This is a genomic window from Burkholderia pyrrocinia (assembly GCF_003330765.1).
Classification (GTDB): domain Bacteria; phylum Pseudomonadota; class Gammaproteobacteria; order Burkholderiales; family Burkholderiaceae; genus Burkholderia; species Burkholderia pyrrocinia_B.
Window position 1 is genome coordinate 1,922,617 of record NZ_CP024902.1, and the last position, 54,687, is coordinate 1,977,303.

Below are 54,687 nucleotides of genomic sequence, written 5' to 3' on the forward strand. Positions count from 1 at the left end.
CGCGTGGACGCTCGGCCTGAAATCCGCGCAGCAACTGATCGAGCGCCATCTGCAGGATCACGGCGACTATCCGCGCGCGATCGGCCTGTCCGTATGGGGCACGGCGACGATGCGCACCGGCGGCGACGACATCGCGCAAGCGTTCGCGCTGCTCGGCGTGCGGCCGAAATGGGCGCACGGCAGCCATCGCGTGACCGACTTCGAGATCCTGCCGATCGAGATCTTCGACCGGCCGCGTATCGACGTGACGCTGCGCGTGTCGGGCTTCTTCCGCGACGCGTTCCCGAACCTGATGCACCTGTTCGACGCAGCCGTGCAGGCCGTCGCCGCGCTCGACGAGCCCGAGGAACTGAACCCGATCCGCGCGCGCATCGAGCGCGAACGCGCGAAATGGATCGCTCAGGGCGTGCTGCCCGACGAAGCGCGGCGCCGTGCCGGCTGGCGCGTGTTCGGTTCGCGTCCGGGCAGCTACGGCGCGGGCCTGCAGGACCTGATCGACCAGCGCCGCTGGCAGACCGACGCCGATCTCGCGGAAGCCTACCGCCAGTGGGGCGGCCACGCGTACGCGCAGAACAGCGCGGGCGACGCCGCGCCCGACGTGTTCGGCGAGCGGCTGGCCGCGATCGACGTCGTCGTGCAGAACCAGGACAGCCGCGAGCACGACATCCTCGATTCGAACGACTACTACCAGTTCCAGGGCGGGATGACGGCGGCCGTGCGGCACCTGTCCGGGCAGCAGCCGAGCCTCTACCACGGCGACCATGCGAACCCGGCCGCGCCGAAGATGCGCACGCTGCGCGAGGAGATCGCGCGCGTGATCCGCTCGCGCGTCGTCAACCCGAAATGGCTCGACGGCGTGAAGCGCCACGGCTACAAGGGCGCGGCCGAGATGGCCGCGACCGTCGACTACCTGTACGGCTATGACGCGACCGCGCGCGTGCTGTCCGACCACCAGTACGCGCTCGTCGCCGACGCCTACCTGTTCGACGACGACACGCGCGCGTTCCTCGAACGGCACAATCCGAAGGCGCTGCACGGCATCTGCGAACGCTTTGTCGAGGCGATGCAGCGCGGCCTGTGGCAGCAGCCGGGCGACTATCGCGAACGGATCGAATCGGTCTGGCTCGCGAGCGAACAACTCCAGGAAGGGGAACGGCGATGACCGATCCGACGATGCACCGCGCCCGCGCGGTTTTTCCGTTTGCGGCGCTCGTCGCGCAGGCTGCGTTGCAGCAGGCGCTGCTGCTCGCCGCGATCGACCCGTCGCTCGGCGGCGTGCTGGTGAGCGGGCCGCGCGGCACTGCGAAATCGACCGCCGCGCGCGGTCTCGCCGAGTTGCTGCCCGAAGGGCAGTTCGTCACGCTGCCGCTGTCGGCGAGCGACGAGCAGGTGACGGGCACGCTCGATCTCGCGCATGCGCTGGCCGAAAACGGCGTGCGCTTCCGGCCGGGCCTGCTCGCGCGTGCGCATCTCGGTGTGCTGTATGTCGACGAAGTGAACCTGCTCGCCGACGGGCTCGTCGACACGCTGCTCGACGTCGCCGCGAGCGGCGTGAACATCGTCGAGCGCGATGGCGTGTCGCACGCGCACGACGCGCGCTTCGTGCTGGTCGGCACGATGAACCCCGAGGAGGGCGAGCTGCGTCCGCAGTTGCTCGACCGCTTCGGGCTGATGGTCGAACTGGAGAACTGCTTCGATGCCGCGCAGCGCGAGCGGATCGTGAAGGCGCGCCTCGCGTTCGATCTCGATCCGGATGCATTCCGCGCACGCCATGCACCTGCGCAGCGCGAACTCGGCGACCGGATTCACGCGGCGCGCGCACGGCTGGCGACGCTGGATCTCGACGATGCGGTCCATGCGCGTGTCAGCGCGCTGTGCATCGACGCGGCAGTCGACGGGCTGCGCGCCGATCTCGTGATGCTGCGCGCCGCGCGCGCACTCGCCGCGCTGGAACAGGCCGATGCGGTGACGGTCTCGCATGTGGCGCGGGTGGCCGAAGCGGTGCTGCGGCACCGGCGCCATGCGGGTGTGCCGCCGGCTTCCGGATCGTCGCAGCCAAGCGATGAACCCGACGATCGCCCGCCGCCGGAGGCGCACCGGCGGCCTGACGACCCACCGGGCGCGACCCGGAACGATGCCACGGCATCGCAGGGCGACTGGGGTTACCTGCCGCCCGAGCCGGCCGGGCTACGCGACGTGAAAAGCGTGGTGCCGCTGCCGCTAAAAAAACGCTGAGCCATCGAGCCGGCGCCGCCGCGAACACCGTTCGCGGTCCTCGATGGCAGTCAGGCGCAGCCGCGCGCGTGCCGGGCACGGCGCGCGCCGGCACGGCCGTCGCATGGCCGGCGACGCTCGCCGCGAAGCGCGGCGGCCCGCTGCATCACGGCCATCTGCGCTTCCGTAAACAGTCTGGCGCGCCGCACGCGCTGCATTGCTTCGTGCTCGACTGCTCGGCGTCGATGCTGTCGCATGATCGGCTCGCGCTGGCGAAGGGGCTGATCGTCGCGTATTTCGATCGCGCCGCGCGCGATCGCGTCGAAACCGCGCTGATCTGCTTCGGCGGCAACGGCGCCGCGCGGCGCTTCGGCCCGGCCGTGCCGCGCTGGTGGAATGCGCGCTGGCTCGAACCGGTCGACGGCGGCGGCGGCACGCCGCTCGCGGACGGCATCGCGGCCGCCGCGCACTTGCTCGCGCGCGATGCGCGGCGCGAGCCCGACAAGCAGCGCTGGCTGTGGGTGCTGTCCGACGGGCGCACGCGCGAGACGCCGGCGAAACCCGCGGCGGCCGATCACGTCGTGTTCGTCGACTTCGACGATGCGGCCGTGCGGATCGGGCAGGGCGCACGGCTCGCCGATGCGTGGGGCGCGCAGTGGGTGACCGCCGACGCGCTTTGCACGGACGTCGCGGGCTGATGGCCGGATTGCCGGCGCGCGACACGGGCCGGCGGTGCGATATGATCGCCGCTTCTGCTTCTGCCCACTGGAAAACCCGCCATGCAAGTACTGGTCGATGCCGACGCGTGTCCCGCCGTCATCAAGGACATGCTGTTTCGCGCCGCGCGTCGTGCCGAAATCTGCGTGACGCTGGTCGCGAACCAGTTTCTGCGCACGCCACCGTCGCCGTTCATCAAGGCGCTGCAGGTGCCGGCAGGCTTCGACGTGGCCGATGCGCGCATCGTCGAGCTGGTCGAGACCGGCGACCTCGTGATCACCGCCGACATCCCGCTGGCCGCCGCCGTCCTGGACAAGGGCGCGCATGCACTCGACCCGCGCGGCAACTGGTTCAGCCGCGAGAACATCGAGGAACGCCTGTCGACGCGCGCGATGATGGATCAGTTGCGCAGCTCGGGCGTCGACACGGGCGGGCCGGCGCCGTTCAGCGCGCGCGACGGCAAGGCGTTTGCATCGCAGCTCGACCGGTTCCTGGCACGACACGGCAAGCCGTGACGCGGCGTTCCGGCGGCCATGCGCCATCGATCGTCCCGCATGCGGGAACGCGCGCACGCGCCGCGCGACACGCCGCCGGGGCCGTATCGGATCGTGTGCGTCGACCAAGCCGGGATGCAGTTTTTCGCCGACGCTGATATCGTGGCGCGAACCACTACCCGGGAGTGCACGCGTGTCACCGACCCAACTTCTCGTTCCGACGTTGACCCAGATGCTGCGCGCGCAGTCCGCGTGGCTCGACAAGGCTGTCGCGCACCGGCAGGCCGCGGGCGACGAGCCCGATGCGGTGATGACGTTGAAGCTGGCGGCCGACATGTATCCGCTCGCCGCGCAGGTGCGCTTCTCGTGTTTCCAGGCGATGGAGCCGGTCTACCGGCTGCGCGGCGAGCCGTTGCCGGCTGCGCTGCTGGCATTGCGCGAGGCCGGATGGAACGCGGATGCGCAGCCCGGCTCGCTGGGCGACGCGCAGGCGATCATCGCGGGCACGCTCGCCTTTCTCGGCGAACTCGCGCCGGATGCGCTCAATGGCGGTGCCGCGCTGCCGATCGCGCTCGAACTGCCGAACGGAATCGCGTTCGACATGACGGGCGAACAGTACGCACGCGACTGGGCGCTGCCGCAGTTCTACTTCCACGCGATCGCCGCGTACGCGATCCTGCGCCATCACGGCGTCGAGCTCGGCAAGGCAGACTACGTGCCGCACATGCTCGCGTACGTGCGGCCGGGCACGATTCCGCAAGGGTGAGCGGGCGGCATCACCGCAGCGGGCCGTTCACGATCGCCGAAAAACAGTCGAGACGCAGCAGTTCGATGATCTTGCGCGTCGGCACGCTTGCACGGAGCGTTTCGAGCCGGTCGGCAGTGAACCACTTGCAACGGGCGATCTCGTTGCTCGCGCGCGGCGAAAGGTGCGCCGGCACGTCGACCACGAACACGTGATGCAGCTTCGTCAGCCCGCCGAACTGCACCGCATAGTCGAGCGCGAGCCCCTCCAGCCGCGTTTCCTCCGCGAGCTCCCGCTGCGCGGCTTCGAGCGGCGTCTCTCCGCGCCGGATCGTGCCGCCCGGCAGCGCCCAGCGCGACGCGCTGCGGGCGACCAGCAGCACGCTGCTGCGCTGGCGGCAAACGATCGTGGCGCGTTCCTTGATGACGGCGAGGGTGTCCGGCCCGGTACTCATTTCGGCAAAACAGGTGCTGAATCGTGGAGAAAATGCGCGTCGTCGGCTCGCGATCCGGCAGCAGGCCGCGACGGCATGCAGGCAGCCGCAGCGATCTTACCGGCCGTTCGTGACAGTTCCGTGCACCGCGTCGCGCGACGAACGCCGTGTCACGCGTGCGTATAGATCCCGTTGCGCGTCGGCTTCACATGACGCGAATGGCGGCGTTTGTGAACGGCGCGCCGGTGATAGGGCGACGGCGCCGTCACGTGCCGGCGCGCGGGCGCTGGCCGTGCAGTCGGCGCGGCGGCCCGGGGCGCCGCGCCGGGCATTCCGGTCTGTCCTTCGCCGAAATGGAACGTCTGGGTTTGCGCGTGTCCGACGCCCAGCGTCGACGCCAGCATGAAGGCCGCCAGCAGCATCCGTTTCATGAATATTTCGCCTTGTTTTTTCGAGATGAACATTGTCCGCCAGCTTAGCGAAGGGCGGGACGGTACCGCAACCGGCCCGGGTTCGGTGTCGTCCCCACTTGCGCCCGGCGGCATTATCCGCGCGACGGCCGGGTGCGCCCGGGCTTGACATCATAATTCCCCAGTGTGAATATAAATTCACGCACAAGAATTATTCGTCGAATCCGGAAGGTCGCGCCGCTGGCGCGTGGCCGCCGGAACCGGCAGTCCGATCAACCGGAACCAGGAGCGGGACGCATGGCAGAACACGAGCAGCAGGGCGCGCTGGCAGGATTGCGCATCATCGATCTGTCGCGGGTGCTGGGCGGCCCGTATGCGACGCAGATCCTCGCCGACCACGGCGCGGAGGTGATCAAGGTCGAACCGCCGTCCGGCGACGAGACGCGCACGTGGGGCCCGCCGTTCGACGGCGACACCGCGTCGTACTTCCTCGGCGTGAACCGCAACAAGCTCGGCATCGCGCTCGACCTGACGAAACCCGACGACCGCGAGCGGCTGCTCGGCCTGCTCGAACACGCCGACGCCGTCGTCGAGAACTTCAAGATCGGCACGATGGAGCGCTGGGGGCTCGGCTTCGACGCGCTGCATGCGCGGTTTCCGCGCCTCGTCCATTGCCGCGTGTCGGGCTTCGGCGCGGACGGCCCGCTCGGCGGGCTGCCCGGCTACGACGCGGCCGTGCAGGCGCTCGCCGGGCTGATGAGCGTGAACGGCGAAGCGGGCGGTGCGCCGCTGCGCGTCGGCGTGCCGATCGTCGATCTCGTCACGGGGCTGAACGCGGCGCTCGGCGTGCTGATGGCGCTGCGCGAGCGCGACGCGAGCGGTCGCGGCCAGTTCGTCGAATCGACGCTGTTCGACTGCGCGCTGTCGATCCTGCATCCGCATACGCCGAACTTCTTCCATTCGGGCAACGCGCCCGTGCGCACCGGCAACGCGCATCCGAACATCACGCCGTACGACAGCTTTCCGACGGCGAGCGTCGACATCTTCCTGGCGGTCGGCAACAACGGGCAATTCGCGGCGCTGTGCGACGTGCTCGGCACGCGCGACTGGCTCGACGATCCGCGTTTCTCGGACAACCGCGTGCGCAGCGCGAATCGCACCGCACTGCGCGCGCTGCTCGAAACGGCACTGGCCGGACACGACGGCGCGGCGCTCGCCGAGCGGCTGATGCGCCGCGGCGTGCCGTGCGCGCCCGTGCTCGGGCTCGATGCGGCGCTCGATCATCCGCATGTCGCCCATCGCGAGATGAAGGTCGCGCTCGGCCGGCATCGCGGCATCGCGTCGCCGATCAAGCTCGGCCGCACGCCGGCCACGTACCGGCTGCCACCGCCTGCGCTGAACGAACACGCGGCGCAGGTTTTTGCCGACGACCCCCCCCCGACCACCGCCGGGACTGACCGGCATCGCGGCCGCCGGCCGTGTCGCGGCGCACAGCCGCGCAGGCCGTACGACCCCATTCGGACACTACGCCGGCCCGCGCACAGGCGCACACCGGCTGAAGAGGAGACGCATCATGCTCGCATGGATCGGCGCGATCGCCATCGTCGCGCTGTTCGGCCTGATCATCACGAAGCGGCTGTCGCCGCTCGTCGCGCTGATCGTCGTGCCGGTGGCCGCGTCGCTCGCGGCCGGTTTCGGGCTCGCGACCGGCAAGTTCATCGTGCACGGCGTACAGAACATCGGCCCGATCGCCGGGATGTTCGTTTTTGCGATTCTATTTTTCGGAATCCTCACCGATGCGGGCATGCTCGACCCGATCATCGCGGGCGTGCTGCGCGTGATCGGCTGCCATCCGCCGCGCATCGTGATGGGCTCGGCGCTGCTCGCGCTGCTGATCCATCTCGACGGCTCGGGCGCCGTCACGTTTCTCGTCACGCTGCCCGCGATGATGCCGCTCTATACGCGGCTCGGGATGGATCGTCGCATCCTCGCGTGCGTGGCGTCGATGGCGGCCGGCGTCAACTTCCTGCCGTGGGTCGGGCCGATGCTGCGCGCGTCGGCGGCGCTGCACATTCCCGGTTCGGCGATCTTCATGCCGATGATTCCGGTGCAGATCGTCGGGCTCGTGTTCGTGTTCGGCACCGCCTGGGTGCTGGGCGCGCGCGAGGCGAAACGGCTCGGGCTCGATCGCACCGGCGCGGCCTCGCTCGCGATCGCGCCGCGCGAGCTGACCGACGCCGAACGCGCGTTGCGCCGGCCGGACCGTTTCCGGATCAACCTTGCACTGACGCTCGTCGTGCTCGTCACGCTGGTGTCCGGCATCGTCGACCCGATGGTGATGTTCATGCTCGGCACGGTGGCCGCGCTCGTGATCAACTACCCGGACGTGCAGGCCCAGCGCGAGCGGATCGACGCGCATGCGAAGGCCGCGCTGATGATGGCGAGCGTGCTGCTCGCGGCCGGCGCGTTCACGGGCATCATGTCCGGCACGGGGATGCTGAAGGCGATGGCCGACGTCGTCGTCGCGCACGTGCCAGTCGAGCATGCGCGCCACATGCCGTTCGTGCTCGGCCTGCTGTCGATGCCGCTCAGCCTGCTGTTCGATCCCGATTCGTTCTACTTCGGCGTGCTGCCGGTGCTCGCGGAGAGCGGGAAGCTGCTCGGCGTGCCGCCGATCCAGATGGCCCAGGCCGCGCTGCTCGGCCAGATGACGACGGGCTTCCCGGTGAGCCCGCTCACGCCCGCGACGTTCCTGATCGTCGGCCTGACCGGCGTCGAGCTCGCCGAGCACCAGAAATTCACGATTCCGTTCCTGTTCGCCGCCACCTTGCTGATGGTGTTCGCCGCGGTCGCGACGGGCGTGTTTCCATTATGAGCGCCCCCAGACCTGTCGCTTCGCGCCAGGCCTCCCCCCGAGGGGACTTCCTTCGGGGCCGAAACCTTGGGGCGGCCCGGCGTTTTCTTGAGAACGGCGCGGCCGTTCACGTTTCCCTGGAGAGCAGTCCATGCAGTTCGACCTGACCGACGACCAGCGCGCGATCGAAAGCGCGATCGAGAAAATCTGCGAGCGCTTCGGCGACGACTACTGGCTCGAACGCGATCGCGCGGGCGGGTTTCCGGCCGATTTCCACGCGGCACTCGCCGAGGCCGGCTGGCTCGGCATCGCAATGGACCCGGCCCACGGCGGCGGCGGGCTCGGGATGACCGAGGCCGCACTGATGATGCGCACGATCAGCGCGTCGGGCGCCGGCCTGTCCGGCGCGTCGGCCGTCCACATGAACATCTTCGGGCTGAACCCGGTGCAGGTGTTCGGCAACGACGCGCAGAAGGCGCGCTTCCTGCCGCCGCTGATCGCCGGGCGCGACAAGGCGTGCTTTGCGGTAACCGAGCCCGACGCGGGCCTCGACACCACGCACCTGACCACGCAGGCGCGCCGCGACGGCGACCACTACGTGGTGAGCGGGCGCAAGATCTGGATCTCGACTGCGCAGGTCGCGAACAAGATGCTGATCATCGCGCGCACGACGCCGCTCGACCAGGTCGCGAAGCCGACCGATGGGCTGAGCCTGTTCTATACCGACCTCGACCGCTCGTGCGTCGAGGTGCGTGAGATCGAGAAGATGGGCCGCAAGGCCGTCGATTCGAACATGCTGTTCATCGACAACCTGCGCGTGCCGTGCGACGACCTGATCGGCAACGAGGGCGACGGCTTCCGGTACCTGCTGCACGGGCTGAACCCCGAGCGGATCCTGATCGCCGCCGAGGCGATCGGGCTTGGGCAGGTCGCGCTGCGCCGCGCGACGCAGTATGCGAACGAGCGTGTCGTATTCGGTCGGCCGATCGGGCAGAACCAGTCGATCCAGCATCCGCTCGCGCAGGCCTGGATGCAGCTCGAGGCCGCGTGGCTGATGGTGATGAAGGCCGCGACCCGCTACGACGCGGGGCAGTCGTGCGGCGCGGAGGCGAACGCCGCGAAATACCTCGGCGCGGAAGCCGCGTTCCAGGCATGCCAGACGGCGATCGCGACGCACGGCGGGATGGGGTACGCGAAGGAATACCATGTCGAGCGCTACCTGCGCGAGTGTATGATTCCGAGGCTCGCGCCCGTGAGTCCGCAACTGATCCTGTGCTACATCGCGGAGAAGGTGCTCGGGCTGCCGAAGTCGTACTGACGCGCGGCGGCCTGCCCGGCGCGCGGTTTCCCGTTTCGATTCAAACGCTCGCCATGGACGTCAAACTCGTTGCCCGCACGCTCGACCTGTTCGAGCTGTTCGCCGCCGAACGGCGGCCGCTGCCGCTCACCGAACTCGCGCGCCTGCTCAATGTGCCGGCGTCGAGCTGCCTCGCGATGGCACGCACGCTCGTGAGCCGCGGTTACCTGTACGAAGTACGCAAGCGCGGCGGCTACTACCCGACGCGGCGCCTGCAGGCGATCGCCGCCGCGATCGACGCGACCGATCCCGTCGTCGACATCGTCCATCCGCATCTCGTCGCGCTGCGCGACGCGAGCCGCGAGACGGCCGTGCTCGGCAAGATCCAGGGCCTGTCGGTCACGTACCTCGACGTCGTCGAGTCCGAACAGGCGATCCGCTATACGCGCCAGCCGGGCGAACTGCGCCCGCTGCACGCGAACTCGATCGGCAAGGCGATCTTCGCGGAACTCGCCGGCGATGCGCAGCAGGCGCTCGGCGCACAGTTGCCGTTCGAACGCTTCACCGACGCGACGGTGGTGGACCTGCCGGCGCTCGTCGTGCAAACCGCGCGGTTTCGCGAACTGGGCTGGGCCGAGAACTTCGGCGAGAGCGCGCCCGAGCTGTCGGCGCTCGCGGTCGCTCTGACGCTCGACGGCGACTGGTACGGGCTGTCGGTCGTCGGGCCGACCGAGCGGATTCGCCAGCATCGCGACACGCATGCGGCGCTGCTGGTCGACGCGAAGGCGCGGCTGCTGGCCGAGCACGCGCGCGGCTGACGGCTGACGGCTCACGGCTGACGGCTCACGGCTCACGGCTCACGGCTCACGGCTCACGGCTCACGTCCGCACGACATGCGTGGCCGGGCAGGGTTCAGCCGCCTTGGCGGGCCGTTCGCCGGCATCCTGTCATGCCGCGCCGGGAACGGCCCGCCGCCCGTCACGCGCGGGCGTACCTCTGCATCACGACTTCACCCACACACCACCGGCGCTGGGGTTGTCGCCCTGCGTCCACCATTTCGCGCAATACTTCGCACCCTGGTACATCACGCACGTGCCGCCCTGGTACGCGGTCGTGGCCGACCACACGGGCGAGCCGCCGCCGACCGGCTTCCACACGGCGGCCTGGCCGGGCACGTCGCCCTGCGTCCACCATTGCGCCTGATAGGTCGTGCCCTGATACGTCACCGTCGCGCCGGCCGTATAGACCTGGCCGGCCGCCCAGGGCGCGCCCGGCTGCGGCGTGCCGCCGTTCGAGCCGCCGCCGTAGTTCGGATCCTGCGTGACGCCGGTGCCCCACTTGCCGTCGAGGGTCTTGAAGATCGACGCGAACGCATACGGCTGCTGCACGATGCCCGAGCAGGTCGGCGACGCATACGCGCCGTTGTTCGGGCACGGCTGGTCGCGGCCGACCGACCAGTTGCCGAAGAACCCATAGCCGTTGTTGACCGCCGCGTTCAGCACGCTTTGCGCGTTCGCGAGCGTGAAGGTCTCGCCCTGCACGTCGTTCACGCCGATCATCGGCGTGACGCCCACCATCTGCCAGAGCTGGGAATTGGTCTTCGGCTGGCCCGCCGACTTGAAGGCCGTGTCGAGCTGCGCATACAGCGCCTGCGCGGCGCTGATCGCGGCCGCGCCCATATCGATGTTCGCCGGGCCGTAGTCCATCGTCATCAGGTTCACCGCATCGAACGCCGCGTGGTTCGCGATCGCCGCGTTGACGACGTTCGCGCCGTCCTGCGTGAGCCCGGTCGGCATCGTCGGCAGCGTCAGCGTGACGTGCAGCGGCTTGCCCTTCGCTGCATAGTCGGACTGCAGTTGCGCGATGGCCTGGAAGTTGCGCGCGACCGCGGCCGTGTCCTGCTGCGACGCGCCCTCGATGTCGAAGTCGACATGCGTGACGCCGTACGTGTCGATCACGGTCTGGTAGGCCGCCTTCAGCGCCGGAACCGTCGAGCATGCCTGCATCAGCGGCGTGCCGTTCGCGCCGCCGAACGATACGGCGACTTCGCCGCCTTTCGCGCGGTAGCTCGCGATCGACGTCGACAGCGTGGTGAGCAGGCCGCCGCTCGCGCCGTTGCCGATCGGCTGCACGCCGCCCCACGACGGCGCGCAGCCGCTGCCCGCGACCACGAACGCGAGCGTGAACTGCTGGATGCCTTGACGGACGCCGATCTGGTCGACGAGCGGCGTCGGATAGAGCGTCACGTCGACATAGGGCGCATAGACGCCGGCGCCCTGGGACACACTCGCCATCGCGAGCAGACAACCCGCGGCAAGCGCACGCGGAATGAATCGCGGCAACACGTTGTTGTTCATTGCGTTCTCCAAGTGGAAGAGGGATACGCTGGCCCGCGTATCGCCACCGGGCGGACGACCGGGCATGTCCGGCCGGCGGCGTGCCCATCTTGGAGGATTCGCATCGAATAGTGAATGCTTAGGTGTTCTTTTCGTTATTTGATTCTCGATACGTAACGATCTTGCCGATTCGACACCGTTCCGCAACGCGTCGCGCGGGCGATTTTCCCGATCGACCGTGCGAAGCCCGATGTGCGTCGCTGACGTCAATTACGCCGATGCAGGCTGCACCAGCGAGCGCGCGAGCGCGACAAAACGTTCGACGCACGCCGACGCAAACGGCTCGTTCCACGACACGATCTGCTCGACCGCACGCGTGCCGGCGAGCGGCACGTAGACGACGCCCGGACGCTGCAGCGTCGCCGTGAAACCCGGCACGATCGCGATGCCGCGTTCGGCGGCCACCAGCGACACGAGCGTCGTGATCTGCGACGCGGTCGGTCCGACCCGCGGCGCGAATCCGGCTTGCGCGCACAGGTCGTCCAGCGCCGCGGTCAACGCCGAACCGTAACCGGGCGGAAAGGTCACGAAGGTTTCGTCCGCGAGTGCCGCGACGTCGACGCTCGCTCGGCCCGCGAGCGGATTCCCGGCCGGCACGGCCGCGACGAGCGGCTCACGCGACACGACGAGCGACGCAACCGGTACGCCGGGTGCGCCGTCCCACGCCCAGCCGAAGCCGATGTCCATCGTGCCGTCCGCGATCTGCTGACGCTGACTGGCGGTCGCCGCTTCGCGGAACGCGAGTTCGACGTCGGGCATCGTGCGGCTCGCGACGCGGATGACGTCCGGGAACGTGTCGGACATCGGAATCGAGCTCGCATAGCCGATCACGATGCGTCCGGCGATGCCTTGCGCCATCTTGCGCGCGCTCGCCTCGGCCTCGGCGGCCGCGCTGACGACGTTGCGCGCATGCGCGAGGAACAGCGCGCCTTCCGGCGTCAGCCGCACGGCGCGCGTCGAACGCTCGAACAGCCGCACGCCGAGCTCGCTTTCCAGCGCGGCGATATGGCGCGTCAGCGGCGGCTGCGCGACGCGCAGGCGCAATGCCGCGCGGCCGAAGTGCAGTTCGTCGGCGACGACCACGAAATAGCGGAGGCGGCGCAAGTCGAGCATTGTTGTCGTTCCGGTATCAATTTCGGTGAAAACGGTATTGGCGTGCGCGCGGCGCGCTCGTCAGACTGTCGACATCGTTGAACAAGGCAGCTCCGATGAACGACAGGACCACGCGCATCGCGTTCTTTCTCTGCGGCTTCGCCGCGTTTCTCAATCTCTATTCGACGCAGGGCATCCTGCACGAACTCGCGGCGGCCTTCGGCGTCAGCGCGGAGCGCGCGGGGCAGGGCGTGAGCGCGACCACGACGGCCGTCGCCATTATCGCGCCGTTCGTCGGCGTGCTGGCCGCGCGCATCGAGCGGCGCGCCGCGATCGCGTGTGCGGCGGTGGCCGTCGCGCTGCCGGTCGTGTGGTCCGCGCATGCGGCCAGTTTCGCGTCGTTTCTCGGCGCGCGCTTTGCCGCCGGCCTGCTGATGCCGTTCGTCTTCGCGCTGTCGATCGCAACTATCGGCGAACGCTTCGATCGCGGCACGTCGGCCGAGATCAGCGCGCTGTTCGTCGCCGGCACGACGCTCGGCGGTTTCGCGGGCCGCTTCGTGACCAACCTGCTGACGTCGATGTGGGGCTGGCGGCACGCGCTCGACGTCGTCGCGGCGCTGTGTCTCGTCACGGGTGTAGCGATTTACGCGAGCCTGCCGGCGTCCCGCGCGATCGTGCGGCGCACCGGCCACGATGCGGATGCGGGGCCGTCATGGCGAATCGTCACGCGCGGCCCGCTGCTGGCGTCGTTCGCGATCGGCGCGTGCGTGCTCGCGTCGCAGGTCGCGACGTTCACGTTCGTCGGCCTGCGGCTCGCGCGCGCGCCGTTCGGCTTCGGTACGGTCGAGATCGGCGCGATCTATGCGGTGTTTCTGGTGGCGGTCGTCGTCACGCCGCTCGCGGGGCGCGTCGCGCGGCATCGCGGCCCGCGCGCACCGGGGCTCGCCGCGGCCGCGCTCGCGATCGGCGGGGCGCTGCTGACGCTGTCGAACAGCGTGCCGGCGATTCTGGCCGGCCTCGCGCTCAGCTCGACTGCCGTGTTCGTCGAACAGGCGTCGGCCAACACGTTCATCTCGCAGGCGGCATCGACGGCGCGCTCGACGGCGATCGGCATCTACCTGTCCTGCTATTACTTCGGCGGCAGTCTCGGCTCGATCCTGCCGGTGCCCGGCTGGCATCGGTGGGGATGGGCCGGCTGCGTCGCGTTCGTGGTCGTTGCGCAGGCAATCGTCGGCGTGCTCGTGTACCGGTTCTGGCGAACCGGCAGCGCGGCCGGCACGGAGCCTACCGACGCGCGCGGCGTCAGGCTCACGCGGTAACCGGATTCAGCGATACCAGCGCGGCGTGTAGACCCACTCGCGCCCGTTGCCGATCGCGAAGCGCCGTGTCGTCGACGAGCCGACGATCACCATCGTGCGCATGTCGACCTGATCGCTGCGCAGCGCGCCGAGCGTCGTCGTCGCGAGCGTCGCGCCCGGCCGGCCGATGTCGCGGCCGAGCACGACCACCGTATCGGCCGCGCGGTGCGCGCGCACGACATCGAGCGCACGGTCGAGTTGCCACGGCCGCGCGCGCGAGATCGGGTTGTAGAACGCCATCACGAGATCGGCTTGCGCCGCATGCCGCAGGCGCGTCTCGATCACGTCCCACGGCTTCAGGTTGTCCGACAGCGAGATCGCGCAGAAGTCATGGCCGAGCGGCGCGCCAGCCTGCGCGGCCGTCGCGAGCGACGCCGATACGCCGGGCTCCACGCGCAGGTCGACCGAGGCCCATTGCGGGTCGCGAGATTCGTCGAGCGCTTCGAGCACGGCCGCGGCCATCGCGAACACGCCCGGGTCGCCCGACGAGACGACCGCGACTCGCCGGCCCTCGGCCGCGAGTTCGAACGCATGGCGCGCGCGCTGCATCTCCTCGCGATTGTCGGTGCCGTGCACGCGCTGGTTGTCGCGGAACGGGCCGGCCATGTTCACGTAGGTCGTGTAGCCGAGGATGTCGGTGGCTTCCGCGAGCGCGGCGCGCGCGGCCGGCGTGAGCCACGTGGCGGCGCCCGGGCCGAGGCCGAGCACCGTCAGGCGGCCGCGCGCACGGCCGAGCGTGGCAGGATCGACCGGATGCGACGCGACCGCGCACGCGAGGCCGTTCGACGCAGCGCGCAGCGTGTGCGCGACGCGCAACGCGCGGCCGAGCAGCGTGGCCGCATCGGTGTGCGCGTGGCTGTCGACATCGACGAAGCGCAGCGGCACGTCGAGCGTTTGCGCCGCTTCCTCCAGCGCGGTTTCGCCGATCGCCGATGCCGGCGCGACGATGGCCGCGAGCGCCAGCCGCGCGAGACCTTGCGCGTCGAGCGCTGCGTCGATGCGCGCGGCAAGCGCTTCGTGCGCGTGCACGACCTGCGCGTCGACGCCGACCACCACGCAGCGCGGATGGATCACCAGTTCGTCGCGCGTACCGCGCCACGCATCGGGGGTTACGCGGATCGCATGCGCGGCCGCATCGTCGCGCGGCAGCGCGACATCGTCGAGCCATGGCGCCGCGCCGTCGACGCGGGTCGACGCGCCCGCGAGCAGGTCGGACACGAAGCGCTTGCCCTGCGCGAGATCGGCGAGCGCATAACCTTCGGGCGGATTGAGCACGCATGCGCCGAAGCGCAGTTCACCGCTCGTCGTGATCGCCGGCGCAACGCCGAGCCATTCGGCAAGCTCGCGCGCGATCGCATTGACGCCCGTCAGCCCGCCAAGCAGCGGCACGACGGCCGAGCCGTCTTCCGCGACCGCAAGCACCGGCGGCTCGACGCCCTTGTCGGCCAGCGCGGGCGCGATGCAACGGATCACGATGCCGGCCGCGCACAGCGCGACGATCGGCAGGCCGCGCGCGTAGAGTTCGCGCAGGTGCGTGCCGAGTTCGTCGAACGGCACGTCGGCATCGACGCGCGACGCGAGCCCGTGCACGCGGGCGCCCGGATAGCGCGCCTGGATGCGCCGCGCGGTGTCGAGCGCGCCCGCGCCGAGAATCACGATCGCGGGCGGAGTCGTCATCCTTGCCATTTTTCCCCCGGCACGACGAGCAGCGAGAAATACGGCGACGCCATCGGGTCGACTTCGTCGAGCGGCACGATGCGCTGGCTCGCCATCGTCGCGCGCTCGACGTACAGCGCGCGCTTGGCGAGCCCCAGTTCGTCGAGCACGCGCCGCACCTTGTCAAAGTTGCGGCCGAGCTTCATCACGACGGCCGCGTCGGCCTGCGCGAGCCGCGCGCGCAGTTCGTGCTCGGGCAGCACGCCCGACAGCACCGACAGGCTCTGGTTGCGATAGACCAGCGGCTGGCCGAGCACGGCCGTGCCGCCGAGCATCGCGCACACGCCCGGCACGACCTCGGTGTCGTAGCGCGGCGCGAGGCGGTCGTGCAGGTACATGTACGAGCCGTAGAAGAACGGGTCGCCTTCGCAGATCACCGCGACGTCGCGCCCCGCATCGAGGTGCGCCGCGACGATGTCGGCGGCCGTATCGTAGAAGTCGGCGATCACCGTCTCGTAGCAAAGCGGCGGCGGCAGTGCCTCGGTCGTCACCGGATAAACGAGCGGCAGTTGCGTCTGCCCGTCGAGCAGGTGCGCTTCGACGATGCCATACGCATTGCCTTTCTTGCCCTTCGCGACGAAATACGCGACCACGGGCGCGGCCTGCAGCACGCGCAGCGCCTTGATCGTCATCAGCTCAGGGTCGCCGGGGCCGACGCCGACCCCGAACAGGCGTCCGCGCGCGGTCGTCATTCGACCTCCGTCGCGAGTGCGTTGACCGCGGCGGCCGCCATCGCGCTGCCGCCGCGCCGGCCGAGCAGCGCGACGTACGGCACGCCGCGGCTGTCGGCATCGAGCATCGCCTTCGATTCGGCCGCGCCGATGAAGCCGACCGGGAACCCGAGGATCAGCGCGGGGCGCGGCGCGCCGGCGTCGATCATGTCGAGCAGATGGAACAGCGCGGTGGGCGCATTGCCGATCACGACGACGCTGCCCGCGAGATGCGGGCGCCACAGTTCGAGCGCGGCGGCCGAGCGCGTGTTGCCGAGATGCCGCGCGAGATCGGGCACCTCCGGCTCGCCGAGCGTGCAGATCACGCGGTTGGCCGCAGGCAGCCGCGCGCGCGTGATGCCTTCGGCGACCATCTTCGCGTCGCACAGGATCGGCGCACCGGCCGCGAGCGCCGTGCGGCCCGCCGCGCCGGCGCCGGCCGAGAAGCGCAGATCGTAGACGACGTCGACCATCCCGCATGCATGGATCACGCGCACCGCGAGTTTCTCGAGATCGGACGGAACCTGCGACAGGTCGGCCTCGGCGCGGATCGTCGCGAACGACTGGCGGTAGATTTCCTGCCCGTCGCGAATGTAGTCAAGCATCGGTGGTGTCCTGGCTGTGCCGCGCGTCCGTGAGTCGGGCCGCGGCCTGGTCAATCGTCAGATGGCGCGCGAGCGGGGCGCCGAGGCCCGCGGCGGCGTCGCGCCGGTAAAGGTCGTAGTGCGCGGGCGCAACCGCGACGAGCGTGTGCGTCGCGGGATGCGGCAGCGCGCAGTGGCGCTCGCAGCCGGTCAGGTGCACGTCGACCGGATGGCCGATGCGCGCGGCGAGGACGAGCGCGTCGTGTTTCGTGTCGGCGCGCGCTTTCGCGCAGCCCGCGCTGCCGCTGCACGCGACGAGCATCGCAAGCGGGTCGGACGACGCGCATACGAGGCCGAACGACGCGAGCGCATCGAGCATGGCCGGCGCGCGTTCGTGCAACACGCCGTGCATGAACATGCCTTGCCATGGCGTCATCGACAGCGTGCCGTTGCCGTCGGCGTCGGCCAGCGCGGCGAGCCGTTCCAGTTGCGTCGCGTCGAGCCGCCCGAGCGCGAATTGCGCGCCGACGCTGCAGCGCGCCGTGTCGAGCGACGGGCGCGCGCCGAAACGCAGCGCCGGGTCGGCGCGCATGCGCCGCCAGCCGGCCAGCGCCGGATCGGCCGCGAGCGGGAAGGGCAGGTAATGTTGCGCGCGTTCGAGCAACGCGCATTCTCCGCAGGTGGCAAGCAATACCCGCATCCGCGTGACGTCGGCAGGCGCAAGATCGAGGAACGCGAGCAGCAGCGCGCGGACGAGCGCGACGCCCTGGTCGGGCGCCACATCGACCGACGCAGGCCGGTCGCCGTGCGCGACCGGCGGGCAGCCGGCCAGCCCGGCCGCGATGCGTACCGTGCCGTCGTCGCGACGCCAGGCAGCCAGCCAGATGTCGTGCGGATGATCGAGTGCCGCAACCGATTCGCCGCCGTCGAACTGGATAGAGAATTTCGGCGACAACTCGCCGCGGCGCGGCTCGCACGCCAGCATGTCGAGCAGCGGCATCGCGATCGCGCGGCTGTCGATGAGCGCGGCGGGGTCGTGGCCGACGAGCGGGCTGAGCATCACATTGCGGACGTCGTCGCTCGCGGCGAGCGCGGCTGCGTCGGCGGTGGCGTCGATGCGTGGGCCGAGACCCGCGTCGAGCAACGCGCGCGTCAGCGCGTCGGCCGCGCCGTCGCGAATGCCGCGCAACTGGAGATTCGCGCGATTGGTCGCGTCGATCGCACCGGAACCGTAGGCCCGCGCGGCGGCGGCGATCGCGCGCGCCTGGCGCGCGTCGAGCCGGCCGCCCGGCAGCTTGACCCGGCACAGCCCGCCGTCGGCGGCCGCGACCACGCGCACGAGCCCCGGGCAGGCCGACGGGCGCACGAAGGGCGACGCAGGAATCGAAACGGGGGCGGAACTCAACGGGATACCGGGACAGTGTCGGGCCGCGGCCAACGCATCGGTACACCCCGCCCGAAGCCGACTGGCACGCACGCACTTTCTGGCCGGCAGGTCTCCTGGCTGACAGGTCGGCGCCGGCTCCCGGCCTTCCCGGTCGAACCAGTGGCATGAGGGGGGAGATCGGCTCGCTGTCTACAGTTGCGGGGGCAGCCACAGCGGCGCGCGGCGCGCCCTGTGTTCCCTCTTCGGCCCCGAAGGGCACCGGCGAACGAACGGCCGTAGGATACCCGATTTCGACCGCGGTTCGCGACCGGAAGGCCGTTCGCGACGGACGAAGCGGAGGAGGGTCCGGCGCCGGCGGGCCGGCAGATGAAACGCGGGATGGAACACGGTACCATGCCGTTTTTCGCAATGCGGACGGCTGCGCCGGCACTTTCACGGCCGCGCGGCGACACGATGGAATCGAACGATGGGGAAGGGTGCATGACGGCGTGGCTGACGGTAGTGGGCATCGGCGACGACGGTTACGCGGGGCTTGGACGCAGCGCGCGCCGCGCGCTGCTCGACGCGACGCTGGTCGTCGGCGCGAAGCGGCATCTCGACATGCTGCCCGCGCGGCTGCCGGCCGCGCGCGAAGCATGGCCGTCGCCGTTCGATCTCGCGGGCGTGCTCGCGCGGCGCCGGTCGCCCGTCTGCGTGCTCGCGAGCGGCGACCCGATGCTGTTCGGCGTCGGCGCCACGCTCGCTCGCGCGCTTTCCCCCGACGAATGGCGCGTGCTGCCCGCGCCGTCGTCGCTGTCGCTGGCGGCCGCACGCCTCGGCTGGGCGCTGCAGGATATCGGCGCGGTATCGCTCGTCGGCCGCCCGCTCGCGACGCTGGCGCGCCACCTGCTGCCGGGCCGGCGCCTGTTCGTGCTGAGCGCCGACGGCCGCACGCCGGCCGCCGTCGCGGCCGAACTCGTCGCACGCGGCTTCGGACCGACGCGCATCAGTGTCTTCGAACATCTGGGAGGCCCGCTCGAGCGGCGTCTCGACGGCCTCGCGCAGGACTGGAACGTCGACGAAACGGCCGCGCTCAATCTCGTCGCGCTCGATTGCCAGGCCGGCCCCGACGCGCCGCGCCGCGCGCTCACGCCCGGCCTGCCCGACGACGCTTACCGCCACGACGGCCAGCTCACCAAGCGCGACCTGCGTGCGATGACGCTCGGGCGTCTCGCGCCCGCGCCGGGCGAGCTGCTGTGGGACGTCGGCGCCGGCAGCGGCTCGATCGGCATCGAATGGATGCGCGCGCATCCGTCATGCCAGGCGATCGCGATCGAAGCGCATGCGGAACGGCAGCGCTTCATCGAGCACAACCGCGACGCGCTCGGCGTACCGGGCCTGCAGCTCGTCGCCGGGCGCGCACCCGATGCGCTCGCGGGGCTTGCCGCGCCCGACGCAATCTTCATCGGCGGGGGCGCCACGGCGCCCGGCGTGCTCGACGCATGCTGGTCGTCGCTGAAGCCCGGCGGCCGGCTCGTCGCGAACGCGGTCACGCTGCAGGGCGAGATGGCGCTCGCCGCATGGCGCGATGCGCACGGCGGCACGCTCACGCGCGTGTCGCTCGCGCATGCCGAGCCGCTCGGCCGCTTCGACACGTGGCGGCAGCCGTTGCCCGTGACGCTGTACGACGTGCGCAAGCCCGACGCGGCGGCTTCAACGAACGCGACCGGCGCGACGGACGCAACCGGCCCGACGTGATGCGCGACGAAACCCACGAACACCCCGCGCCGCTACGCTTCGGCTATACGACCGGCAGCTGCGCGACCGCGACGTCGCTCGCGGCCGCGCGCCTGCTGCTCGCGGGCCGCGCGGACGACGCGGTCGAGATCGTGCTGCCGAAGGGCCAGCGCGTGGTGATGCGTCTCGAGTTCTGCCGGATCACGGCCGACGGCGCCGAAGCCGGCACGATCAAGGATGCCGGCGACGACCCCGACGTCACGCACGGCGCGCTGATCTTCGCGCGCGTCGCGCTCGCGGCGACGCCCGGCGTGCGCTTTCACGCGGGGCCGGGCGTCGGCACGGTCACGCGCGCGGGGCTGACGCTGCCGGTCGGCGAACCGGCGATCAACCCGGTGCCGCGCCAGATGATGACGGCGCACCTCGATGCACTCGCGGCCGAGCATGGCTATGCGAGCGGCTTCGACGTGACGATCGGCGTCGACGGCGGCGAGGCGCTCGCGCTGAAGACGATGAACCCGCGCCTCGGCATCGTCGGCGGGCTGTCGATCCTCGGCACGACCGGCATCGTGCGGCCGTTCTCGTGCTCGGCCTATATCGCGTCGATCCACCAGGGCATCGACGTCGCGCGCGCGAACGGCATCACGCATATCGCCGCGTGTACCGGCAACGCGAGCGAGGACGCGATGCGTGCGCACTACCACCTGCCCGACATGGCGCTGGTCGAGATGGGCGATTTCGCGGGCGCGGTGCTCAAGCACCTGCGGCGCGCGCCGGTCGCGCGCCTGTCGATGTGCGGCGGCTTCGGCAAGCTGAGCAAGCTCGCGGCCGGCCACCTCGATCTGCACAGCCGACATTCGAACATCGACCTGCCGCTGCTCGCGCAATGGGCGGCCGAGGCCGGCGCGAGCGATGCGCTGCAGGCCGCGATGCGCGCCGCGAACACGAGCCAGGAAGCGCTGAAGCTCGCGCACGCCGAAGGCGTGCCGCTCGGCGATCTCGTCTGCGCGCATGCGCTGCGCGTCGCGCGCGACATCGTGCCGCCATCGGTCGCCGTCGAGATGTTCGCGATCGACCGGCAGGGCCGCTTCGTCGGGGAGGCGCGATGAGCGCGCGCATCCTGCTGCTCGGCGGCACCGGCGACGCGCTGAAAATCGCGCGTGCGCTTGGGTCCCATCACGTCTATAGCCTGGCCGGCCTCGGCAAGGTGCCCGACGACCTGCGCTGCGACGTGCGCGTCGGCGGTTTCGGTGGCGCCGCCGGATTGGCCGCGTATCTTCGCAGCGCCGGCATCGGCCTCGTGATCGACGCGACCCATCCGTATGCCGCACAAATCAGCGCGAATGCCGCTGCCGCGACGCGCGACGCGGGCGTGCCGCTGTGGGCGCTGCGTCGCGCGCCGTGGGCGCCGCAACCCGGCGACGACTGGCGAATGGTCGACGACTGGGCCGGCATCGAGGCCGCGCTCGCGCCGTTCAGGCGGCCGTTGTTCACGCTCGGTCGCGAACCGCTCGCGCATCTCGACGCGATCCCGCCGCACCAGTTCTGGCTTGTGCGCTGCCTCGACGCGCATCCCGGCAACGCGCGCGCGCAGATCGTCGCCGCGCGCGGGCCGTTCACGCTCGACGGCGAGCGCGCGCTGTTCGCGCTCATGGGCGTCGACGTCGTCGTCAGCAAGAACAGCGGTGGCGCGGCCACCGAGGCCAAGCTCGACGTCGCACGCGAACGCAGGCTGCCGGTCGTGATGCTGCGCCGGCCGCCGCTGCCCGACGCCGACCGCGCGTTCGACTCGGCCACGGCGCTGCTCGACGCGCTCGATCCGGCCGCACGCGCGTGACGCTGCGCGGCCGGTCAACCAACGAATTGACGGAGATTTTTCGATGACGGTGTATTTCATCGGCGCGGGCCCCGGCGACCCGGAGCTGATCACGGTGAAGGGCCAGCGCCTGGTGCGCACCTGCCCGGTGATCCTGTATGCGGGCTCGCTGGTGCCGGCGGCCGTGCTCGACGGCCATCGCGCGGAGCAGGTCGTCAATACGGCCGAGCTCGACCTCGACGAAATCGTCGCGCTGCTCGCCGGCGCGCATACGAAAGGGCAGGACGTCGCGCGCGTGCATTCGGGCGACCCGTCGCTGTACGGCGCGATCGGCGAGCAGATCCGCCGCCTGAAAGCGCTCTGGATTCCCTACGAAATCGTGCCGGGCGTGACGGCCACGGCCGCGTGCGCGGCGACGCTCGGTGTCGAGCTGACGCTGCCCGGCGTCGCACAGACGGTGATCCTCACGCGCTTCGCGGGCAAGACGACGATGCCGGAAGGCGAAGCGCTCGGCTCGCTTGCCGCGCACCGCGCGACGCTCGCGATCCATCTCGGCGTGCGTCATCTCGCCCGCATCGTCGACGAAGTGCTGCCGCATTACGGCGCCGCTTGCCCGGTCGCGGTGATCTATCGCGCGAGCTGGCCCGACGAAGCGCGCGTGACCGGCACGCTCGCCGACATCGTCGGCAAGGTGCAGGGCACGCCGATCGAGCGCACGGCGCTGATCCTGATCGGACGCGTGCTCGACGCCGAAGGGTTCGCGGATTCAACGCTGTACGCGAGCGCAGGCTGATCAAGCGCGCGCCGGCCGGCGTTCGGCGCGCCGTTCGCGGATGTCTGGATCGCAACCTGGAAAGAAACGCATTGGCCGGGGCTGAAGCCGAAAAACACGACCGAGCACACATCGGTTTCCGTGACCTTGCCGGCAGGGCAGGATCCTGTTGCCGCCGGCAAGGCGCTGCGCGACAAGGTGTCTTTCTGCGAGCCGGTCAACTGAGCGGCGACCGAAGCAGAATGGCAGTTGCGTATTCACCAACCTGCCATTCCGTTCGACGCTGAACGGATGACCGCCCGCGCTAGGCCCGCGCAACACGCCGCGCCAATCTCGGCGCAAAACCCGCCGCCAGCGCGAACAGCGCGACACACAGGCACTCCATCGCCACCCACGCGGGCGTCAGATCCGCGAGATGCTGGCGCACGACGCCAGCCGCGAACGGAAACAACCCTGCGATCAGGTAACCGACACCCTGCACGAACCCCGTCAGCGACGCGGCATCGGCCGGCGTCGCCGCATGGTCGACCGTGACGATCAGCGACAGCGGAAACAGCGCGCCGATCCCCGCACCGAGCAGCAGCGCGGCCGGCAACGCAAGCGTTTCGGGTGCGGCCAGCATCACCAGCAATCCGGTGAAGAGCGACGCGATCGCCGCATGCAACGCGGGCCGGCGATCGGGCAGGCGGTCGATCGTCGCCGAGATCGTCAGCCCCGCGACGACTTCCGCGAGCGTCACGCCGCCGAGCAGGCTGCCGGCCGCCGTCGGCGACCAGCCGAGCCGCATGTAGTACGGCGGCAGCCAGGCGAGCACGAGCGTGTACGCGCCCGTCGCGATGCCGAAGAACAGCGCGAGCCGCCATGCGCGCGGCGAGCGCGACGGCTGCGCATGCGACGCCGAAGCCGGCCCGGTGGCGAGCGCATCGCTGCCGCGACTGGCCAGCGGCCACGCGAGCGCGGCCACCGCGGCCGGCAGCGCCCAGCCCGCGAGTGCGGCGAGCCAGCCCCAGCGGGCCGCGGCGAACGGCGCGACGACGCTCGCGAGCACCGCGCCGCCCATGATCGACGTCGAATAGACGCCCATCGCGCCGCCGATCCGCGTCGCGAAATGCGCCTTCACGAAGCCGGGCAGCAGCGCCTGCACCATCGCGATCCCGACGCCCGCGCAGCAGGCGCTCGCGAGCAGCAGCCACGCGTGCTGCGCGCCGACGCGCGACACGCAGGCCAGCCCGATCAGCGCGACGCCGAGCCCTACGCCGCCCGCGATGCCTGTCAAACGCTGCAGGCGCCGCGCACTCAGCGCACCGAGCCCCATCAGCAGGATCGGGATCGTCGTCAGCAGGCTGGCCGCGCCGTCGCCGATGCCGGTCGCGCGCTGGATCATGTCGAGCAGCGGGCCGACCGCGGCGAGCGCCGGCCGCAGGTTCAGCCCGACGAGCACGATGGCGGCAAGCCGCCATCCGGGGGAAGTGAAGCGATTCATCGATAGGCCCTCGGTGTCGGTGCACGGCATCCGTCCGGGTGTCGTGCGTTTTCATGTAAAGTGTCTCGACATCAAGATAAATGCCAATTTATCTCGACGTCAAGATAACTGGTGGGCCGAGGAGGGTTAATGGATCGAGCCGCGCATGCGCTCGCGCAATGGCGCGCCGAGCGTCCGGATCTCGACGCGTCGTCGATGGTCGTGATGGGACGGCTGCAGGAAGCCGCGCTCGTGATCGCGCGCGACCGTCTCAATCCGCTGTTTGCGCGCTACGGGATGCAGCCGGGCGAATTCGACGTGCTCGCGACCTTGCGGCGCGGCGGTGCGCCGTTCGCGCTGACGCCGACGGCGCTGTACGACGCGCTGATGATGTCGTCGGGCGGGATGACCGCGCGCATCGACCGGCTGCAGAAGGCCGGCTGGGTCGAGCGCCGGCCGAACCCGGCCGACGGGCGCGGCACGCTTGTCGCACTGACGGAAACCGGCCGTGCGCTGATCGACGCCGCGGTCGTCGCGCACATCGACAACCAGCGCGCGATGCTGGCGGCGCTGTCGGACGCGGAACAGGCGCAGTTGTCGAAACTGCTGGAAAAGCTGCTGGCGGGGCTGGCCGACGGTGCGCCGGAAGGGCCGGGCGGAACGTAGCGTCAGCGAAGGTTGGCGCGTATGCGCCGGGCGGAAGGAAGCCGCGCCCGCCGCGCAAGGCGGCGGGCCAGGCAAATCGTGGGCCGCACGCCGTACGCCCGCGCGGCCGGTCAGTCGCGTGCCGGGATGTTGAGCCCGCGCGCGACGGCCGGACGCGCGACGAACGCGTCGAGTGCCCGCGCAACGTGCCGGAATTCGCTGAAGCCGACGAGATCGCCCGCTTCGTAGAAGCCGACGAGGTTGCGCACCCACGGGAAGATCGCGATGTCGGCGATCGTGTACGTGTCGCCCATCACCCACTGGCGGTTAGCAAGATGCGCATCGAGCACGCCGAGCAGGCGCTTCGATTCGTCGACGTAGCGGTCGAGCGGGCGCTTGTCCTCGTAGTCGCGGCCGGCAAACTTGTGGAAGAAGCCGACCTGGCCGAACATCGGCCCGATGCCGCCCATCTGGAACATCACCCACTGGATCGTTTCGTAGCGGCCCGCGAGATCCTTCGGGATCAGCTGGCCCGTCTTGTCCGCGAGATAGATCAGGATCGCACCCGATTCGAACAGCGCCAGCGGCTTGCCGTCGGGGCCGTTCGGATCGATGATCGCCGGGATCTTGTTGTTCGGGTTCAGCGACAGGAACGCGGGCGACAACTGGTCGTTCGTGTCGAAGCGCACGAGGTGCGGCTCGTACGGCAGGCCGGTTTCCTCGAGCATGATCGACACCTTGACGCCGTTCGGCGTCGGCAGCGAATAGAGCTGGAGACGGTCGGGATGCTGGGCCGGCCACTTTTGCGTGATCGGGAAGGCGGACAGGTCGGGCATGAAGGTTCGCTCGTCGAAGTGGATGATCCGCGCTCCGCCGTGCCGCCGCGCTCGCGCACTCCGCAGCGCAACGGCGGGGCCGGAGCGCGCCGAAAACGCCCACTGTAGCCGATCCCCGGAATCGATGCAGGCGCCGGCCGCGCGCGCCCGGCGCCACACCGTCAGAAGTTATGCCGCAGCCCGACCATCGCGGCCGTCGTCCCGACGCCGGGCGCGACCGGCTGCCCGTACGCGAGCATCTGGTCCATCGTGCCGCGGTTGTTCACGTGGCCGACCTGCGCATAGACCATCGTCCGCTTCGACAGGCTGTAGTCGGCCGCGAGCACGACCGCCGTCGACCGGTTCGCGGAACGGTTGCGGTCCTTCAGGTAGTACACGGCGGAGGTCACCTGCAGCGCGGGCGTGAAGCGATAGCCGACGCCGGCCGACAGCATGTCGAGGTTCACCTGGTCCGCATGCGCGGGATTCCTGCCGTTGCCGTACGACGCCGACACCGAAAAATCGCGGATCGTGTATTTCGCGCCGACGTAGATGAAGCGGTTGTTGTCGACGCCGGTCGGCGCCACGCCCGGCGCCGGATTCGTGTCGTGGCCGTTGTAGTAGACGGCCGACGCGTTCAGCCCGTAGTTCGCATACCTGAGCACGACGGATTCGCGCGTGCCGCCCTGGAACTGCCCGGCGACGCCGCCCGGCGCGTACTCGAGCGCGAGCGACGCGCCCGCAAACGTCGGCGACTGGTAGACAAGCGCATTGCTGTCGTACAGCGCGCCGATCGAGCCGTTGGTGCTCGTCCCCGGCCAGCCGGCCGCGGTGTTCAGGCCGAGCCACGCGGTCAGCACGCTGCCGAAGAACTGCGCGTTGCGCACGTCGGTGTCGGCCATCGCGTAGATCATCGGCACGATCTGGCGGCCGGCCGTGAACGTGCCGAACGGGCCCGATACGCCGAGCGACGCGACCTGGTTGAAGATCGCGACGGCGCCCGGCGTGTCGCTCAGTTGCAACTTGCCGGTGCCGCTGTCGAACGATCCCTGCAGCTTGAAGTTGACCTTGTAGCCGCCGCCGAGATCCTCGCTGCCCTTGATGCCCCAGAAGCTCGAATAGATGCCGCCGTCCTTCATGCGGAACACCTTGCCGGTATTCGGCGCGGTCGGGCTGAACGACGCGGCCGACGTGCTCTGGTACAGCAGGCCCGTGTCGACCACGCCGTAGAGCGTGACGGAGGATTGCGCATGCGCGAGCGCCGAACAGCCGGCAAACGCCGCGAGCGCGGCCAGTTTCATCTTCATCGAAGTCTCCAGATCGTCATGGACCGGACGGGATCGAGCCCGTCCGGGTAAAGCGGGGAACCATCGAGGCAGGCGGGACGGCGTGACATGCGACGCCGGTGCGAGCCGTGCGGAAAGACTACGCAACGTCGCGCGGCCGCTCCCCCCCATGCGCGGGGGGCAGGGTTGCGGAGAGTCGAAGGGGAGGTTGGGGAGGCGCCGCTGCGACGGGCTGCCGGCGGCCGGCTCAGGCAGGTGTCAAGGGGGTGTCAGGGCGCGCTTTCGAGCAGGCCGAGCACCAGCGCGCGGCGCACCACATGTTTGCGCGAGCTGGCGTCGAGCTTGCCGAACAGGTTCTTCAGGTGCCACTTCACGGTTTCCTCGCCGACGGCGAGCGCGACCGCGATCTCCTTGTTCGACAGGTTGCGCGCGAGCAGCTCGAGAATCGCGCGCTCCTTCGGCGTCAGCACGACGCTCGGCACTGCGCGCGGGCTGGCCGCAACGCGCGGCGCGGGCGGCACGATGCGCGGCTGCGGCAGCGCGTGCCGCGCGGGACCGTCGCCGGCGGCCGCCTCGTCGCCGACGCGGCGCGCCCAGTCGGCGACGGCCGGATGCGCGTCGGCGAGCGTGCGCGTCAACCCGAACATGTCCGCGAGGTTCATCGCCTCGTCGAGCAGCGCGCGGCCGCTGCGCCCCGACTGTTCGAGCGCAAACGCGCTGAGCGCCATGATCTCGATGCGCGCGCGCCCCATGCTCATTTCGCGGGCCAGCACGACCGCTTCGTCGAGCGCCGCGCACGCGTCGTCCCAGCGGCGTGCGGCGAGCGCCGCGCCCGCATGCGCGGTCGCCTGCAGCAGCACGACGGGGCGCCGCCACAGCGGCCCGTGCGCCGGAAACTCGGCCGCGGCGATCGCGTCGATCCGCTCGACGAGCGCATGGCAGGTCGCTTCGCGATAGCGCGCCGCGTGAATGCGCACCTGTTCGGCGAGACTCGCGACCGACAGGCGCGGCAGCCGGCGCGCGACGCCCATCGCATCGAGCGCCTCGAGCAAGTCGATCGCGCGGTGCTCGACGCCGCGCAGCAGCGCGATGCGCGCGGCGGTGCGATAGCCGAGCAGTACGGTGTCGGGCGTGCCCGCGTGTTCGAGCACGTCGAGCCGGTTCGCGAGCAACGCGGCGGCCTGGTCGACGCGGTCGGCCTCGTACGCGATCGCCGCGCACATCGCCGCGAGCATGCAGGTCAGCGGATGGCGGCGCCCGAGATCGGCTTCCGCGCGCGCCAGCGCCGGCGACAGCGCATCGTCGGCGAGCCGGATCTGGCCTTCTTCGAAGTAGCTCAGGCCCGTGATCAGCTCGCCCCAGCGCGCGACGTAGCCGAACCCGGCCGCTGTCTCGCCGCGCGGCGCGGCCTGCTGGAACCGACGCGCCTGGGCCGGTTCGCCGACGATGATCGCGCGCGCCGACAGCCGGTTCGCGTGCATCTGCGCCAGCCACGTCGTCGCCGGCGGCGTGAAGTCGGCCCACGGTTCGAACAGTTCGACGAAGCGGTCGATTTCGTCGGCGTAATACGCGGCCGCGCTGAGAATCAGCGCGCATTCGTAGCGCATTGCCGCAGGCGTGCCGGTATCCGCGAGGATGCCCGCGATCTGGCGCTGCGCCTCGACATGGCGCTCGCCGAGCGCCAGCGCCCAGGCGACCGCGATCCGCAGCGTCGGACGCTTGTCGAGCTCCGCGTCGGGCAACAGCGCGAGCCAGTCGAGCACGTCGTTGATGTGGCCCTGCTTGATCGCATCCTCGAGACAGCGCTGCGCGAGCGCATACGCGGCCTCGAACTGGCCGGCCGCATACGCGTGGCGCGCGGCTTCCCCGGTCATCCCGTGCGCATCGAGCCACGCGGCCGCGCGCGCATGCAGCACGCTGCGCTCGACATCCGGGCCCGCGGCCAGGCGGTCGCGCAGCGTGTCGCGCACGAGCGGATGCAGCCGGCACCAGTCCGAATCGTCCGACGCGATGAACAGCGGCGTGTCGCGCGCAAGCCGCGCGAGACGGTCGGGCGCGTCCGCATCGTCGAGCAGCGCGGCGCACAGCGACGGATGCAGGCGATCGGCGACGCTCGTGCGGGTCAGGAACGCGGTGTCGTCGGCCGACAGGTTCGCGAGCAGCAGCTCGACAAGCCGGTCGCGCGTGCCGTCCACGCGGGCGGCGAGCGCGTCGACCGCCTGGCGCGGATCGGGCGAGCGCGCCATCGCGGCCATCGCGAGCTGCAGCCCGAGCGGCCAGCCGTCGACGCGTTCGAACAGCCGCGCGCACGCGTCGGCGTCGACGCGCTGCGCAAAGCGCGCGCCGACCAGCGCGATCGTCTCGTCTAGCGTGAAGCGCAGCCAGTCGGGGCCCGCGAGCGTGCATTGCCCGCCGGCGAGCAGATCGCCGGCCGCGTGATCCAGCCCGCGCCGCGCCGCGACGACGACACGCAGGTTTTGCGGCGCGTTGTGCAGCACGTAGGTCAGCGCGTCGAGGCCGGCGGCCGGCAGCCGCTCCGCGTCGTCGACGATCAGGAGCGCGTCGATCGACAGTTGCGCAACCTCGGCCAGCCACGCGGTCAGGCCCTCCAGCGCGCGGGCCGGGTCGGCCGCGCCGCCCGGGATCAGGCGCCCGAAGCCCGGCCGCGCGCAGCCGGTCCGCACTGCCTGCACGAGCCCCTGCAGCAACCGCGGCGCGTCGTCGCGCTCGTCGGCCGACAGCCATACGACCGCGCGGCCGAGCGCAAGGTATTCGCGGCGCCATTGCGCGAGCAGCGACGTCTTGCCGTAACCGGCCGGCGCCTGCACGAGCGTGACCGGACGGCCGTCGAAAGCCGGCGCGGCGAGGCTCAGCCGCGCGCGGGCGAGCAACTGCGCCGGCACGCGCGGCGCGGTTGTCTTCAGGACCAGTTCGGTGGGGGGCGCGTCGGCGCGATCGGGTGGGTGGGCCATCGAGGCAGCAGTCGGAATCAGGCGGTGCCGTACGGGCCAGCGTCCGGGGTGGGCGTGGGGGGAAGGATCGGCCGAACCACCTTCGCGCGTCAATCCCCCCCGCGACGAGTGGGGCCGCGCCGGCGCCGCGCCGATAGCATGGGTTTCATGCATGACGAACGCAACGAGGAGGGATGCCATGGACATCGTATCGACCGGCGCGCGGCGCAGCGCGCCGACCGCCCGATAAGCGGAGCGGCGCGATGTACCGCCATCTGCTCGTGACGGTCGACGGCGCGCCCGGCGGCATCGACGCGATCGGCCATGCGCTCGAACTGGCGCGCGCGGTCGGCGCACGGGTCACGTTCGCGCTGCCCGGCGCCGCACCGGACTCGCGTTTATCCGGAGCGCGGCAGCCGGAACACGGTGCGAAAGTGGAAGCGGCCGCGCGGGCGCAGGGCCTGTCCCATGCGATTGCCGCAGCAGGCGACGCGTCGCCCGGCGCGCTCGCCGCCGAGCTCGGCTGCGACCTGATCGGCGTCGCGGCGCTGCCGCACGATGCCGATGCGACGGCCTGCGCACAGCGGCAGCACCTGCTCGCGACGAGCGGCGTACCGGTGCTCGTGTGCACGTTGCAACGTTCGCCGGCCGAGGCACGCGCGATGGCCCGCTGCCTCGATGCGCATCGCGCGGTCGGCGTGCTGCTGCAAGCGCTGATGACTTCCGGCGAAGCCGCGAACGGACCGCAGCGGCAAGCAGTCGACGCGCAGGATGCGCTGGCGTCACTCGCCGCGCTGCAGAACGCGCGTTTCGGCACGGCCGCCGAAGCGCGGCTCTTCGCGGCATTGCGCGTCCGTGCGGAGTGCGTCGCGGCCGAACTGGACGAACTCGACCGCCAGCGGCAGCGTGACGCGCAAGCACTAGACGCGCTCGCGCGGATCGCCGAAGACGGGCTGCCGTCGACCGCGTTCGATGCGGCGCTGGCCCGCTATACGCACAGCGCGTTCGAGCAGATGGGACGGATGGAAGGCGTGATTTTCCCGGCCGCGCGGCGCTACCTGGGCGACGCCGACTGGATCGAACTGGACGAATTGCTGGCGGGCGACGCAACTGCGACGCCGCCCGGCGCGAACGAACCCGACGATGCGCGACGCGCATCCGACTGACACCATTACGGAGAACAAGATGGCACATGCAGTGCGATTCCATGAAACCGGCGGCCCCGACGTGCTGCGCTGGGAAGCAGTCGACGTCGGCGACCCGGGCCCCGGCCAGGTTCGCCTGCGGCACGACGCGGTCGGCCTGAATTTCGCCGACACGTATTTCCGCAGCGGCCTGTATCCGGTTCCGCTGCCGTCCGGCATCGGCGTCGAGGCGGCCGGCGTGGTCGAGGCCGTCGGCCCCGGCGTGACGAACGTCACCGCCGGCGATCGCGTGACCTACACGGGCTTCCTGAACACGCTCGGCGCATACAGCACCGAACGGCTGATTGCGGCCGCGCCACTCGTCAAGCTGCCGGCCGGCATCGCGTGCGAAACCGCCGCGGCGATGACGATGCGCGGCCTGACTTCAGCTTACCTGCTGCGCCGCATCCACGCGTTCGCGCCGGGCGACACGCTGCTGCTGCATGCGGCCGCCGGCGGCGTCGGGCTGATCGTGTCGCAATGGGCGAAGCTGCTCGGGCTCACGGTGATCGGCACCGTGTCCAGCGAGCACAAGGCCGACGTCGCCCGCGCGCACGGCTGCGACCACACGATCGACTACAGCCGCGAGGATGTCGCGAAACGCGTGCGCGAACTGACAGGCGGCGCCGGCGTCGACGTCGTGTTCGACAGCGTCGGCAAGGACACCTTCGAAGGCTCGCTCGATTCGCTGAAGCGGCGCGGGCTGATGGTGTGCGTCGGCACCGCGTCGGGCCCGATCCCGCCGTTCGACCCGCAGCGCCTCGCGATGAAGGGCTCGTTGTACCTGACGCGCCCGGCGCTGGCCGACTACATCGCCGATCCGGCCGAGAAGAACGACCTGGCCGGCGAACTGTTCGCGCACGTCGCCGCCGGCCGCATCCGGATCGAGATCAACCAGCGCTATGCGCTGCAGGACGCCGCGCAGGCACACCGCGATCTCGAATCGCGCAAGACGACCGGTTCGTCGGTGTTCATCGTCTGAGGAGGCGCGCATGCGAGTCGAACCCCTGACCTGCGCGATCGGCGCGGAACTGCTGGATGTGAGCCTCGCCGACGCCGTGCACGACGACGGCCTGTTCGCCGAGATCCGCGCGCAGTTGCTCCGGCATCGCGTGCTGTTCCTGCGCGATCAGGACATCACGCGCGCCGAGCACGTCGCGTTCGCGCGGCGCTTCGGCGAACTCGAGGATCATCCGGTCGCCGGCAGCGACCCCGAGCACCCGGGGCTCGTGCGGATCTACAAGTCGCCCGACCAGCCGAACGACCGCTACGAGAATGCGTGGCACAGCGATGCGAGCTGGCGCGTGGCGCCGCCGTTCGGCTGTGTGCTGCGCTGCGTCGAAGGTCCGCCGGTTGGCGGCGACACGATGTGGGCGAACATGGTGCTCGCGTACGAGAACCTGCCCGCGCACGTGAAGCAGCAGATCGACGGGTTGCGCGCGCGCCACAGCATCGAGGCGAGCTTCGGCGCGGCGATGCCGATCGACAAGCGCCTGGCGCTGAAAGCGCAGTATCCGGACGCCGAGCATCCGGTCGTGCGCACGCATCCCGAAACGGGCGAGAAAGTGCTGTACGTGAATGCGTTCGCGACGCACTTCACGAACTTCCACACGCCCGAGCGCGTGCGTTTCGGGCAGGACGCGAACCCCGGCGCGGGGCAATTGCTGCAATACCTGATCAGCCAGGCCTATATCCCCGAATACCAGGTGCGCTGGCGCTGGAAGAAGAACAGCGTCGCGATCTGGGACAACCGCAGCACCCAGCATTACGCGGTGATGGACTACCCGCCGTGCGTCCGCAGGATGGAGCGCGCGGGCATCGTCGGCGACGTGCCGTTCTGAGCGAGCCCGCCCCGTAACCGATCCGCAACCCCTTGCAACGCGCCGGACATGCCATCCGGCGTGGCGGGATACGCACGCCCGTACGCCCGAACACAACGATTTCCTCTGGAGGAAGACATGCAATTTCTCGACGATTCGCCGCACCCGGAAAACCAGGACAAGGTAGTCATCACGGTCGCGCCGTACGGCCCCGAATGGATGCCCGCCGATTTTCCGGAAGACAGTCCGGTGACGATGGACGAGCACGTGCAGAAGGCCGTCGACTGCTACAACGCGGACGCGACGGTGCTGCACATGCATGTGCGCGAGCTCGACGGCGCGTGCATCACGCTCGAATCGCCGATGAAGAACGTGCTGCCGATCAACACGATCGCGAACCGGATCGGCGTGCAGTACGACGACGTCGACGAAACGCTCGCGCAGCTCGGGATGGTGCCGAACCGCCGGCCGGGCCAGGTGAGCGTGCCGCTGCGGGCAGCCTGACGCGCCGCGCATCCGGGCGGCCCGCAAACGCCGCCCGCCGATCGATGAGGTGCGGCACCCATCCTCGCGCAGCGCGCGAGGCAAGCTCCGCCGAACGGGGCGGGGCCGCGCAAGCCGCGCCGGTGCGTTGCCGCACCGGTGCCGGAGGAGACACGCATGTTGATTCATCACGCCGAGCCGTCGTTGCAGGACCTGGCCGCCACCGAGCAGCGCGCGCCGGCGTACGCCTGGCTCGTGTTCGGGCTGACCGTCGGCCTGCTGCTGTCGGACTACATGTCGCGGCAGGTGCTCAATGCCGTGTTTCCGCTGCTCAAGCACGCGTGGGGGCTGTCGGACACGCAGCTCGGTTCGCTGAGCGGCGTCGTCGCGCTGCTGGTCGGCCTGCTGACGTTCCCGCTGTCGGTGCTCGCAGACCGCTTCGGGCGCGTGCGCAGCATCGTGCTGATGGCCGCGTTGTGGAGCGTCGCGACGCTCGGCTGCGCGCTGTCGACCAACTACGTCGAAATGCTCGTGTCGCGTGGCCTCGTCGGGCTCGGCGAAGCCGCGTACGGCAGCGTCGGCGTCGCGCTGATCCTCAGCATCTTTCCGGCGCGCCTGCGCGCGACGCTGACCGGCGCGTTCATGGCCGGCGGCGCGTTCGGCTCGGTGTTCGGGATGGCGCTCGGCGGCCTGGTCGGCGCGCATCTCGGCTGGCGCTGGTCGTTCGGCGTGATGGCCGCGCTCGGCATCGTGCTGCTCGTCGCGTATCGCTGCGCGGTCACCGAGCGGCGGCTCGCGGCGTGCCGCGTCGAACCGTGCCGGCGCGACGGCGACGCGCCGCGCGACCTGCGCGGCAGCGTGCGCGCGCTGATGTCGGGGTTGTTCGCGTCGCGTTCGGTGGTCTGCGCCTATATCGGCAGCGGGCTGCACCTGTTCGTGCCGGGCGCGCTGTTCGCGTGGCTGCCGAGCTATCTGAACCGCTACTACGCGATGGCGCCCGATCGCGCCGCGGTGCTCGCGGCCGGCTTCGTGCTGATCGCGGGCGTCGGAATGGTCGGCTGCGGCATCGTCACCGACCGCGTCGGTCGGGCCGACGGCTCGCGCAAATGGCTGACCGCAATCGCGTATTGCGTGCTGACGGGCGTCTGCCTCGCGGTCGCGTTCCGGCTGCCGCCCGGGCCGCTGCAGCTCGCGCTGATCTGCGTGGGCATGCTGGTCGGCGCGGGCGCATCCGGCGCATCGGGCGCGATGGTCGCGAACCTGACGCCGGCCGCGATCCATGCGTCGGCGTTCGCGACGCTCACGCTCGCCAACAACCTGCTCGGCATGGCGCCGGGTCCGCTGCTGACGGGGTGGGTCGCCGATCGCGCCGGGCTCGTCGGCGCACTGCAATGGATTCCCGCCGTGCCGCTCGCGGCCGCCGTGCTGTTCGCGATCGGACGCGCAAGCTACGTGGCCGATCTCGCGCGCGTCGAACGCGAACGGCGCGCGACACAACTTTCCTGAACCCTCCCGGAGGCTGCATGACCCTGGCGACCGCGCCTACCATCCTGATCGTGCCCGGCTTGCGCGATCACGTCGAAGACCACTGGCAGACGCACCTCGAACGGCGCTTGCCGAACGCGCGCTCGGTCGCGCCGCTCGAAGCCGACAAGCTGAGCCGCGCCGCACGCGTCGCGGCGCTCGATGCGGCGCTGGCCGCGATCGACGGCCCCGTGATCCTCGTCGCGCACAGCGCGGGCGTGATGATCACCGTGCACTGGGCGCGGCAGGCCACGCGCGCGATCCATGGCGCGCTGCTCGCGGCGCCGGCCGATCTCGATGCGCCGATGCCCGCCGGCTATCCTTCGCCCGATGCGATCGACGCGCACGGCTGGACGCCGGTGCCGACCGCACGTCTGCCGTTCCCGAGCATCGTCGCCGCGAGCCGCAACGATCCGCTCGCGCGCTTCGAACGCGTCGAGGCGCTGGCGGCCGGGTGGGGCAGCCGGCTCGTCGATCTCGGCGAGGTCGGGCACCTGAACCCGGCGTCCGGGTATGGCGAGTGGCACGATGCAGAGCGGCTGGTCGGGGAAGTGGCGGCGCTCGGCGCGTCCTGAGTCTCCATCTGCAACGCGCCGGGCCCGATCCGGTTTCGGCGCGAACATCCATCACCGTCGGGCCGCCCCGCGGCCCTGAACCGATTCCATTTCGTCGCCCGCTGAGATATGACGTCCTAACACGCCGTGCAATCGATGCCGCGCCGCCCCACAAAATCGGTCAGCACGCCAATCGTCAACGAAAGGAAGGTTTTTGTCAGGGAAAGTCCCGCCCCGCGCGTCACGGTTTTTTGTTGACCGACATCGTATAACGCCGTCATGATTTCCCGAAAGAAAGGTCCCATCCACCGACCGAAGTGAGGAGACATGAACACAACCACGATCGCTCGCCGTGTCCGCCGGATCGCACTCGCGCTGGGCTTCACGCTGTCGGCCGCGACAGCCGTTGCGGCGCCCGTGTCGCTGAACATCGTCGACGTTGCGGGCAACCTGCAGCTCACGCAGAAGGCCATCGAGGCATTCAAGGACAAGAACCCGAACCTCGTGTCGAACGTCACGTTCACGAATGCGCCCGCGCCGCAGTTGCCGGGCAAGATCAAGGCGATGCAGGCGGCCGGGCGCTCCGACATCGACCTCGTGCTGACGGGCACCGACGCGCTGGCCGCCGGCATCGAACAGAACCTGTGGCTGAAGCTCCTGCCCGACGACGCGGCCGCGTTCCCCGGCGTGCTCGACAAATACGCGCCCGGCCCGCGCAAGATGCAGGATCTTGCGCAGGGCTTCGGCCTGGAAGTCACCTACATGCCGGCCGGCCCGCTGCTCGAATACAACCCGGCGAAGGTCAGCAACCCGCCGAAGACCCCCGACCAGCTGCTCGCGTGGTGCAAGGCGCACCCGAACAAGCTGATCTACGCGCGCCCGGCGAACTCGGGCCCCGGCCGCACGTTCCTGATGGGGCTGCCGTACGTGCTCGGCGACAAGAATCCGCAGGATCCGATCAACGGCTGGGACAAGACCTGGGCATTCCTCAAGGCGCTGAACGACTGCGTCCCGTACTACCCGGGCGGCACGTCGGCGGTGATGAAGGAACTCGGCGAGGGCACGCGCGACATGACCGTGACCGTCACGGGCTGGGACCTCAACCCGCGCGCGCTCGGCATCGTGCCGGCCGAGTTCCGGATCCAGGCGTTCGACAACATGACGTGGGTCAACGACGCACACTACATGGTGATCCCGAAGGGCGTGCCCAAGGAAAAGCTCGACGTGCTGTTCAAGCTGATGAACTTCCTGCTCGAACCGGCGCAGCAGGCGATGACCTACGACGACGGCTACTTCTATCCGGGCCCGGCGGTGAAGGGCGTGACGCTCGAGATGGCGCCCGCGCACAGCCAGGAGGTGGTCCGCAAGTTCGGCCGCCCCGAGTACGCGAAGCTGCTCGCGGATCGCCCGCACGTGCAGCCGCTCAGCGCGCAGGCGATGGTCGCCGCGTTCCAGAAGTGGGATCGCGAGATCGGTTCGCAGAAGTCGAAATGACGCATGAACCGGCGGGCGCCGCGGCGCCCGCGTCGATGGAGTTCGCGTAATGAAGCACAGTTTCGAACGGTTGCGGCTCGACGGCGTGTGCCGCAGCTTCACCAATGCGGAGGGCGCGCAGGTCGCCGCGCTGAACGGGCTCGACCTCGAGATCCGGCGTGGCGAGTTCATCGCGCTGCTCGGCCCGTCGGGCTGCGGCAAGTCGACCGCGCTCAACTGCATCGCGGGGCTGCAGCCGCTCACGAGCGGCGGCATCTGGCTCGACGACACGCGCATCGACGTGCTGCCGCCCGAGCGCCGCGGCTTCGGGATGGTGTTCCAGAACTACGCGCTGTTTCCGCACATGTCGGTACTCGACAACGTCGGCTTCGGCCTCAAGATGCGCGGCGTCCCGAAACAGGAAACGCGGCGGCGCGCGCAGCAGGCGCTCGAACTCGTGCAGCTCGTCGGCCACGAGGGCAAGCTGCCGGGGCAATTGTCGGGCGGGCAGCAGCAACGCGTCGCGATCGCGCGCGCGATCGTCATCGAGCCGCCGCTCGTGCTGATGGACGAGCCGCTGTCGAACCTCGACACCAAGCTGCGCATCGAGATGCGCGCCGAGATCCGCCGCATCCACACGCAGCTCGAACGCGCGACCATCTACGTGACGCACGACCAGGACGAGGCACTGTCGATGGCCGATCGCATCGTCGTGATGAAGGAAGGCGTCGTGCAGCAGGTCGCATCGCCGAAGGACGTCTACACGCGCCCGCACAACCTGCATGTCGCGCGCTTCATGGGTTATCGCAACGTGCTGCCGTTCACGCTCGAAGGGATGGCCGGCGATTACGCGAGCATCGCGGCGGGCGGCGTGCGCCTCGCGGGCGTGCCGATGGCCGGCTTCGACGCAAAGGACGTCGTGGTCGCGCTGCGCCCCGACGACATCGAGCGCGCGGACGATGCCGGCGACAACACGTTCGACGCGACGGTCGAAACGGTCGAGTACGGCGGCCGCGATTCGCTGATCCGCGCGATCGCGCCGTTCGGCTCGATCTGGGCACGCGTGGCCGGCGAATTCACGGAAGGCGAGCGGCTGCGGCTGCGCGTCGCGCCATCGCGCACGCTCGTCTATGCGGGAGTGCCGAAATGAGCGGCCCGATCGCAGCGCCGTCGCGCCGGGAGGCCGCATGAACGCGCTCGCGGCCGGCACGCCGCGCGACGCGAAGGCATGGCTTGTCACGCCCGCGCTCGGGTTCATCGTTGCGCTGTTCATCTATCCGTTCGCATACGGCCTCGTGCTGTCGTTCCAGCCGATGAACGGCGGCGGCGCGCTCGCGAACTACGTGCAGTTCTTCACCGATACCGCGATGTGGCCGACCGTGCTCGTCACACTGAAGCTCGCGGTGCCGGCGACGCTGCTCAACGTCGGCATCTCGGTGCCGGTCGCGTTCGCGCTGCGCCGCAATTCGCCGTACCAGAAGTTCGTCACGACGCTGCTCGTGATTCCCGTCACGCTCGGCACGGTGCTTGTCGCCGACGGGATGCTCACGTACTTCGGGCCGAACGGCTGGTTCCCGCAGGCGCTGCAGGGGCTGCACCTGTACACCGATGAAGTGCGCCTCACGCACAACTACTGGGGCGTGCTGTTGTCGCTGATCGTATCGGGCTTTCCGTTCGCGTTCCTGCTGATGCTGTCGTACATCAGCGGGATCGACCCGACGCTCGCGCGTGCGGCGGCAACGCTCGGCGCGAACCCGTGGCAGCAGTTCCGGCAGATCTACCTGCCGCTGCTCGTGCCGGGGCTCACCATGGCTGCGTGCCTGTCGTTCGTGCAGGCGTTCTCGGTGTTCCCGTCGGCCGTGCTGCTCGGCGCGCCGGCCGGGCCGACGCGCGTGATCTCGATCGCGGCGGCCGAGGCCGCGTTCGAGAGCTACGACTATTCGCTCGCATCGGCGATCGCGATCGTGATGGGCTTCGTGCAGTTGCTGGTGGTCGCATCGATGCTCGGCGCACGCCGCTTCTTCTATACGGGCGCGGTGACGGGAGGCAAGGGCTGATGGCGACCGACAATCATGCCGATCAAGCCTGGCCGCCGAAGCACGACTCGCCCGATGCGCAGCCCGTCAACGCGATGAAGCCGCAGAAAATGCGCGGCAATCTCGCCGGCCGCGCGTGGAAGGCGCTCGTCTGGGGGCTGATGGCGTTCTTCCTGCTGAACGTGATGCTGCTGATCGCGACCGTCGCGGTGAACTCGATCGCGACGCGCTGGTTCGGCACGCCGCTGCCGCAGGGCTTCACGCTGCGCTGGTATGCGAAGGCGTGGGAGGATTTCCAGCTCGCGAGCGTGCTGTGGGTGACCGTCGAAGTCGTCGGCGCGGTCGTGCTGCTGTCGATCGCGCTCGGCGTGCCGGCCGCCTACGCGCTTGCACGCGTGCAGTTTCGCGGCAAGCGCTTCGCGCTGCTGGTGTTCCTGCTGCCGTTGATGGTGCCGCCCGTCACGTACGGGATTCCGATGGCGACCGTGATGTACAAGATCGGGCTCGCGGGCACGCTGCCGGGCGTGATCCTCGCGAACCTCGTCCCGGCGCTGCCGTTCGTGATCCTGGTGATGACGCCGTTCATCGAGCAGATCGATCCGAATCTCGAAGCCGCCGCACGCATCTTCGGTGCGAACACGTGGCGCTATTTCCGCTACGTGCTGCTGCCGCTGCTCGTGCCCGGCATGCTCGCGGCGGGGCTCCTCGTGCTGGTGCGCACGATCGGGATGTTCGAGCTGACGTTCTTCACCGCGGGCCCGAGCACGCAGACGCTCGTCGTCGCGCTGTATTACGCGGTATTCTCGACCGGCGTGCGCGCGCCGCAGTCGATCGACGCGATGGCGATGATCTACATGGCCATCACGCTCGTGTGGGTCGTGATCGCGCTGCAGTTCGTGAGCCCGACGCAGCTGGTCAGCCGCGTGAAGCAGGAGCGGCAGTAGGCGCACGCGAAGCGCGTGATGGCACGGTCGCGCGGTACCGCCCGCTTGCCGTCACGCGTCCGTGCAATTGGTTACAAATGGATACCGCGAACGACACGCGGACGTTGCAGACTACGCGGCATACCGGCCCGGCCGACGCGTTCATGCGCATCGCCGTGCGCCACCCGCCGTTCAACCGATTCACGGATATCCATGAAGTTTCAAACGCTGCTGACACTCGGCTGTGCCTCGACGCTGCTGGCCGCCTGCAACCTGCTCCACGACGGCCCCGGATCGAACGACGTCGACGCCGCCGTGCGCCGCGCGCTCGAAGCGGAAAACCACGGCGGCCTGAACGCGCTGTTCGGCCAGCCGCTGCCGGTATCGGCCGATGTCGTGTCGGCGAAGCCCGACGGCGACTGCAAGAAGCTCGGCGATCGCACGTACTCGTGCGACGTCGTGGTCACGTGGCGCAATGCCGATTACACGCCGTCGCGCGCGAACCTGACCTTCGTGAAGGCCGCCGACGGCTCGTGGCAGACGTCGGGCGTCGACGCGGCGATCGCGACGGGCACCGCGAAATCGCTGATCGACCAGATCGGCAAGGCGTGGCACGGCAATGCGGCGAGCGGCGCGTCGGCGCCGCAGTGACGCGCCGGCGACGGGCTTTTCTCTTTCTTCCTGCGGTGCACGGTCTCTCGTTCGTGAAGGCCGCGCCGTCCCGTTCCTGCCGCTGACGGCAAACCCTCGATGACGGTCGCCGCACGGGCATGCGCCGGTCAGCGCCCGCGATCGGCCGTGCCGGACACGGTTGCCGGTAGCGCCGGGCGGCCGGACGCGGTCGACGCATCGGCATCCGGGCCGATACCCGACGATTGCGCGACGCGCGCTTCGGCCGCCTGGATATCGTCCGGATACTGGCCTTTCAGCGGCTTGTAGCCAGCTTGTTCGAGCTGGCGCAACTGTGCGACGACTTCGGCGTGCGTGACGGGGCCGTTGGCCGTCTGCGCAAACGACACGGCCGGCGCCGCGATCGCGGCGGCGAGGACGAGCAGGGAAAAGGTGGTTTTCATCTTCAGGATCTCCGAAAAGGACAGGGCGGCCGGCGCGGCATGGACGCCGCAACCGGTCGAGCCATCTTGTTCGACCGACGCTTAAGCGCGGATTAACGGACAAAAAGGGCGCGAGCACTGGCCCGCCATCGATTGAAGGCATCCTCGGTATGCGGGCCAGCTTATAGGGAAAACCCTTATCATGAGGTATAATCGCGGCCTAAGAGAAAGGTCGAACCATGCCTGAACGTTTCCAAACCCTTGAAAAATTTGTGTTTTCCCTCATCGTGATGTCCGCGGTCGTGTGCTCGGCATTCCTTGCGTACGAGCGTCACCCCGAGATCAAGATCGCGCTGCACGAAGGCGAAGCGCTGATGCGCGAGAGCGCCAAGTATTCGGCCATCTGCTCGCCGTCCAAGGTCGATCCTTGCGTCGAGATGTCCGCTTACTGAAATTCGCGTCGAGATCAGCGCGCCGAGCGGTGCGCTGCGACCGAAACGGACTTTTTTTACGATCCGTCCCATTCAGTTTCAGACTCGCCCTACAGCGTTGGCGATCTGAATTCCTTAAAGTAGCGTCCATCAGGAATTCAGAAACCGACCGCAAGATAGGGCGGATGCACGAACCCGTCACGTGCCGAGTCGCTGGCGTAAGCAGCCCCCGAATTCAGTCGGCCCCGCTTCGAGCAATCGAGCGGGGCCGTTCTGTTTGCGCGGTCGCAACGATCTTCCGCCGCAGCACGCGTCACACCATATGCCGCGGCGCACCGCCAGCAAACGCGGCGACGTTGTCGACGAGCTGATCGGCCAGCGCCTGCATGGCCTCGTCGCTCGCCCATGCGACGTGCGGCGTGAGGATGAACGCCGGATGCGACAGGATCGCGTGGAACGGATGCTCGGCCGGCAGCGGCTCCTGCGTGACCACGTCGAATCCCGCGCCCGCGATCTGCCCCGACTGCAGCGCGTCGACCAGCGCGCTTTCGTCCACGAGCCCGCCGCGTGCGGTATTGATCAGCAGCGGCCGGCGCGCCATCCGCGCGAACGCGGCCGCGTCGATCAGATGCCGCGTCGCGGGCGTGAGCGGGCAATGCAGCGTAATCACGTCGCTGTCGCGCAGCAGCGTGTCGAGCGGCGCGTAGTGGGCACCTTCGGCATTGCCGTGCGCCGCGAACCGCACGCGCATGTCGAGCGCGCGTGCGATGCCGGCCACCGCGCGCCCGAGCACACCGTCGCCGACGATCCCGAGGGCCGAACCGGCCAGGTCGCGGATCGGATGGTCGAAGAAGCAGAACTGCCCGCTGTCGAGCCAGCGCCCCGCGCGCACCGCGTCACGGTAGGCAACGAGGCTGCGGCGCAACGCAAAGATCAGCGCGAACGTGTGCTCGGGCACCGTGCGGACCGCATACCCGCGAATGTTGCTCACGGCGATCCCGCGCGCCGCGCACGCGTCGAGATCGACGATGTCCGTGCCCGTGGCGGCGATCGCGATCATCCGCAGCCGTCGCGTATCGGCGAGTGCCGCCGCGTCGAGCCGCACCTTGTTGGTCACGACGATGTCCGCGTCGCCGATACGCGCGGCGACTTCGTGCGCGGCCGTCCGGTCGAACATCTGCAATTCGTGCGGAAACGGAAACGGCTTCAGCAGGGTCTGCGGCGACAGCGTCGCGCGGTCGAGAAACACGATCTTCGCGGGAGAGGAAACTGAAAACATGGCGGGTCTCGCTGACAGGCGCCCGGCGGGCGCGGAACGGGTTCGATTCTGCCGGCGGCACGCGTGCCGTCGTTTGACCGTTAAGCGAGCGCGCTTTCCCATATGGAAAGGCTGACGCACACCGCACGAGAGCGGATGCCGCGATCGCGCCAACGCGCGCCTTTCCGTTTCGGAAAGGCTGGTTGAGCATCGATCGATTTTCGCCGTGCGCGAACGCCGTCATGATCGCCGTCATCGACAACACGATTTCATCGGAGACAGTCATGAAACGACCCCTGGACGGCATCCGCGTGCTGGAACTCGGCCAACTGATCGCCGGGCCGTTCGCGGGCCGGATGCTCGCCGAATTCGGCGCGGACGTGATCAAGGTCGAGCCGCCCGGCGTCGGCGACCCGCTGCGCAAATGGCGGCTGCTGCACGACGGCACGTCGGTCTGGTGGGCCGCGCAGTCGCGCAACAAGACCTCGCTCACGCTCGACCTGCGCACGCCCGAAGGGCAGGACGTCGTGCGTCGCCTCGTCGCCGAGACCGACGTGCTGATCGAGAACTTCCGGCCCGGCACGCTCGAGGGCTGGGGGCTCGGCTGGGACGCGCTGTCCGCGATCAATCCCGGGCTCGTGATGCTGCGCGTGTCGGGCTTCGGACAGACGGGCCCGTACCGCGACCGTCCCGGCTTCGGCGTGATCGCCGAGGCCATGGGCGGCCTGCGGCACCTGACGGGCGAGCCCGGCCGCACACCGGTGCGCGTCGGCATCTCGCTCGGCGATTCGCTGTCGGCACTGCACGGCGTGATCGGCGTGCTGCTCGCGTTGCGGCATCGCGAGCAGCAGGGCGGCAAAGGGCAGGTCGTCGACGTCGCGCTGTACGAATCGGTGTTCAACATGATGGAAAGCCTGCTGCCCGAATACTCGGCGTTCGGCGCGGTGCGCGAGGCGGCCGGCAGCAGCCTGCCCGGCATCGCGCCGACCAACGCGTACCGCTGCCGGGACGGCAAGTACGCGCTGATCGCCGGCAATGGCGACAGCATCTTCCGGCGCCTGATGGAACTGATCGGCCGGCCCGATCTCGGCAACGATCCCGCGCTCGCGCACAACGACGGGCGTGTCGCGCAGGTCGAGCGCATCGACGCGGCGATCGGCGCGTGGAGTGCGCGCCACGATCTCGACGACGTGCTCGCCGCGCTGAACGAAGCGCGCATCCCGTCCGGGCGCATCTACGATGTCGCCGACATCGCGGCCGATCCGCATTACCGCGCGCGCGACATGATCGTCGATGCCGCGCTGCCCGACGGCACGCCCGTGCTGGTGCCGGGCATCGTGCCGAAACTCGGCGCAACGCCCGGGCGCATCGAGCGCCCGGCGCCCGCGCTCGGCGCGGATACCGATGCGGTGCTCGAATCGATCGGCATCGATGCCGCGACGCGCGGCGACTGGCGCACGCGCGGCGTGATCTGAACCGGAACCAGGAGACGCCCCATGAACACGCAACGCAAACGGCTCTACATCCACGAAGTCGCGACGCGCGACGGTTTCCAGAACGAAGCGGCATTCGTCGACACCGACGACAAGATCGCGCTCGTCGACGCGCTGAGCGCATGCGGCTACGCGAAGATCGAGGTCACGTCGTTCACGTCGCCGAAGGCGATCCCCGCACTGCGCGACGCCGAGGCCGTGATGCACGGCATCGCGCGCGCGCCGGGCGTCGTCTACACGGTGCTCGTGCCGAACGTGCGCGGCGCCGAGCGCGCGCTGTCGTGCGGCGTCGACGAGGTGAACCTCGTGATGTCGATGAGCGAGAGCCACAACCGCGCGAACCTGCGGATGACGCGCGAGCAGTCGTTCGCGCAACTGCGCGACGTGATCGACGCGGTGCGCGGCACGGGTGTCGCGATCAACGTGTCGCTGTCGACCGCGATGGGCTGCCCAATGGAAGGCGACGTACCGACCGAGGCCGTGCTCGCATGGATGCAGCGGTTCGCGGATCTCGGCGTGCACGGCTTCACGCTGTGCGACACGACGGGCATGGCGTTTCCGTCGCAGGTACACGCGCTGGGCGCACACGCGCGCGAGCGCTTCGGCGCGTTGCAGCTCACGCTGCATTTTCACAATACGCGCGGGATGGCGCTCGCGAACACGCTCGCGGCGCTCGACGCCGGCATCGACCGCTTCGATGCGTCGCTCGGCGGGCTCGGCGGCTGCCCGTACGCGCCGGGCGCGACCGGCAACGCATGCACCGAGGAACTCGTGCACATGCTCGAACTGGACGGTTACGATACCGGCGTCGACCTCGCGGCCGTCCTCGCTGCGTCGGCACGGCTGCCCATGCTGATCGGGCATGACGTACCCAGCCAGATCCTCAAGGCCGGGCGCCGCTCGGACCTTCATCCGCCACCGCGCGCCGACGCCGGCGACATGCCCGCGCAACGCGCTTTCTCTTGAACAGGAGCGAATTCCATGGCACTGATCGACCACCTCGACCATCTCGTGCTGACCTGCGTCGATCCCGACAGGACGAAGCAGTTCTACACCGAGGTGCTGCAAATGCAGCTTGAAACCTTTGGCGCCGGCCGGCTTGCGTTCCGCTTCGGCAACCAGAAGATCAACCTGCACGTGCGCGGCGCGGAGTTCGAACCGAAAGCGCATGTGCCGGTGCCCGGCGCGCTCGACCTGTGCTTCATCGCATCGGCGCCGCTCGACGACGTGATCGCGCACCTGAAGCGCGTCGACTGGCCGATCGTCGAAGGGCCCGTCGAACGCACGGGCGCGACGCAGAAGATCCGGTCGGTGTACGTGCGCGATCCCGACCTGAACCTGATCGAGATCTCCGAGTTGATCTGACCGGCGGCGCGGGCCTGTCGCGTAACCGGCCGCGCCGCGTCAACGGATGGGACCGCCCGCTCGCGCGAGCACCGGCACGACGCCCCCACGGCGTCGCAATCCTTCGCCGAAAGCGGACAGGCGGGCGCCACGCCCGCCGATTCCGGATAGCCGGACCCGGCCGCGCTGCGGATAATGGCGCCACGGCGTCGGCCCGGCCGCCGCCTTCGCAGCGGGCACGGCGAACCTGCCCCGCGCATCCGCAACCCGACCCAGGCGCTCCCCGAATGACGATCCTCTATCGCGGCATGGACCGTGCGGCGCTCGACGCCGCCTACCTGAACACGAAGGCCATTCCCGATTTCCCGGCCGTGCTCGCGTCGTGCCAGGCGCGCAGCGCGGCACTTTACGACGCGACACCCGGCCGGCGCGACCTGCGTTACGGCACACGTCCCGCGCAGCGCTTCGACTGGCTGCCGTGCGGGCAACCTGACGCGCCGCTGTTCGTGTTCATTCACGGCGGCTACTGGCAACACTGCACAAAAGAGGATTTCGCGTACGCGGCGAGCGGGCCGCTCGCGCGCGGTTTCGACGTCGTGCTCGCCGAATACACGCTTGCGCCGGCCGCGACGATGACCGACATCGCCGGCGAGATCGGCGCGCTGCTCGACCATCTCGCCGCCGACCCAGACCACCTCGGCACCGCGCGACGGCCGATCCACCTGAGCGGCCATTCGGCGGGCGGCCACCTGACGGCCATGCATCGCGCGCATCCGGCCGTCGTATCGGCGCTCGCGATCAGCCCGCTCGTCGATCTCGAACCGATCTCGCTGTGCTGCCTGAACGACAAGCTGCAACTCACCGCGCACGAAATCGATGCATGCAGCCCGCTGCGCCACATCGGCCGCGGCGCGCCGACCGTCGTTGCGGTCGGCGACGCCGAACTGCCCGAACTCGTGCGGCAAGCACATGAATACGCAGCGGCGTGCGAAGCGGCCGGCGAACGGATCGCGCGCGCGTGGCTGCGCGGCATGCGGCACTTCACGGTGCTCGACGACCTCGCAAAGCCGGACGGCGCGATGCTCGCCGCATTGCAGGCGATCGCGCCACGCTAGCCACGCCATATCGCGCGCACACGCGCCGGGCGTATGATCGGCGTCAGGCCGGCGCGATGACGGCTCGCGCCGTACGGCCTTCCCAGGACCCACGACATGGTGAACCCGCTTCATTTCGATCTGCAGTCGCTGCGCGTCTTCGCGCTCGTCGCCGAGCACGGCAGCCTGACGAAGGCGGCCGAACACGGCCAGCTCACGCTGTCCGCGGTCAGCAAGCGCATCGCCGAGCTCGAGAGCGTGACGGGCAGCGCGCTGTTCGTCCGGCATGCGCGCGGCGTCGAGCTGACGCCCGCGGGCCTCGCGCTGCTCGACCATGCGGCGAAGGTGATCGAGCAGGTCAACCGGATGGCGCACGAGATGAGCGACTACGTCGCCGGCGTGCGCGGCCACATCCACGTGTGGACCAACACGTCCGCGATCGTCCAGTTCCTGCCCGCCGATCTCGCCGCGTTCCTCACCGACAACCCGGGCATCAAGGTGAGTCTCGAGGAGCGGCTGAGCCACGAGATCGTCGACGCGCTCGCGTCGGGCAAGGCCGATCTCGGCGTGTTCGCCGACAACGTGCCGGCACCCGGCATCGAACGCCGGCTGTACCGGCGCGACGAGCTCGTGCTGCTCGTGCCGCGTGCGCATCGATTCGCCGCGCGCGACAGCATCCGCTTCGCGGATACGCTCGACGAGGATTACGTCGGCCTCAGCGACGGCAGTTCGCTGCTCGCGCGGATGACCGACGCCGCATTCGCGGCCGAGCGCTCGCTGAAGCTGCGGATCCAGGTATCGAATTTCGACGGCGTGAGCCGGATGATCGAGGCCGGGCTCGGCATCGGCGTGCTGCCGCGCGATGCGGTGACCGGCGAGCGCGCCGCGCGGCTCGGCGTCGTGAGGCTCGACGATGCGTGGGCGACGCGCACGCTGTGGGTCGGCGTGAAGGCCGGCACCGTGCTGACGACCGACATCGCGAAGCTGTTCGATTTCATGTCGGCGCGCTGAGGGCGCCGAAACGGCGACGCACGGGGCACGCATCCGTGCGCCCCGTGCCGATCGCCGCATTACACCGGATTGATTTCGTCCTGGCTGCGCCGCGTGGTCAGCGGACCGAGCACGCGCAGCGTGACGGCGACGATGCCGAGCGCGATCGAGATCACGCCGAACATTGCGCCCGCGCCGTAGCTGCCGAGCACCGGCAGCAAGACGAACGGCAGCGCGCCGCTGACGATGCGCGACAGCGAGTATGTGCTGCCGATCGCCGTCGAGCGCACGCGCGCCGGAAAGATCTCGGCCTGGTACACGTGATACGCGTTGCTGAACACGTTCGACGCGCAGGTCGTCAGCAATCCGAAGCCGACGATCAGCACCGTATTGCCCGAATACGCGAAGCAGAGCCCGAATACCGCGATCGACAGGATCGACCCGATCACGAGCGTGCGGCGCTCGATCCAGTTGAGCAGCGGGATCGACAGCAGCGAGCCGATCGGATAGCCGACGAACGACAGTGCGATGAACAGCGTGCTGTCCGTCACGTCGAAGCCGCGGCTCTTCACGACCGTGCCGGCCAGCGTGCCGAAACCGTAGTAGCCGAAGCCCTGGAACAGGTGAAAGATCGCGAGCATCAGGTAGCGCGCGCCGTAGGGTTCGCGGCGCAGCAGCGCGATGCGCTCGCCGAGTCCGAGCGGCCGCTGCGGCTCGGCCGGTTCCGCGAATTGCTCGGGCACGCGCACCCCGGCGCCATCCGCGAAACGCCGCAGCGCCGCGTGCGCTTCGGCGGTGCGGCCCTGCGCGAGCAGCCAGCGCGGGCTCTCCGGCAGCCGGCGCTGGACGAGCAGCACGTACACGGCGCCGAGGCTGCCGATCGCGAGGATGATGCGCCAGCCTGCCACGCCGGCCACCTGCAGCGGGTTCAGCCACAGCGCGAGGAAGCCGACGAGCGGCACCGCGACATAGGAAGTCGTATAGGCCCACGCGGCGAGCCGCCCGCGCTTTTCCTTCGGCAGGATTTCGGACAGGAAGCTGTCGGCGACCGGATAGATCGCGCCGACGCCGATGCCCGTCAGGAACCGGCACGCGACGAGCATGTCGGCGTTCACCGAAAACGCGCCGACCAGCGAAAACGCGCTGTACCACACGAGCGTCAGCAGGAACGCCTTGCGCCGGCCGATGCGGTCGGCAAGGCTGCCGAGGCACATCGCGCCGACGAACATCCCGATGAACGCCGATGCAAGCAGCAGCTTGAAATCGGCGCTTTGCCGGCTCAGCCCGTATTCGTTCTGCAACGCGGAACCGATCGTGCTGACGAGGAAGATCTCGTACATGTCGAAGAACAGCCCGATGCCGATCACCCAGACGACGAACCGGTGCAATGCACCGACCGGCAGGTCGTCCATGAAATCGCCGAGCGTGACGCGGCGGGCGGGGAGGGCCGCCGCATCGGCGCCGACGCCGGCGGAAGCGGACGGCGGTCGGGCAGAGGCGGGGCCGCCCGCGTTGCCGCCGAGATCGAGGGATTGGCTGTTCATTGTGTCTCCTGATTATCGGTATGCCGTGGCACGAGGCCCGGCCGTTCGCGGCCGGCATGATGCGTCCGGTCGCACGACTCGACGGCAGGCACCGCGACGCCCGTGAAAGGGCTGGATATGCGGGCTGCGCCGATCGTCCGACACATGGTGGGCGAATCTGCGGCACGCGATAATTGCGGATGTTTCAAGCGTCCTTTCCTGCGCAGAAAGGGTACGGAACGCGCGGCGGCCCGCATTCGCGCGGCAGGCAGGCGCAGCCTGCGCTGCGCGCCGTTGCTCACCGGATCCGGTTGCACTCCCGCGCAACCCGGCGGGCCGGGAAAACCATGAGAGCCATTGCGTAGCCGCCGGCGCAATCGCCGCCGACGGCCAGGCTATCGTGCTCAATCAGCCGGCCCGAACGCCACCCCATGAAACACGCACAAGGGATAACCGCGCTCCAGCGCAAATGCTGAATCCGCCGCTTCCGCCTGACGCGCATACGGTGCGGTACGAAGTCGGATGCGGCAACACCGTTGCCCGAGCCGGTACGCCAAATTTCACTGGCGGCGTACCGGCCCGCTTCACTTCAGTTCCGGATTCTGCTGCGTCGCGCATGCGCGTAGCGCGGCGACGAGGTCGGTCTTGCCCAGTTTCTCGAACAGATCGGCCATCTCCATCTGCGCGACGGGGTCGCCTTCGCGCGCCGCGCGCCAGCGCAGCGACGCGATCATCCCGCGCATGCGCTCGCCGGGCGTTTCGCCGTCGTAGCCCGACATCGCCTGCAGCACGTCCGCGAGCTTGTTGTATCCGGCCGGCACGTGACGAACGAGCAGCCACGCGATGACCGGCTGCGCACCTTCCCAATCCTCGTCGTCGAGTGAACTGTTCACCAGACGCGCGGCCGCGCGCCACGACCCGAGCGAGGCGGCCTTCGCATAGGCCTTGTCGGCGTCGCGACCACGTGGCGCCGGTGCCGCATCGAACGCGGCCTGCGCATCGGCCGACGGCGGCGGCAGCACGAGCTTGGTGCAGCGGAAGTCGCCCGCATCGGGCGCGTTGCCGGGCAGGTCGGCCCAGCGCGCCTGGTCCTTCAGTGCGCGATCGAGCGTCGGCCGCACGTCGCTTTCCTTCATCGACGCGAACACCCAGTCGGTACGGACATGACGCGCGGCGTCCCAGTCGCTTTCGGCGACGGCGTGTTGCGCGAATGCCAGGCAACCAGCCAGGCAGACGATCCGGAACAGATTTCCGGCAGGAGATTTCATCGTGGATTCCGGTCTCAATGCGCCATGATGATGAATGCCGTGAGCGCGATCGGGAACAGTGCGACGCCGAGCAGACCCACCGCACCATCGGCCGCCATCGTAATCGGCGACAGTGCAAGCTTTACGCCCTGGCCCAGCACCGACGGACGCTCGGTCACCTTGACGTTGTATGCGTGATTGAACGCCTGAGGAATCGACGAGGGTGTGACGTCGTTCGGCTGGTAGCGCTTGCCGCTGATTGTGCCGCCTTCCGTCAGCTGGAAGCGCTGGTCCTTGAAACCGTCTGCGAGCGCGCGCTCGCGCAACTCGGAGCCGGGCGGCGCATCGTCACGCGAAAGCTGCAACGAGTAACGCCCGGTGATCTTGTCGCCGTGCGTCTCGAAATCGTCGAAATCGGTATACAGCTTGGGGCGATAGGGCGCCGTGAGGTTGACTGCGAGGGCCGGTGGCACATCGAAAATGTAGTGATACCGCTCACCGAGCACGACGAGCTTCTTCCCGTCCGCGCTGATCAGAAACGCCGAGAGCGTTTCCCGATATTCCGGGTCCTTCATCGCGCGCTTGGTGATGGGGCCGAAGTCGGTGCAGCCGGCGAGCATGCCGGACGCCGCCACGGCGGGCAGCGCGAGAAATGTTCTTCTTTTCATGAGTGTTGTGTTCGTGTTGTTCGTTATACAGCGGAACCGCGCGAATGTCGGGCGAAGCGTTCGGGGAACGCAGCGCGCTGACGGCCTTGGATACGCTTTTCCGGTCCGCTATTCTAGGTGGGAAACCGGAAATGCGATATGCGCCACCGCCGCGGCATGTTCGCGTTTCGGCCACCAACAGGAGGCAACCAACATGAATCCATCGACCGATAACCGTCCACTGTTGCGCACGCTCGGCATCCGCGCGCCGATCATCCAGGCGCCGATGGCCGGCGTCAGCACGCCGGCGCTGGCGGCGGCCGTGTCGAACGCGGGCGGGCTCGGCTCGCTCGGCGTCGGCGCGACGAACGCCGACGGCGCACGCAAGATGATCCGCGACACACGCGCGCTCACCGACCGGCCGTTCAACATCAACGTGTTCTGCCACCGTCCGGCCCGGGCCGACGCGGCCGTCGAACGCGCGTGGCTCGACTGGCTCGCGCCGGTTTTCCGTGAATACGGCGCGACGCCGCCCGCATCGCTGTCGGAGATCTATACGAGTTTCGTCGCGGACGACGCGATGCAGGCGATGCTCGCCGAGGAAAAGCCGGCCGTCGTCAGCTTCCATTTCGGGCTGCCGTCCGCGGACGTGATCGCCACGCTGAAGCGCGCGGGCATCACGCTGTTCGCGGCTGCGACGAATCTCGACGAGGCCCGGCAGATCGCCGCCGCCGGCATCGACGCGATCGTCGCGCAGGGCATCGAAGCCGGCGGGCACCGCGGCGTGTTCGATTCGACAGCCTGCGACGATCGCCTCGGCACGTTCGCGCTGACGCGCCTGCTCGTGCGCGAATGCGCGCTGCCGGTGATCGCCGCCGGCGGCATCATGGACGGCGAAGGCATCGCCGCCGCGCTCGCGCTCGGCGCGCAAGCCGCGCAGCTCGGCACGGCGTTCGTCGCCTGCCCGGAGACGTCGATCGACGACGGCTATCGCCGTGCGATCCTCGGCGACACGGCGCGCCGCACGACGTTCACGACCGCGATCTCGGGCCGGCTCGCGCGCGGCATCGCGAACCGGCTGACCGCGCTCGGCGACGACCCGCATGCGCCGGCCACGCCCGCGTATCCGATCGCGTACGACGCGGGCAAGGCACTGCATGCGGCCGCGAAGGCGAAAGGCGAATTCGGCTACGGCGCGCAGTGGGCCGGGCAGGCGGCGCCGCTCGTCCGCGCGTTGCCGGCCGCGGAACTGTTCGCCACGCTCGAACGCGAGACACGGGCCGCGATCGAGCGGTTGCAGCACGCGCTGGACTGATCGTTCCTGGCCCGCAGGCTGCAGGCACGCGCAGGCGATCAGCGAGCACACCACCGATCGCCGCGCCGAACGTGCGCCGCCAGCCGCCGATTTGCAATGTTCTGTATCTGCGCGGACCGTGGATACAGCGCGATACAACGCATGTGCGCGCGTCCGCTATAAAGCAGGCATGACCTCTTCCGGAGTCCATCATGTCTGCAACCTGGTTCAAAGGGTCCTGCCATTGCGGGGCCGTCAAGTTCGAAGTCAGAACGGCCATTGCGCCGGCGGTCCGCTGCAACTGCAGCCTGTGCCGCTGCCGCGGCGCGCTGATGAGCCCGATGTTCGCCGGTGACGACCTGAAGATCGTCGAAGGCGAGGGCACGCTGACGTGCTACCGCTTCAACACGCGCACGGCCCGTCACTATTTCTGCAGCCATTGCGGCGTCTATCCGTTCCATCAGACGCGCAAGGACCCGGCATGCTGGCGCGTCAATCTCGGCTGCCTCGACGGCATCGATCCGTATGCGCTCGACGCGACGGTCGCCGACGGCGCAAGCCTCTCCGTCGTGGAGGATGCATGAAACGCTGGCTGATGATCCTGCTGTTTGCCGCAGGCGGGCTCGCGACCGAAATCGCGCATCCGGTGCAATGCTCGCTGCGGTCGGAAAGCGGTCTGCAGACCGGCAAGCGTCGCAGGCAGCACGACGGCCGGCAAGACTGACGGCGATCCGGCCGCGTTGCGCCGTCACGCCGGTTCATCGAGAACGATTATCATGCTTCCGATAAGATCGCACGCGATATATAATGCGCTTATCTGCGACCGTCCGCGTCGCTGGAGGAAGTCCATGAAACCGACCGAAGCACCATTGCCCGCCGCGCCGAAGTTGTCCGAGTTCCTGTGCTTTGCGATCTACTCGGCGAACCTCGCGTTCGGCAAGGCATACAAGCCGATCCTCGAAGAGCTCGGCCTCACGTATACGCAATACATCACGATCATTGCGCTGTGGGAGCAGGACAACCAGACGGTCAGCCAGCTCGGCGAGAAGCTGTTCCTCGAATCCAATACGCTGACGCCGATCCTGAAGAAGCTCGAGGCGATGGGCTACCTGGAGCGGCACCGCGATCCGTCGGACGAACGCCAGGTGCTCGTCAGCCTGACGAAGAGCGGGCGCCGTGTGCGCGAGAAGGGGCTCGACATGAATCTGGTCGAAGCCACCGGGTTGAAGCCGGATGAATTCGCGAAGATGCAGAAAGCGATCGTCACGCTGCGCGGCAACCTGATCGAGTCGACCGAAGAATAAACGCATGGGCAACGAGCGGCCGACGCCCGTATGGTGTCGGCCACTTGTCACGTGTGCGCTTCCCCAAGCACCAGCAGCTGCATCTCCCGACGGACGGCAAAACCGAGTGCGAGGTAGCGCTCGATCGCGACCTGGTTCGACGTGAGAACGTGCAGAAAAGGCGTTTCCGCGCGCGCACCGATGGCTGCAATCAACGACCGAATCAAGCGCGCCGCAAGACCTTGCCGCCGAAACGCGGCATCCACGCAGACAGCGCTGATCTCGGTATAACCGTCGACCTGCATCCGCTCGCCGGCCATCGCGGCCAGCCGGCCTTCGTTGCGTACACCGATATAGTCGCCGAGTTCGATCGTGCGCGGGCCGAACGGCCCGGGCTGCGCGGCCGTGGTCAGCGCGAGCATTTCCGGCACGTCGGCTTCGGCGAGCGTGACATGCTCCGATGCATACGACGGGTCGAGCGTCCCTTGCCAAACCATTTGAAGCAACGTCGCGCGCCGGATCACCGACCATCCCGACGGCGGCCGAATCTCGTCCGGCGTGACCAGCGCCGCCGGCCCGTGCGCGGCGATCAGCTCGCGCAACGCGGCGAACGATGCCGCGCTCGCATCGGCGATCGCGGCGAACGGCGCAATGGCCGCCGGAAACCGCAACGCGCGGTCATTGCCGAGCGCAAAGTGGTTCTGCTTGCCCGTCAGCGCATTCCAGACGACACGGTCGAGCGGGTGCGCATCGCCTGTCGCGTTTACCGTCGTGGCATCCGGCATCGGCTACTCCTCGATTGAAGATTTCGTGTCGCACAGGATAGACCGGGATCGGCCGGGCAGGTAGCACCGTAGCGACACGGGTCGCGTCATTTGCGCAGCGCACCTGGCTGGGCTTCTTCGTCTTCGACGATCCGTGCCCGGAAACCGTCGATGCAAATCCGGTCGCCCCAAATAGAAAAGCGCACGCGATTACATCGCGTGCGCTGTATATGCCGGAAATTGGCGACCGGTTTCGTCGCGCAACGCTCAATGACCAAAATAGATCGAGCGCTCGGCCGTACGAATCGTGCCGCGGCTGCCGGACTGCGTCGCGCCGTCGGCGTCGCTGCCGTAACCGGACGCCTGCGTATCGACCGCGACGGCACCGTTGTCGCGAATC

54 protein-coding genes, 2 pseudogenes and 1 riboswitch (2 of these 57 cut by a window edge) are annotated in these 54,687 nt (G+C 69.5%); of the genes and pseudogenes, 36 read left to right on the top strand and 20 right to left on the bottom strand.

The features are described 5' to 3' along the window. The 5 genes from cobN to CUJ89_RS09250 form a co-directional block, all read left to right on the top strand. A protein-coding gene (cobN, locus tag CUJ89_RS09230; protein WP_114177059.1) for a cobaltochelatase subunit CobN crosses the window boundary here: on the top strand, positions 1-1,162 show its final stretch. 2,648 nt of this gene lie to the left of the window's left edge; the window shows 1,162 of its 3,810 coding nt (coding positions 2,649-3,810); its start codon lies beyond the left edge, outside the window; its stop codon occupies positions 1,160-1,162. Further along, positions 1,159-2,235, top strand: coding sequence for an ATP-binding protein (locus CUJ89_RS09235; protein WP_114177060.1), 1,077 nt, complete (start codon positions 1,159-1,161; stop codon positions 2,233-2,235). Before cobN ends, CUJ89_RS09235 begins: the two co-directional genes overlap by 4 nt. A gap of 68 nt (positions 2,236-2,303) precedes the next feature. After that, complete coding sequence (locus CUJ89_RS09240) at positions 2,304-2,912, top strand: vWA domain-containing protein (protein ID WP_114177061.1); 609 nt, start codon at positions 2,304-2,306, stop codon at positions 2,910-2,912. Between the two features lie 81 nt (positions 2,913-2,993). Then, positions 2,994-3,446, top strand: coding sequence for a YaiI/YqxD family protein (locus tag CUJ89_RS09245; protein WP_114177062.1), 453 nt, complete (start codon positions 2,994-2,996; stop codon positions 3,444-3,446). A gap of 172 nt (positions 3,447-3,618) precedes the next feature. Next, positions 3,619-4,191, top strand: a complete 573-nt coding sequence (locus CUJ89_RS09250) for a DUF1993 family protein (RefSeq protein ID WP_114177063.1) — start codon at positions 3,619-3,621, stop codon at positions 4,189-4,191. Between the two features lie 10 nt (positions 4,192-4,201). On the opposite strand, the gene CUJ89_RS09255 is transcribed toward CUJ89_RS09250, so the two are convergent. Continuing rightward, the gene (locus CUJ89_RS09255; protein WP_114177064.1) at positions 4,202-4,624 is read right to left on the bottom strand and encodes an NUDIX hydrolase; all 423 of its coding nucleotides are present in this window, start codon (positions 4,622-4,624) and stop codon (positions 4,202-4,204) included. Positions 4,625-4,773: 149 nt separating this feature from the next. Then, positions 4,774-5,034 carry a hypothetical protein gene (locus CUJ89_RS09260; RefSeq protein WP_114178559.1) on the bottom strand — a complete coding sequence of 87 codons (261 nt, stop codon included), beginning with the start codon at positions 5,032-5,034 and terminating at the stop codon, positions 4,774-4,776. A 276-nt stretch (positions 5,035-5,310) separates the two neighbouring features. Between CUJ89_RS09260 and CUJ89_RS09265 the strand changes: the two are divergent. The 4 genes and pseudogenes from CUJ89_RS09265 to CUJ89_RS09280 all read left to right on the top strand — a co-directional run. Beyond that, positions 5,311-6,456 (top strand): annotated as a pseudogene (locus CUJ89_RS09265) (CaiB/BaiF CoA transferase family protein); the annotation flags it as partial. A gap of 130 nt (positions 6,457-6,586) precedes the next feature. After that, positions 6,587-7,888 (top strand): CitMHS family transporter, encoded by a 1,302-nt coding sequence (locus CUJ89_RS09270; RefSeq protein WP_114177065.1) that lies wholly within the window; start codon positions 6,587-6,589, stop codon positions 7,886-7,888. A 130-nt stretch (positions 7,889-8,018) separates the two neighbouring features. Continuing rightward, entirely contained in the window at positions 8,019-9,185 is a 1,167-nt protein-coding gene (locus CUJ89_RS09275) for an acyl-CoA dehydrogenase family protein (protein WP_114177066.1), read from the top strand. Between the two features lie 53 nt (positions 9,186-9,238). Then, positions 9,239-9,982, top strand: a complete 744-nt coding sequence (locus CUJ89_RS09280; protein WP_114177067.1) for an IclR family transcriptional regulator — start codon at positions 9,239-9,241, stop codon at positions 9,980-9,982. A 183-nt stretch (positions 9,983-10,165) separates the two neighbouring features. Here CUJ89_RS09280 and CUJ89_RS09285 read toward each other — a convergent pair whose 3' ends face one another. Both CUJ89_RS09285 and CUJ89_RS09290 read right to left on the bottom strand, forming a co-directional pair. Beyond that, entirely contained in the window at positions 10,166-11,521 is a 1,356-nt protein-coding gene (locus CUJ89_RS09285; RefSeq protein ID WP_201752224.1) for a chitinase, read from the bottom strand. Positions 11,522-11,770: 249 nt separating this feature from the next. Further along, complete coding sequence (locus tag CUJ89_RS09290; RefSeq protein WP_114177069.1) at positions 11,771-12,673, bottom strand: LysR substrate-binding domain-containing protein; 903 nt, start codon at positions 12,671-12,673, stop codon at positions 11,771-11,773. A gap of 95 nt (positions 12,674-12,768) precedes the next feature. Between CUJ89_RS09290 and CUJ89_RS09295 the strand changes: the two genes are divergently transcribed. Then, entirely contained in the window at positions 12,769-13,971 is a 1,203-nt protein-coding gene (locus CUJ89_RS09295; protein WP_114177070.1) for an MFS transporter, read from the top strand. A gap of 6 nt (positions 13,972-13,977) precedes the next feature. On the opposite strand, the gene cobJ is transcribed toward CUJ89_RS09295, so the two are convergent. From cobJ to cobG, 4 genes are read right to left on the bottom strand one after another with little or no spacing between them, the layout of a single operon-like run. After that, positions 13,978-15,687, bottom strand: coding sequence for a precorrin-3B C(17)-methyltransferase (cobJ, locus tag CUJ89_RS09300; RefSeq protein WP_114177071.1), 1,710 nt, complete (start codon positions 15,685-15,687; stop codon positions 13,978-13,980). Further along, positions 15,684-16,418 carry a precorrin-2 C(20)-methyltransferase gene (locus CUJ89_RS09305; protein WP_114177072.1) on the bottom strand — a complete coding sequence of 245 codons (735 nt, stop codon included), beginning with the start codon at positions 16,416-16,418 and terminating at the stop codon, positions 15,684-15,686. The genes cobJ and CUJ89_RS09305 overlap by 4 nt, the downstream gene beginning before the upstream one ends. Continuing rightward, positions 16,415-17,041, bottom strand: a complete 627-nt coding sequence (locus tag CUJ89_RS09310; protein ID WP_114177073.1) for a precorrin-8X methylmutase — start codon at positions 17,039-17,041, stop codon at positions 16,415-16,417. Before CUJ89_RS09310 ends, CUJ89_RS09305 begins: the two co-directional genes overlap by 4 nt. Then, the gene (gene cobG, locus CUJ89_RS09315) at positions 17,034-18,386 is read right to left on the bottom strand and encodes a precorrin-3B synthase (RefSeq protein WP_321970387.1); all 1,353 of its coding nucleotides are present in this window, start codon (positions 18,384-18,386) and stop codon (positions 17,034-17,036) included. Before cobG ends, CUJ89_RS09310 begins: the two co-directional genes overlap by 8 nt. A gap of 106 nt (positions 18,387-18,492) precedes the next feature. Then, a riboswitch (cobalamin riboswitch) is annotated at positions 18,493-18,685 on the bottom strand. Between the two features lie 202 nt (positions 18,686-18,887). On the opposite strand from cobG, the gene cbiE reads away from it, so the two are divergent. Genes cbiE through cobM form a run of 4 tightly spaced genes read left to right on the top strand, consistent with a single transcriptional unit; the run spans position 18,888 to position 22,732 of the window. Continuing rightward, entirely contained in the window at positions 18,888-20,144 is a 1,257-nt protein-coding gene (cbiE, locus tag CUJ89_RS09320; RefSeq protein WP_114177075.1) for a precorrin-6y C5,15-methyltransferase (decarboxylating) subunit CbiE, read from the top strand. Then, positions 20,144-21,232 carry a cobalt-precorrin-5B (C(1))-methyltransferase gene (locus tag CUJ89_RS09325; RefSeq protein ID WP_114177076.1) on the top strand — a complete coding sequence of 363 codons (1,089 nt, stop codon included), beginning with the start codon at positions 20,144-20,146 and terminating at the stop codon, positions 21,230-21,232. The genes cbiE and CUJ89_RS09325 overlap by 1 nt, the downstream gene beginning before the upstream one ends. Next, a complete protein-coding gene (locus CUJ89_RS09330) occupies positions 21,229-21,960 on the top strand; it encodes a cobalt-precorrin-6A reductase (protein ID WP_114177077.1) in 732 nt (243 codons plus the stop codon). Before CUJ89_RS09325 ends, CUJ89_RS09330 begins: the two co-directional genes overlap by 4 nt. Before the next feature lie 43 nt (positions 21,961-22,003). Further along, positions 22,004-22,732 (top strand): precorrin-4 C(11)-methyltransferase, encoded by a 729-nt coding sequence (gene cobM, locus CUJ89_RS09335; protein ID WP_114177078.1) that lies wholly within the window; start codon positions 22,004-22,006, stop codon positions 22,730-22,732. Positions 22,733-23,015: 283 nt separating this feature from the next. Here cobM and CUJ89_RS09340 read toward each other — a convergent pair whose 3' ends face one another. Beyond that, positions 23,016-24,194, bottom strand: a complete 1,179-nt coding sequence (locus CUJ89_RS09340) for an MFS transporter (protein ID WP_114178560.1) — start codon at positions 24,192-24,194, stop codon at positions 23,016-23,018. Between the two features lie 129 nt (positions 24,195-24,323). On the opposite strand from CUJ89_RS09340, the gene CUJ89_RS09345 reads away from it, so the two are divergent. Continuing rightward, a complete protein-coding gene (locus CUJ89_RS09345) occupies positions 24,324-24,839 on the top strand; it encodes a MarR family winged helix-turn-helix transcriptional regulator (RefSeq protein ID WP_114177079.1) in 516 nt (171 codons plus the stop codon). A 110-nt stretch (positions 24,840-24,949) separates the two neighbouring features. On the opposite strand, the gene CUJ89_RS09350 is transcribed toward CUJ89_RS09345, so the two are convergent. The 3 genes from CUJ89_RS09350 to CUJ89_RS09360 form a co-directional block, all read right to left on the bottom strand. Then, positions 24,950-25,654, bottom strand: a complete 705-nt coding sequence (locus CUJ89_RS09350; protein WP_114177080.1) for a glutathione S-transferase N-terminal domain-containing protein — start codon at positions 25,652-25,654, stop codon at positions 24,950-24,952. Positions 25,655-25,815: 161 nt separating this feature from the next. After that, complete coding sequence (locus tag CUJ89_RS09355) at positions 25,816-26,940, bottom strand: porin (protein WP_114177081.1); 1,125 nt, start codon at positions 26,938-26,940, stop codon at positions 25,816-25,818. A gap of 248 nt (positions 26,941-27,188) precedes the next feature. Continuing rightward, positions 27,189-29,891, bottom strand: a complete 2,703-nt coding sequence (locus CUJ89_RS09360) for a LuxR C-terminal-related transcriptional regulator (protein ID WP_114177082.1) — start codon at positions 29,889-29,891, stop codon at positions 27,189-27,191. A 242-nt stretch (positions 29,892-30,133) separates the two neighbouring features. Here CUJ89_RS09360 and CUJ89_RS09365 point away from each other — a divergent pair, with 242 nt between their 5' ends. From CUJ89_RS09365 to CUJ89_RS09390, 6 genes and pseudogenes are all read left to right on the top strand, one after another. After that, a complete protein-coding gene (locus tag CUJ89_RS09365; RefSeq protein ID WP_114178561.1) occupies positions 30,134-31,036 on the top strand; it encodes a hemerythrin domain-containing protein in 903 nt (300 codons plus the stop codon). Positions 31,037-31,055: 19 nt separating this feature from the next. Beyond that, a complete protein-coding gene (locus CUJ89_RS09370; RefSeq protein WP_114177083.1) occupies positions 31,056-32,036 on the top strand; it encodes a quinone oxidoreductase family protein in 981 nt (326 codons plus the stop codon). Positions 32,037-32,046: 10 nt separating this feature from the next. Then, positions 32,047-32,895, top strand: coding sequence for a TauD/TfdA dioxygenase family protein (locus CUJ89_RS09375; protein WP_114177084.1), 849 nt, complete (start codon positions 32,047-32,049; stop codon positions 32,893-32,895). 117 nt (positions 32,896-33,012) lie between these two features. Next, a pseudogene (locus CUJ89_RS38500) lies at positions 33,013-33,213 on the top strand (3-keto-5-aminohexanoate cleavage protein); the annotation flags it as partial. Positions 33,214-33,534: 321 nt separating this feature from the next. Continuing rightward, positions 33,535-34,863: an MFS transporter gene (locus tag CUJ89_RS09385; protein ID WP_114177086.1), complete on the top strand. Its 1,329-nt coding sequence runs from the start codon at positions 33,535-33,537 to the stop codon at positions 34,861-34,863. Between the two features lie 17 nt (positions 34,864-34,880). Continuing rightward, positions 34,881-35,456 (top strand): RBBP9/YdeN family alpha/beta hydrolase, encoded by a 576-nt coding sequence (locus tag CUJ89_RS09390; RefSeq protein WP_114177087.1) that lies wholly within the window; start codon positions 34,881-34,883, stop codon positions 35,454-35,456. Positions 35,457-35,572: 116 nt separating this feature from the next. On the opposite strand, the gene CUJ89_RS37970 is transcribed toward CUJ89_RS09390, so the two are convergent. Beyond that, positions 35,573-35,764, bottom strand: coding sequence for a hypothetical protein (locus tag CUJ89_RS37970; RefSeq protein WP_161556534.1), 192 nt, complete (start codon positions 35,762-35,764; stop codon positions 35,573-35,575). Here CUJ89_RS37970 and CUJ89_RS09395 point away from each other — a divergent pair. From CUJ89_RS09395 to CUJ89_RS09415, 5 genes are all read left to right on the top strand, one after another. Further along, positions 35,763-36,929, top strand: a complete 1,167-nt coding sequence (locus CUJ89_RS09395) for an ABC transporter substrate-binding protein (protein ID WP_114177088.1) — start codon at positions 35,763-35,765, stop codon at positions 36,927-36,929. The genes CUJ89_RS37970 and CUJ89_RS09395 overlap by 2 nt on opposite strands. 49 nt (positions 36,930-36,978) lie before the next feature. Beyond that, positions 36,979-38,058 carry an ABC transporter ATP-binding protein gene (locus CUJ89_RS09400; protein WP_114177089.1) on the top strand — a complete coding sequence of 360 codons (1,080 nt, stop codon included), beginning with the start codon at positions 36,979-36,981 and terminating at the stop codon, positions 38,056-38,058. A 37-nt stretch (positions 38,059-38,095) separates the two neighbouring features. After that, the gene (locus CUJ89_RS09405; protein WP_114177090.1) at positions 38,096-38,965 is read left to right on the top strand and encodes an ABC transporter permease; all 870 of its coding nucleotides are present in this window, start codon (positions 38,096-38,098) and stop codon (positions 38,963-38,965) included. Next, positions 38,965-39,888, top strand: coding sequence for an ABC transporter permease (locus CUJ89_RS09410; RefSeq protein ID WP_114177091.1), 924 nt, complete (start codon positions 38,965-38,967; stop codon positions 39,886-39,888). The genes CUJ89_RS09405 and CUJ89_RS09410 overlap by 1 nt, the downstream gene beginning before the upstream one ends. 192 nt (positions 39,889-40,080) lie before the next feature. Further along, on the top strand, positions 40,081-40,518 hold the full coding sequence (locus CUJ89_RS09415; RefSeq protein ID WP_114177092.1) for a hypothetical protein: 438 nt from the start codon (positions 40,081-40,083) through the stop codon (positions 40,516-40,518). A 128-nt stretch (positions 40,519-40,646) separates the two neighbouring features. Here CUJ89_RS09415 and CUJ89_RS09420 read toward each other — a convergent pair whose 3' ends face one another. Continuing rightward, entirely contained in the window at positions 40,647-40,940 is a 294-nt protein-coding gene (locus tag CUJ89_RS09420; RefSeq protein ID WP_114177093.1) for a DUF4148 domain-containing protein, read from the bottom strand. Between the two features lie 218 nt (positions 40,941-41,158). Here CUJ89_RS09420 and CUJ89_RS09425 point away from each other — a divergent pair, with 218 nt between their 5' ends. Continuing rightward, positions 41,159-41,371 carry a hypothetical protein gene (locus tag CUJ89_RS09425; protein WP_114177094.1) on the top strand — a complete coding sequence of 71 codons (213 nt, stop codon included), beginning with the start codon at positions 41,159-41,161 and terminating at the stop codon, positions 41,369-41,371. A gap of 292 nt (positions 41,372-41,663) precedes the next feature. Here the strand turns inward: CUJ89_RS09425 and CUJ89_RS09430 are convergent, their stop codons facing one another. Then, positions 41,664-42,629 (bottom strand): D-2-hydroxyacid dehydrogenase, encoded by a 966-nt coding sequence (locus tag CUJ89_RS09430; RefSeq protein ID WP_114177095.1) that lies wholly within the window; start codon positions 42,627-42,629, stop codon positions 41,664-41,666. 263 nt (positions 42,630-42,892) lie between these two features. Between CUJ89_RS09430 and CUJ89_RS09435 the strand changes: the two genes are divergently transcribed. The 5 genes from CUJ89_RS09435 (at position 42,893) to CUJ89_RS09455 (ending at position 47,550) form a co-directional block, all read left to right on the top strand. Beyond that, positions 42,893-44,083 (top strand): CaiB/BaiF CoA transferase family protein, encoded by a 1,191-nt coding sequence (locus tag CUJ89_RS09435; protein WP_114178562.1) that lies wholly within the window; start codon positions 42,893-42,895, stop codon positions 44,081-44,083. 21 nt (positions 44,084-44,104) lie between these two features. Further along, entirely contained in the window at positions 44,105-45,067 is a 963-nt protein-coding gene (locus tag CUJ89_RS09440) for a hydroxymethylglutaryl-CoA lyase (protein ID WP_114177096.1), read from the top strand. Between the two features lie 15 nt (positions 45,068-45,082). Then, entirely contained in the window at positions 45,083-45,466 is a 384-nt protein-coding gene (locus CUJ89_RS09445; protein WP_114177097.1) for a VOC family protein, read from the top strand. 266 nt (positions 45,467-45,732) lie between these two features. Beyond that, positions 45,733-46,560, top strand: a complete 828-nt coding sequence (locus tag CUJ89_RS09450) for an alpha/beta hydrolase (RefSeq protein ID WP_114177098.1) — start codon at positions 45,733-45,735, stop codon at positions 46,558-46,560. A 96-nt stretch (positions 46,561-46,656) separates the two neighbouring features. Beyond that, positions 46,657-47,550, top strand: coding sequence for a LysR family transcriptional regulator (locus CUJ89_RS09455; RefSeq protein WP_114177099.1), 894 nt, complete (start codon positions 46,657-46,659; stop codon positions 47,548-47,550). A 59-nt stretch (positions 47,551-47,609) separates the two neighbouring features. On the opposite strand, the gene CUJ89_RS09460 is transcribed toward CUJ89_RS09455, so the two are convergent. The 3 genes from CUJ89_RS09460 to CUJ89_RS09475 all read right to left on the bottom strand — a co-directional run bounded on the left by CUJ89_RS09460 (position 47,610) and on the right by CUJ89_RS09475 (position 50,919). Further along, positions 47,610-49,073 (bottom strand): MFS transporter, encoded by a 1,464-nt coding sequence (locus tag CUJ89_RS09460; protein WP_114177100.1) that lies wholly within the window; start codon positions 49,071-49,073, stop codon positions 47,610-47,612. 563 nt (positions 49,074-49,636) lie between these two features. Beyond that, positions 49,637-50,320 carry a hypothetical protein gene (locus CUJ89_RS09470; RefSeq protein ID WP_114177102.1) on the bottom strand — a complete coding sequence of 228 codons (684 nt, stop codon included), beginning with the start codon at positions 50,318-50,320 and terminating at the stop codon, positions 49,637-49,639. 14 nt (positions 50,321-50,334) lie between these two features. Further along, positions 50,335-50,919 carry a 5-formyltetrahydrofolate cyclo-ligase gene (locus tag CUJ89_RS09475; RefSeq protein WP_236654881.1) on the bottom strand — a complete coding sequence of 195 codons (585 nt, stop codon included), beginning with the start codon at positions 50,917-50,919 and terminating at the stop codon, positions 50,335-50,337. 241 nt (positions 50,920-51,160) lie between these two features. Between CUJ89_RS09475 and CUJ89_RS09480 the strand changes: the two genes are divergently transcribed. From CUJ89_RS09480 to CUJ89_RS09490, 4 genes are all read left to right on the top strand, one after another. Further along, positions 51,161-52,261 (top strand): NAD(P)H-dependent flavin oxidoreductase, encoded by a 1,101-nt coding sequence (locus CUJ89_RS09480; protein ID WP_114177104.1) that lies wholly within the window; start codon positions 51,161-51,163, stop codon positions 52,259-52,261. 191 nt (positions 52,262-52,452) lie between these two features. After that, positions 52,453-52,824 (top strand): GFA family protein, encoded by a 372-nt coding sequence (locus tag CUJ89_RS09485; RefSeq protein ID WP_114177105.1) that lies wholly within the window; start codon positions 52,453-52,455, stop codon positions 52,822-52,824. Then, positions 52,821-52,964, top strand: coding sequence for a hypothetical protein (locus CUJ89_RS38235; protein WP_201752225.1), 144 nt, complete (start codon positions 52,821-52,823; stop codon positions 52,962-52,964). The genes CUJ89_RS09485 and CUJ89_RS38235 overlap by 4 nt, the downstream gene beginning before the upstream one ends. Positions 52,965-53,088: 124 nt before the next feature. Continuing rightward, complete coding sequence (locus CUJ89_RS09490; protein ID WP_114177106.1) at positions 53,089-53,544, top strand: MarR family winged helix-turn-helix transcriptional regulator; 456 nt, start codon at positions 53,089-53,091, stop codon at positions 53,542-53,544. Positions 53,545-53,591: 47 nt separating this feature from the next. Here CUJ89_RS09490 and CUJ89_RS09495 read toward each other — a convergent pair whose 3' ends face one another. Further along, entirely contained in the window at positions 53,592-54,308 is a 717-nt protein-coding gene (locus CUJ89_RS09495) for a GNAT family N-acetyltransferase (protein WP_114177107.1), read from the bottom strand. Positions 54,309-54,554: 246 nt separating this feature from the next. Further along, positions 54,555-54,687, bottom strand: the 3' end of a protein-coding gene (locus CUJ89_RS09500) for a DUF4148 domain-containing protein (protein ID WP_114177108.1). The gene runs 197 nt beyond the window's last position; only the last 133 of its 330 coding nucleotides appear in the window; the start codon falls outside the window, past its right edge; the stop codon is at positions 54,555-54,557.

What these genes read in the sequence shown, in the direction of transcription:
- CUJ89_RS09235 (WP_114177060.1), top strand. Translation starts at nt 1,159, where the DNA reads ATGACCGATCCGACGATGCACCGCGCCCGCGCGGTTTTTCCGTTTGCG.
- CUJ89_RS09245 (WP_114177062.1), top strand. Translation starts at nt 2,994, where the DNA reads ATGCAAGTACTGGTCGATGCCGACGCGTGTCCCGCCGTCATCAAGGAC.
- CUJ89_RS09255 (WP_114177064.1), bottom strand. Translation starts at nt 4,624, where the DNA reads ATGAGTACCGGGCCGGACACCCTCGCCGTCATCAAGGAACGCGCCACG.
- CUJ89_RS09260 (WP_114178559.1), bottom strand. Translation starts at nt 5,034, where the DNA reads ATGAAACGGATGCTGCTGGCGGCCTTCATGCTGGCGTCGACGCTGGGC.
- CUJ89_RS09270 (WP_114177065.1), top strand. Translation starts at nt 6,587, where the DNA reads ATGCTCGCATGGATCGGCGCGATCGCCATCGTCGCGCTGTTCGGCCTG.
- CUJ89_RS09275 (WP_114177066.1), top strand. Translation starts at nt 8,019, where the DNA reads ATGCAGTTCGACCTGACCGACGACCAGCGCGCGATCGAAAGCGCGATC.
- CUJ89_RS09280 (WP_114177067.1), top strand. Translation starts at nt 9,239, where the DNA reads ATGGACGTCAAACTCGTTGCCCGCACGCTCGACCTGTTCGAGCTGTTC.
- CUJ89_RS09285 (WP_201752224.1), bottom strand. Translation starts at nt 11,521, where the DNA reads ATGAACAACAACGTGTTGCCGCGATTCATTCCGCGTGCGCTTGCCGCG.
- CUJ89_RS09290 (WP_114177069.1), bottom strand. Translation starts at nt 12,673, where the DNA reads ATGCTCGACTTGCGCCGCCTCCGCTATTTCGTGGTCGTCGCCGACGAA.
- CUJ89_RS09295 (WP_114177070.1), top strand. Translation starts at nt 12,769, where the DNA reads ATGAACGACAGGACCACGCGCATCGCGTTCTTTCTCTGCGGCTTCGCC.
- cobJ (WP_114177071.1), bottom strand. Translation starts at nt 15,687, where the DNA reads ATGACGACTCCGCCCGCGATCGTGATTCTCGGCGCGGGCGCGCTCGAC.
- CUJ89_RS09305 (WP_114177072.1), bottom strand. Translation starts at nt 16,418, where the DNA reads ATGACGACCGCGCGCGGACGCCTGTTCGGGGTCGGCGTCGGCCCCGGC.
- CUJ89_RS09310 (WP_114177073.1), bottom strand. Translation starts at nt 17,041, where the DNA reads ATGCTTGACTACATTCGCGACGGGCAGGAAATCTACCGCCAGTCGTTC.
- cbiE (WP_114177075.1), top strand. Translation starts at nt 18,888, where the DNA reads ATGACGGCGTGGCTGACGGTAGTGGGCATCGGCGACGACGGTTACGCG.
- CUJ89_RS09325 (WP_114177076.1), top strand. Translation starts at nt 20,144, where the DNA reads ATGCGCGACGAAACCCACGAACACCCCGCGCCGCTACGCTTCGGCTAT.
- CUJ89_RS09330 (WP_114177077.1), top strand. Translation starts at nt 21,229, where the DNA reads ATGAGCGCGCGCATCCTGCTGCTCGGCGGCACCGGCGACGCGCTGAAA.
- cobM (WP_114177078.1), top strand. Translation starts at nt 22,004, where the DNA reads ATGACGGTGTATTTCATCGGCGCGGGCCCCGGCGACCCGGAGCTGATC.
- CUJ89_RS09340 (WP_114178560.1), bottom strand. Translation starts at nt 24,194, where the DNA reads ATGAATCGCTTCACTTCCCCCGGATGGCGGCTTGCCGCCATCGTGCTC.
- CUJ89_RS09345 (WP_114177079.1), top strand. Translation starts at nt 24,324, where the DNA reads ATGGATCGAGCCGCGCATGCGCTCGCGCAATGGCGCGCCGAGCGTCCG.
- CUJ89_RS09350 (WP_114177080.1), bottom strand. Translation starts at nt 25,654, where the DNA reads ATGCCCGACCTGTCCGCCTTCCCGATCACGCAAAAGTGGCCGGCCCAG.
- CUJ89_RS09355 (WP_114177081.1), bottom strand. Translation starts at nt 26,940, where the DNA reads ATGAAGATGAAACTGGCCGCGCTCGCGGCGTTTGCCGGCTGTTCGGCG.
- CUJ89_RS09360 (WP_114177082.1), bottom strand. Translation starts at nt 29,891, where the DNA reads ATGGCCCACCCACCCGATCGCGCCGACGCGCCCCCCACCGAACTGGTC.
- CUJ89_RS09365 (WP_114178561.1), top strand. Translation starts at nt 30,134, where the DNA reads ATGTACCGCCATCTGCTCGTGACGGTCGACGGCGCGCCCGGCGGCATC.
- CUJ89_RS09370 (WP_114177083.1), top strand. Translation starts at nt 31,056, where the DNA reads ATGGCACATGCAGTGCGATTCCATGAAACCGGCGGCCCCGACGTGCTG.
- CUJ89_RS09375 (WP_114177084.1), top strand. Translation starts at nt 32,047, where the DNA reads ATGCGAGTCGAACCCCTGACCTGCGCGATCGGCGCGGAACTGCTGGAT.
- CUJ89_RS09385 (WP_114177086.1), top strand. Translation starts at nt 33,535, where the DNA reads ATGTTGATTCATCACGCCGAGCCGTCGTTGCAGGACCTGGCCGCCACC.
- CUJ89_RS09390 (WP_114177087.1), top strand. Translation starts at nt 34,881, where the DNA reads ATGACCCTGGCGACCGCGCCTACCATCCTGATCGTGCCCGGCTTGCGC.
- CUJ89_RS09395 (WP_114177088.1), top strand. Translation starts at nt 35,763, where the DNA reads ATGAACACAACCACGATCGCTCGCCGTGTCCGCCGGATCGCACTCGCG.
- CUJ89_RS37970 (WP_161556534.1), bottom strand. Translation starts at nt 35,764, where the DNA reads ATGTCTCCTCACTTCGGTCGGTGGATGGGACCTTTCTTTCGGGAAATC.
- CUJ89_RS09400 (WP_114177089.1), top strand. Translation starts at nt 36,979, where the DNA reads ATGAAGCACAGTTTCGAACGGTTGCGGCTCGACGGCGTGTGCCGCAGC.
- CUJ89_RS09405 (WP_114177090.1), top strand. Translation starts at nt 38,096, where the DNA reads ATGAACGCGCTCGCGGCCGGCACGCCGCGCGACGCGAAGGCATGGCTT.
- CUJ89_RS09410 (WP_114177091.1), top strand. Translation starts at nt 38,965, where the DNA reads ATGGCGACCGACAATCATGCCGATCAAGCCTGGCCGCCGAAGCACGAC.
- CUJ89_RS09415 (WP_114177092.1), top strand. Translation starts at nt 40,081, where the DNA reads ATGAAGTTTCAAACGCTGCTGACACTCGGCTGTGCCTCGACGCTGCTG.
- CUJ89_RS09420 (WP_114177093.1), bottom strand. Translation starts at nt 40,940, where the DNA reads ATGAAAACCACCTTTTCCCTGCTCGTCCTCGCCGCCGCGATCGCGGCG.
- CUJ89_RS09425 (WP_114177094.1), top strand. Translation starts at nt 41,159, where the DNA reads ATGCCTGAACGTTTCCAAACCCTTGAAAAATTTGTGTTTTCCCTCATC.
- CUJ89_RS09430 (WP_114177095.1), bottom strand. Translation starts at nt 42,629, where the DNA reads ATGTTTTCAGTTTCCTCTCCCGCGAAGATCGTGTTTCTCGACCGCGCG.
- CUJ89_RS09435 (WP_114178562.1), top strand. Translation starts at nt 42,893, where the DNA reads ATGAAACGACCCCTGGACGGCATCCGCGTGCTGGAACTCGGCCAACTG.
- CUJ89_RS09440 (WP_114177096.1), top strand. Translation starts at nt 44,105, where the DNA reads ATGAACACGCAACGCAAACGGCTCTACATCCACGAAGTCGCGACGCGC.
- CUJ89_RS09445 (WP_114177097.1), top strand. Translation starts at nt 45,083, where the DNA reads ATGGCACTGATCGACCACCTCGACCATCTCGTGCTGACCTGCGTCGAT.
- CUJ89_RS09450 (WP_114177098.1), top strand. Translation starts at nt 45,733, where the DNA reads ATGACGATCCTCTATCGCGGCATGGACCGTGCGGCGCTCGACGCCGCC.
- CUJ89_RS09455 (WP_114177099.1), top strand. Translation starts at nt 46,657, where the DNA reads ATGGTGAACCCGCTTCATTTCGATCTGCAGTCGCTGCGCGTCTTCGCG.
- CUJ89_RS09460 (WP_114177100.1), bottom strand. Translation starts at nt 49,073, where the DNA reads ATGAACAGCCAATCCCTCGATCTCGGCGGCAACGCGGGCGGCCCCGCC.
- CUJ89_RS09470 (WP_114177102.1), bottom strand. Translation starts at nt 50,320, where the DNA reads ATGAAATCTCCTGCCGGAAATCTGTTCCGGATCGTCTGCCTGGCTGGT.
- CUJ89_RS09475 (WP_236654881.1), bottom strand. Translation starts at nt 50,919, where the DNA reads ATGCTCGCCGGCTGCACCGACTTCGGCCCCATCACCAAGCGCGCGATG.
- CUJ89_RS09480 (WP_114177104.1), top strand. Translation starts at nt 51,161, where the DNA reads ATGAATCCATCGACCGATAACCGTCCACTGTTGCGCACGCTCGGCATC.
- CUJ89_RS09485 (WP_114177105.1), top strand. Translation starts at nt 52,453, where the DNA reads ATGTCTGCAACCTGGTTCAAAGGGTCCTGCCATTGCGGGGCCGTCAAG.
- CUJ89_RS38235 (WP_201752225.1), top strand. Translation starts at nt 52,821, where the DNA reads ATGAAACGCTGGCTGATGATCCTGCTGTTTGCCGCAGGCGGGCTCGCG.
- CUJ89_RS09490 (WP_114177106.1), top strand. Translation starts at nt 53,089, where the DNA reads ATGAAACCGACCGAAGCACCATTGCCCGCCGCGCCGAAGTTGTCCGAG.
- CUJ89_RS09495 (WP_114177107.1), bottom strand. Translation starts at nt 54,308, where the DNA reads ATGCCGGATGCCACGACGGTAAACGCGACAGGCGATGCGCACCCGCTC.